This window comes from Streptomyces sp. NPDC020965 (assembly GCF_044333555.1).
Taxonomy (GTDB): domain Bacteria; phylum Actinomycetota; class Actinomycetes; order Streptomycetales; family Streptomycetaceae; genus Streptomyces.
On record NZ_JBIRRE010000007.1, the window covers coordinates 230,687 to 288,357 of the forward strand.

The 57,671-nt window shown below is 72.0% G+C and carries 41 protein-coding genes and 3 pseudogenes (2 of these 44 running past the window's edge); 19 read left to right on the forward strand and 25 right to left on the reverse strand.

Annotated features, from left to right (window positions below):
- Positions 1-813 carry the 3' portion of an NAD(P)-dependent oxidoreductase gene (locus ACH4S7_RS22430; RefSeq protein ID WP_398523001.1) on the forward strand. 147 nt of this gene lie to the left of the window's left edge, so 813 of the gene's 960 nt are visible here — the last part of the coding sequence; the start codon falls outside the window, past its left edge; its stop codon occupies positions 811-813.
- A gap of 86 nt (positions 814-899) precedes the next feature.
- Entirely contained in the window at positions 900-1,634 is a 735-nt protein-coding gene (locus ACH4S7_RS22435) for an FAD-binding protein (RefSeq protein ID WP_398523002.1), read from the forward strand.
- A gap of 67 nt (positions 1,635-1,701) precedes the next feature.
- Here the strand turns inward: ACH4S7_RS22435 and ACH4S7_RS22440 are convergent, their stop codons facing one another.
- On the reverse strand, positions 1,702-2,331 hold the full coding sequence (locus ACH4S7_RS22440) for a TetR/AcrR family transcriptional regulator (RefSeq protein WP_398523003.1): 630 nt from the start codon (positions 2,329-2,331) through the stop codon (positions 1,702-1,704).
- Positions 2,332-2,688: 357 nt separating this feature from the next.
- Between ACH4S7_RS22440 and ACH4S7_RS22445 the strand changes: the two genes are divergently transcribed.
- Genes ACH4S7_RS22445 through ACH4S7_RS22460 form a run of 4 tightly spaced genes read left to right on the forward strand, consistent with a single transcriptional unit; the run spans position 2,689 to position 7,782 of the window.
- On the forward strand, positions 2,689-4,413 hold the full coding sequence (locus ACH4S7_RS22445; protein ID WP_398523004.1) for a dihydroxy-acid dehydratase: 1,725 nt from the start codon (positions 2,689-2,691) through the stop codon (positions 4,411-4,413).
- Positions 4,410-5,321, forward strand: a complete 912-nt coding sequence (locus ACH4S7_RS22450; RefSeq protein WP_398523005.1) for a fumarylacetoacetate hydrolase family protein — start codon at positions 4,410-4,412, stop codon at positions 5,319-5,321. Before ACH4S7_RS22445 ends, ACH4S7_RS22450 begins: the two co-directional genes overlap by 4 nt.
- Positions 5,318-6,931 (forward strand): FAD-dependent monooxygenase, encoded by a 1,614-nt coding sequence (locus ACH4S7_RS22455; protein WP_398523006.1) that lies wholly within the window; start codon positions 5,318-5,320, stop codon positions 6,929-6,931. The genes ACH4S7_RS22450 and ACH4S7_RS22455 overlap by 4 nt, the downstream gene beginning before the upstream one ends.
- Entirely contained in the window at positions 6,928-7,782 is an 855-nt protein-coding gene (locus tag ACH4S7_RS22460; protein WP_398523007.1) for a TIM barrel protein, read from the forward strand. Before ACH4S7_RS22455 ends, ACH4S7_RS22460 begins: the two co-directional genes overlap by 4 nt.
- Positions 7,783-7,893: 111 nt before the next feature.
- Here ACH4S7_RS22460 and ACH4S7_RS22465 read toward each other — a convergent pair whose 3' ends face one another.
- Positions 7,894-8,547 (reverse strand): isochorismatase family protein, encoded by a 654-nt coding sequence (locus ACH4S7_RS22465; RefSeq protein ID WP_398523008.1) that lies wholly within the window; start codon positions 8,545-8,547, stop codon positions 7,894-7,896.
- A 115-nt stretch (positions 8,548-8,662) separates the two neighbouring features.
- On the opposite strand from ACH4S7_RS22465, the gene ACH4S7_RS22470 reads away from it, so the two are divergent.
- From ACH4S7_RS22470 to ACH4S7_RS22500, 7 genes are all read left to right on the forward strand, one after another.
- Positions 8,663-9,019: a winged helix-turn-helix transcriptional regulator gene (locus ACH4S7_RS22470; protein WP_398523009.1), complete on the forward strand. Its 357-nt coding sequence runs from the start codon at positions 8,663-8,665 to the stop codon at positions 9,017-9,019.
- A 344-nt stretch (positions 9,020-9,363) separates the two neighbouring features.
- On the forward strand, positions 9,364-10,077 hold the full coding sequence (locus tag ACH4S7_RS22475) for an alpha/beta fold hydrolase (RefSeq protein ID WP_398523010.1): 714 nt from the start codon (positions 9,364-9,366) through the stop codon (positions 10,075-10,077).
- 73 nt (positions 10,078-10,150) lie between these two features.
- Complete coding sequence (locus ACH4S7_RS22480) at positions 10,151-11,848, forward strand: FAD-dependent monooxygenase (protein WP_398523011.1); 1,698 nt, start codon at positions 10,151-10,153, stop codon at positions 11,846-11,848.
- A 61-nt stretch (positions 11,849-11,909) separates the two neighbouring features.
- A complete protein-coding gene (locus tag ACH4S7_RS22485; RefSeq protein WP_398523012.1) occupies positions 11,910-13,457 on the forward strand; it encodes an FAD-dependent monooxygenase in 1,548 nt (515 codons plus the stop codon).
- A gap of 280 nt (positions 13,458-13,737) precedes the next feature.
- Positions 13,738-14,745 carry an SMP-30/gluconolactonase/LRE family protein gene (locus ACH4S7_RS22490; protein WP_398523013.1) on the forward strand — a complete coding sequence of 336 codons (1,008 nt, stop codon included), beginning with the start codon at positions 13,738-13,740 and terminating at the stop codon, positions 14,743-14,745.
- Positions 14,746-15,034: 289 nt separating this feature from the next.
- A complete protein-coding gene (locus ACH4S7_RS22495; RefSeq protein ID WP_398523014.1) occupies positions 15,035-16,321 on the forward strand; it encodes a cytochrome P450 in 1,287 nt (428 codons plus the stop codon).
- A gap of 25 nt (positions 16,322-16,346) precedes the next feature.
- A complete protein-coding gene (locus ACH4S7_RS22500) occupies positions 16,347-16,541 on the forward strand; it encodes a ferredoxin (RefSeq protein ID WP_398523015.1) in 195 nt (64 codons plus the stop codon).
- Between the two features lie 523 nt (positions 16,542-17,064).
- Here the strand turns inward: ACH4S7_RS22500 and ACH4S7_RS22505 are convergent.
- Positions 17,065-19,452 carry a penicillin acylase family protein gene (locus ACH4S7_RS22505; RefSeq protein ID WP_398523016.1) on the reverse strand — a complete coding sequence of 796 codons (2,388 nt, stop codon included), beginning with the start codon at positions 19,450-19,452 and terminating at the stop codon, positions 17,065-17,067.
- Positions 19,453-19,554: 102 nt separating this feature from the next.
- Positions 19,555-19,638 (reverse strand): annotated as a pseudogene (locus tag ACH4S7_RS22510) (DUF1360 domain-containing protein); the annotation flags it as partial.
- A gap of 369 nt (positions 19,639-20,007) precedes the next feature.
- On the opposite strand from ACH4S7_RS22510, the gene ACH4S7_RS22515 reads away from it, so the two are divergent.
- Entirely contained in the window at positions 20,008-20,616 is a 609-nt protein-coding gene (locus tag ACH4S7_RS22515; RefSeq protein WP_398523017.1) for a LuxR C-terminal-related transcriptional regulator, read from the forward strand.
- 58 nt (positions 20,617-20,674) lie between these two features.
- Here the strand turns inward: ACH4S7_RS22515 and ACH4S7_RS22520 are convergent, their stop codons facing one another.
- The 7 genes and pseudogenes from ACH4S7_RS22520 to ACH4S7_RS22550 all read right to left on the reverse strand — a co-directional run.
- Positions 20,675-22,621: an ATP-binding cassette domain-containing protein gene (locus ACH4S7_RS22520; protein WP_398523018.1), complete on the reverse strand. Its 1,947-nt coding sequence runs from the start codon at positions 22,619-22,621 to the stop codon at positions 20,675-20,677.
- A complete protein-coding gene (locus ACH4S7_RS22525; RefSeq protein WP_398523019.1) occupies positions 22,618-24,414 on the reverse strand; it encodes an ABC transporter ATP-binding protein in 1,797 nt (598 codons plus the stop codon). The genes ACH4S7_RS22520 and ACH4S7_RS22525 overlap by 4 nt, the downstream gene beginning before the upstream one ends.
- A gap of 137 nt (positions 24,415-24,551) precedes the next feature.
- The gene (locus ACH4S7_RS22530; protein ID WP_398523020.1) at positions 24,552-24,683 is read right to left on the reverse strand and encodes a SapB/AmfS family lanthipeptide; all 132 of its coding nucleotides are present in this window, start codon (positions 24,681-24,683) and stop codon (positions 24,552-24,554) included.
- 30 nt (positions 24,684-24,713) lie between these two features.
- Positions 24,714-27,485, reverse strand: coding sequence for a class III lanthionine synthetase LanKC (gene lanKC, locus ACH4S7_RS22535; protein WP_398523021.1), 2,772 nt, complete (start codon positions 27,483-27,485; stop codon positions 24,714-24,716).
- A 364-nt stretch (positions 27,486-27,849) separates the two neighbouring features.
- The gene (locus ACH4S7_RS22540; protein WP_398523022.1) at positions 27,850-29,328 is read right to left on the reverse strand and encodes an MFS transporter; all 1,479 of its coding nucleotides are present in this window, start codon (positions 29,326-29,328) and stop codon (positions 27,850-27,852) included.
- 498 nt (positions 29,329-29,826) lie between these two features.
- The gene (locus ACH4S7_RS22545; protein WP_398523184.1) at positions 29,827-30,225 is read right to left on the reverse strand and encodes a RidA family protein; all 399 of its coding nucleotides are present in this window, start codon (positions 30,223-30,225) and stop codon (positions 29,827-29,829) included.
- A 393-nt stretch (positions 30,226-30,618) separates the two neighbouring features.
- Positions 30,619-31,725 (reverse strand): annotated as a pseudogene (locus ACH4S7_RS22550) (acyl-CoA dehydrogenase family protein); the annotation flags it as partial.
- 242 nt (positions 31,726-31,967) lie between these two features.
- On the opposite strand from ACH4S7_RS22550, the gene ACH4S7_RS22555 reads away from it, so the two are divergent.
- Both ACH4S7_RS22555 and ACH4S7_RS22560 read left to right on the forward strand, forming a co-directional pair.
- A complete protein-coding gene (locus ACH4S7_RS22555; protein ID WP_398523023.1) occupies positions 31,968-33,629 on the forward strand; it encodes an AMP-binding protein in 1,662 nt (553 codons plus the stop codon).
- A 4-nt stretch (positions 33,630-33,633) separates the two neighbouring features.
- The gene (locus tag ACH4S7_RS22560; protein WP_398523024.1) at positions 33,634-34,452 is read left to right on the forward strand and encodes a PaaX family transcriptional regulator C-terminal domain-containing protein; all 819 of its coding nucleotides are present in this window, start codon (positions 33,634-33,636) and stop codon (positions 34,450-34,452) included.
- 101 nt (positions 34,453-34,553) lie between these two features.
- Here the strand turns inward: ACH4S7_RS22560 and ACH4S7_RS22565 are convergent, their stop codons facing one another.
- The 3 genes from ACH4S7_RS22565 to ACH4S7_RS22575 form a co-directional block, all read right to left on the reverse strand.
- On the reverse strand, positions 34,554-35,228 hold the full coding sequence (locus ACH4S7_RS22565) for a class I SAM-dependent methyltransferase (protein WP_398523025.1): 675 nt from the start codon (positions 35,226-35,228) through the stop codon (positions 34,554-34,556).
- A gap of 213 nt (positions 35,229-35,441) precedes the next feature.
- Positions 35,442-37,952: a bifunctional salicylyl-CoA 5-hydroxylase/oxidoreductase gene (locus ACH4S7_RS22570; protein ID WP_398523026.1), complete on the reverse strand. Its 2,511-nt coding sequence runs from the start codon at positions 37,950-37,952 to the stop codon at positions 35,442-35,444.
- Entirely contained in the window at positions 37,949-38,776 is an 828-nt protein-coding gene (locus tag ACH4S7_RS22575) for an enoyl-CoA hydratase family protein (RefSeq protein WP_398523027.1), read from the reverse strand. Before ACH4S7_RS22575 ends, ACH4S7_RS22570 begins: the two co-directional genes overlap by 4 nt.
- A gap of 283 nt (positions 38,777-39,059) precedes the next feature.
- Between ACH4S7_RS22575 and ACH4S7_RS22580 the strand changes: the two genes are divergently transcribed.
- Complete coding sequence (locus ACH4S7_RS22580) at positions 39,060-39,491, forward strand: ATP-binding protein (RefSeq protein WP_398523028.1); 432 nt, start codon at positions 39,060-39,062, stop codon at positions 39,489-39,491.
- A gap of 100 nt (positions 39,492-39,591) precedes the next feature.
- Here ACH4S7_RS22580 and argF read toward each other — a convergent pair whose 3' ends face one another.
- The 11 genes and pseudogenes from argF to ACH4S7_RS22635 form a co-directional block, all read right to left on the reverse strand.
- Positions 39,592-40,602, reverse strand: a complete 1,011-nt coding sequence (gene argF, locus ACH4S7_RS22585) for an ornithine carbamoyltransferase (protein WP_398523029.1) — start codon at positions 40,600-40,602, stop codon at positions 39,592-39,594.
- A 192-nt stretch (positions 40,603-40,794) separates the two neighbouring features.
- Positions 40,795-42,027, reverse strand: a complete 1,233-nt coding sequence (locus ACH4S7_RS22590) for an arginine deiminase (RefSeq protein WP_398523030.1) — start codon at positions 42,025-42,027, stop codon at positions 40,795-40,797.
- Between the two features lie 160 nt (positions 42,028-42,187).
- A complete protein-coding gene (locus ACH4S7_RS22595) occupies positions 42,188-44,749 on the reverse strand; it encodes a polynucleotide kinase-phosphatase (RefSeq protein ID WP_398523031.1) in 2,562 nt (853 codons plus the stop codon).
- Positions 44,746-46,614 carry a 3' terminal RNA ribose 2'-O-methyltransferase Hen1 gene (locus tag ACH4S7_RS22600; RefSeq protein ID WP_398523032.1) on the reverse strand — a complete coding sequence of 623 codons (1,869 nt, stop codon included), beginning with the start codon at positions 46,612-46,614 and terminating at the stop codon, positions 44,746-44,748. Before ACH4S7_RS22600 ends, ACH4S7_RS22595 begins: the two co-directional genes overlap by 4 nt.
- 98 nt (positions 46,615-46,712) lie before the next feature.
- On the reverse strand, positions 46,713-47,681 hold the full coding sequence (mmuM, locus tag ACH4S7_RS22605) for a homocysteine S-methyltransferase (RefSeq protein WP_398523033.1): 969 nt from the start codon (positions 47,679-47,681) through the stop codon (positions 46,713-46,715).
- Between the two features lie 3 nt (positions 47,682-47,684).
- Complete coding sequence (locus tag ACH4S7_RS22610; protein ID WP_398523034.1) at positions 47,685-48,608, reverse strand: LLM class F420-dependent oxidoreductase; 924 nt, start codon at positions 48,606-48,608, stop codon at positions 47,685-47,687.
- Positions 48,609-48,921: 313 nt separating this feature from the next.
- Positions 48,922-49,398 (reverse strand): annotated as a pseudogene (locus tag ACH4S7_RS22615) (DUF6099 family protein); the annotation flags it as partial.
- 553 nt (positions 49,399-49,951) lie between these two features.
- Complete coding sequence (locus ACH4S7_RS22620; protein ID WP_398523185.1) at positions 49,952-50,284, reverse strand: nucleotide pyrophosphohydrolase; 333 nt, start codon at positions 50,282-50,284, stop codon at positions 49,952-49,954.
- 146 nt (positions 50,285-50,430) lie between these two features.
- Complete coding sequence (locus ACH4S7_RS22625) at positions 50,431-51,579, reverse strand: AAA family ATPase (RefSeq protein ID WP_398523035.1); 1,149 nt, start codon at positions 51,577-51,579, stop codon at positions 50,431-50,433.
- Between the two features lie 95 nt (positions 51,580-51,674).
- Positions 51,675-52,088: a cell division protein SepF gene (locus ACH4S7_RS22630; protein WP_398523036.1), complete on the reverse strand. Its 414-nt coding sequence runs from the start codon at positions 52,086-52,088 to the stop codon at positions 51,675-51,677.
- 70 nt (positions 52,089-52,158) lie between these two features.
- Positions 52,159-55,506, reverse strand: coding sequence for an AfsR/SARP family transcriptional regulator (locus ACH4S7_RS22635; RefSeq protein ID WP_398523037.1), 3,348 nt, complete (start codon positions 55,504-55,506; stop codon positions 52,159-52,161).
- A 150-nt stretch (positions 55,507-55,656) separates the two neighbouring features.
- On the opposite strand from ACH4S7_RS22635, the gene ACH4S7_RS22640 reads away from it, so the two are divergent.
- On the forward strand, positions 55,657-56,556 hold the full coding sequence (locus ACH4S7_RS22640) for a ParB/RepB/Spo0J family partition protein (protein WP_398523038.1): 900 nt from the start codon (positions 55,657-55,659) through the stop codon (positions 56,554-56,556).
- 522 nt (positions 56,557-57,078) lie between these two features.
- Positions 57,079-57,671, forward strand: partial view of a MarR family winged helix-turn-helix transcriptional regulator gene (locus ACH4S7_RS22645; protein WP_398523039.1) — the 5' portion only. 4 nt of this gene lie beyond the right edge of the window; the window shows 593 of its 597 coding nt (coding positions 1-593); its start codon is at positions 57,079-57,081; its stop codon lies beyond the right edge, outside the window.

Consider the following 57,671-nt stretch of genomic DNA (forward strand, 5'->3'; position numbering starts at 1 on the left):
CTCGCCGGGACCCCGGCGCAGCTCGCCGAGACCAGTGAGCTGATCGTCGGCTGCCTGCTGGACGAGGAAGCCGTGGAGGCCGTGTACCACGGCGCCCACGGTTTGTTCTCCGGAGTCCGCGGAGGGCATCTGCTCGTCGAGCACGGGACGCTCGCCCCGCGTGTTGTACGGGCGCTGGCAGCCCGGGCGGGTGGGCTGGGTGCCGGGTTCCTCGATGTTCCCGTGACCGGTGGGCCGCAGCGCGCCCGCGAGGGCAGGCTGACCGGTATGGCGGGCGGACGGGCGGAACACCTGGATGCTGTCCGCCCGCTGCTGGGCACCTATTGCTCGGAGCTGGTGCACGTCGGGCCTTTGGGCGCCGGAGCGCAGGTCAAGATGGTCAACCAGCTTCTGGTCAGCGTCCATGTGGCGGCGGCTGCCGAGGCGGCGGCCCTGCTCGGCCGGCTGGGTCTGGACGCGGCGCGGGCGAAGACCGTGCTGATGTCCGGCTGGGCGGCCGGCTCGATGCTGGACTACTGCCTGCCGGCCGCGCTCACTTCTTCCACGGCCCCTTCCGGGGCGACGATCGGCGGTCTGCTCCCCGTGCAGGAGCGGGTCGCCGAGGTACTCGCGGAAGTCGGCCTGGACGCACCCGTCTTCGGTGCGGCCCGCCAGGTGTTCGCAGCACTGGCGGCCTCCGGCGGATCCGCTCTCGACCTCTCCCAGCTCGCCAGGGTCCACGACGGGGGCAGCCCGGTCACCGGGCCGGGCAGGCACCGGGTGCCGGGCTCCGGCGTCCCGTCACCGCTGCCCGCACCGGCCGTCACCCGCTGACACCGGGCAGGGGGCCGGCTCCCTGCCTCGCCCCCGGTGCGCAGTCAGTCCACTCCAGCCGCACAGCCATTTGAGGGAGGCATCCCGTGTACACACACGAGAGACCGACGGCCGACGGCCGGTTACCTCTGCCCGAAGCACTGCGGCCCGTCACCGTGCGGCCCGGGGGCGACGGCTTCGCGCTCCTGCGCCATACCTACCTGTGGCAAGGCTCCCCCGCCGCCGTGGTGCGGGTGCGCGGCGCCGAGGACATCGCCGCGGCCGTCGCCCACGCCCGCAGGCTGTCCCTGCCGCTGGCCGTGCGCGGCGGCGGGCATGGGGTGAGCGGGCGCTCCACCAACGACGGCGGCCTCGTCGTGGATCTGGGCCGGCTGAACCGTGTCGCGGTGCTGGACGCCGCCATGCGGAGGGTCAGGGTCGAGTCCGGTGCGCGGTGGCCGCGGGGGTCGGCGGGGCCATCACCGCCGGGCACATGGTCCTGGCGCAGCTGCGGTCCGCCGGCGGTGCGGTCAACGACGCACCGCCGTCCGCCACGGCCTATGCCCACCGCCACCAGAACTTCGCGCTCATGGCCGCGACCGTGCCCCTCTCTGGAACGGGAGTTCGCCGGCCACTGGTCACACATACGGCCCCATGTGAACGGCATCTACGCGGCGTTCGAGTCGGGCAGGGGCGAGGAGCTGGTCCGGGAGGCGTTCCCGGAGCCCACCCTGGGCCGGCTGCGGAAGGCGAAAGGACGGTACGACCCTGATGAGGTCTTCAACCGGAATTTCCCGATCCCGGCCGCCCGGCCCGTCGGCGACCGCCGGTCCCCCGGCTGACGGGCGTATCGCCGCCCCGGCCACGGGGAGGGTGCGGCCGGCGGGCGCCGGTTCCCGCCGGGTGCGGTCACGAGGCGCCGGTGACGTTGGCCATCACCTCGTGGAGCTGCTGCGGGGTCAGCGGGGCGGTGGGCAGCGGGTGGGCGGCCTCGCCGCGCAGGCCGTCGAGAAGGAAGGCGATGCCGCGGCGCCAGGCGTCGGGGGCGGTGTCCTTGGCGGCCCGGGCGATCAGGGCGTTGGTGGCGAAGACGAACACCATGTCCCCGCCGGTGAAGTCCGGGCGCAGGCTTCCGGCCCGCTGGGCGCGCTCGATGATCCGCACACTGTCCGTGCGGGCTCTCTCGCACACGGCCATCAGCCGCTCGGCGTCCGGGTAGCGCCCGGTGACGACGTCACTCGTCGCCGGGTCGCTGACCTGGAGTTCGCAGATCCTCTCGATGTAGTACGCGAACCCCTCCCAGGCGTCCTCCCGGGCCAGGGCCTCTCGGGCCACTCCTTCCAGCCGCTCGGCCGCGAGGTCGGCGACGACATCGTCCATCAGCGCCTCACGGGTGCCGAAGAGGTTGTACAAGGTGCCGTGGCTTACCCCGGCCCGCCGGGCGATCTCCTTCAAGGGCGCCTGGAGACCGCGTTCCTGGAAGAGCTCGGCAGCCGCTCTCCGCAGCTTCTCCGCGTTGCGTTGCGCGTCGGCCCGCATCCGGTGTTCCTCCTGGTCATGTGGTCGGCGTTCATGGTTGCACGTACCCCGTAACACATATCTTGACCCTAGGGTCAAGATATGTGTTACGGTCGGACGGCAAGTCGACCCCTATGTCAAGATAACTCGCGGCAGAGGTGACGTCCCAGTGTCGAAAGCGATCGCCGTCCGTGTCGCCGGTCCCGATCCCTTCCCGGCCCGCCGCGCCGGGCGCGCGGGCTTCCGGGTCACCCTGGTGGCACACGGCAAGGAGCGGCTGGATGCCCCCACCGGACAGCTCGCCGTGGGGGGGCATCGAGGCCGCCTTCCCGGCCGGCCGGCAGACGAGACCGACCCGCAGAGCGGAAACGTGAGCCCATGTCCCAGATCGGCACCCGGACGCGGAACGGGGACGCTTTCCACTCCCCCGACCGCGATGGATTTCTGCACCGCGCCTTCCTGCGCGGCAGCGGCCGGAGCGAGCAGTCCGTGCGCGCACGGCCCGTCATCGGCATCGCCAACTCCTGGAGCGAGCTCAACCCGTGCAACGCCGGGCTCAGGCAGCTCGCGGAGGCGGTCAAGCTCGGGATCACCCGGGCCGGGGGCCTGGCCCTGGAGTTCCCAACCATCTCCCTGGCCGAGCCGTTCGTCCGGCCCACGACGCTCTATCTGCGCAATCTGATGGCCATGGACGTCGAGGAGATGATCACGGCCTCGCCCCTCGACGGGGTGGTGCTGCTCGGCGGCTGCGACAAGACGGTCCCGGCCCAGCTGATGGGCGCGGCCAGCGCCGGCAGGCCGGCGATTGCCCTGGCGGCCGGACCGCGCGCCACCGGACGCCGGAACGGCGAGCCGCAGACCATCGACGACCTGTGGCCGCTCGCGGATCAGCGCCGCAAAGGAGAGATCGACGACGAGCAGTGGGCACGCCTGGAGGGGTGTCTCGTCCCGGGCGTCGGGACATGCAATGTGCTCGGTACGGCGGTCACCATGGCGCTGCTCGCCGAGACCCTCGGCATGGCCCTTCCGGGTACCAGCCTGCTGCCCGCGACCGGTGCCGCACGGGCCGCCGCCGCGGAGTCCACGGGCCGGCAGGCGGTCGAACTGGCCCGCTCCGGGCACACCCCGGACCGGTTCATCACCCTTGAGGCCCTGGAGAACGCCTTCCGTGTGCTGTGCGCGGTCGGCGGATCCACCAATGCCGTAATCCACCTGGAGGCCATCGCCGGACGGCTCGGTCACCGGCTCGGCCTCGACGCCATGACGGAGTGGAGCCGGACCACACCGGTCCTCGCCGATGTACGCCCCTCAGGACCCCATCTGCTGGAGGACCTCCAGGACGCCGGAGGGTTGCCCGCCGTACTGGACCGGCTCGGCCACCTGGTGCACACCGGCGCCCTAGCCGGGACCGGTGAGCCCTGGTCCGCGGTGCTGGAGCGGAACCGGGAGCAGGGCGGCCGTACGGAGAGTCCAGCCCTTCGGCCGGTCTCGGATCCCGTGTTCGCGTCCGGTGCGCTGGCTCTGCTGCGGGGCACGCTGGCGCCGGACGGGGCCGTGTTCAAGCGGTCCGGCGCCGAGCCGGGCCTGTGGCGGCACCGCGGCCGGGCGGTCGTCTTCGACGGGCCGGCCGATCTGCACGCGCGTATCGACGACCCGGACCTCGACGTCGACGCGGATTCGGTGCTGGTGCTGCGCGGGGCCGGACCGGTCGGCGGTCCCGGAATGCCCGAGGTCGGCCAGCTCCCCATTCCCCGGAAGCTGCTGGACCAGGGCGTCACCGACATGGTGCGGATCTCCGACGCGCGGATGAGCGGCACCGCCACCGGAGCCGTCGTTCTGCACATCGCCCCCGAGTCCGCCGTCGGCGGCCCGCTGGGCCTGGTGGCCGACGGCGACATCATCGCGCTCGACGCCATCACCGGACAGCTCGACCTGGAGGTCGACCCGGCGGAACTGGCCCGGCGCACCCCTGCCGCCGCACCCGCCGCTCCCGAGCGCGGCTACGCGGCCCTCTATCACCGGCACATCACCCAGGGCCCCGAGGGCTGCGACTTCGACTTCCTCGTCGCCGCGCGGTCCGCATGCGAAGGAGAGCAGTCATGAAGATCGTCAGCTTCGGACCCGCGGGCGCCGAGCAGCCCGGAGTCCTGCTGGAGGGCGAGCGGCAGATCGCCCCGCTGATCCCGCTGCTGGAGCGGCACGGCCTGCCGGGACTGGACACCAACGCCTTTCTCGGGCTGCTCCCGCAACTCCAGTCGATCATCGAGGCCGCGCTCAAGGAGCCCGGCGAGGTGATCGAGGTCGGGGCCACCCGGCTCGGCTCGCCCGTACCCCGCCCCGAGAAGATCATCGTCGCGGGCGGCAACTACCAGTCCCACGTGGACGAGGCGAGCGGGCAGAAGAACGCGCCGTCACCCACCGAACCGCTGCTGATCTTCAAACCGTCCAACACCGTGATCGGCCCGCACGACGCCCTGGTGCGCCCGGCCCACAGCGAACAGCTCGACTACGAGACCGAGATCGCCGTCGTCATCGGCCGCGGCGGGCACCGCATCGCCCCCGAGGACGCCTACGACCATGTGGCCGGATACATGATCGGCAACGACGTCACGGCACGCGACCTGGCGTTCAAGGACATGGCGCTGAACCCGATGTACTCGCAGATCACTCGCGCCAAGGGCATCCCGGCGGGGGCCCCGTTCGGGCCGTGGCTGGCGACCAGGGACGAGATCGCGGACCCGCACCGGCTGCGGCTGCGCTGCTGGGTCAACGGCGAGCTGCGCCAGGATGGCTGGAGCAACGAGATGATCATCGACATCCCGCACCTGATCGCGGACTTCAGCACGGTGCTGCGCCTGTCCCCCGGGGACATCATCTACACCGGCACCACCACGGGCTGCGGCGCCTTCCAGAACCCGCCGAAGTTCCTGTTCGGCGGTGATGTCGTTCGGATGGAGATCACCGGGCTCGGCGTCATGGAGACGCCCGTCGCGGACGAGGTGGCGCGGTGACGCACACACCCCTCCTGGTGATCGGCGGCGGGCCGGTCGGACTCAGTGCCGCCCTGCTGGCCGACCGGTACGGCATTCCCTGCGTACTGGTGGAACGGTTCGAGAGCCCGCTGCGGCATCCGAAGGCCCGCGGGGTGCGTACGCGGGCGATGGAGCTGTTCCATCTGTGGGGTCTGGAGCCGGAGATCCGCTCCGCGGCCCCGGAGGACCCGCGGTTCGGCTTCGTCTACTGCGAGTCGCTCACCGGCCGCGAGTACGGCCGCACAGCCGCCGGTTCCGCCGATCCGACGCAGAGCCCGACCGGAGACTGCCGTATCCCGCAGGACGACCTGGAGCGGATCCTGCGCCGCGAGGTGGCCGGCAGCCCCGGCGTCGACACCAGGTTCGGGCTCGCGTTCGAGGAACTGGAGCAGGACGGTGACCGGGTGCGCGTCGCCCTGTCCGACGCCCGTACCGGCGAGCGCGAGATCCTGACGGCGGAGTACGTACTCGCGGCCGACGGTGCCGCGAGCACGGTCCGCACAGCCCTGGGCATCGAGCAGGACGGCGAGGTCATCGGCTTCTGGCAGAGCGTCTACTGGCACGGTGCCCTCGGCGACATCATCAAGGGCCGTACGGCCATCCAGTACCTGACGGCCGATCCGGCCGGCGGGTTCGTCACCGTCGCCCCGGTCGACGGGCAGGGCCGCTGGATGACGTTCCGGCTGCGCGGGCGCGACCGGTCCCGCCCCGGCCCGCTGACCGACGAGGAGGCACACGGCCTGATCCGCACGGCGGTCGGCGAGGACGTGCCCGCCGAGATCATCAGCACGGCCACCTACGAGGTCGCGGCGAAGGTGGCACGGACATATCGCGAGGGGCGGGTCTTCCTCGCCGGAGACGCGGCGCACACCTTCCCGCCGACCGGCGGCTTCGGACTGAACACCGGCGTGCAGGACGTCCACAACCTGCTGTGGAAGCTGGCGTTGGTGCACCGGGGCGCCGCCGGGGACGCCCTGCTGGACACCTACGACAGCGAACGCCGGCCGATAGCGGAGTCCAACGCCCGCTGGAGTACGGAAAACGCGGCCCGGTTCGACGCCGTCTGGGAACGGCTGTCCTCCGGCGCACCGGCCACTGACAGCATCGCCCGGCAGAAGGCACATGTCCTCGCAGTCCAGCGCGACCTGGGCTTCCGCTACACCTCGGACAGCACCGTTGCCGACGAGCCCGTGGACGCGGGCGCCGAAGAGCCGGATCTGACCGCCCGGGTGGGGCGGCGGGCCCCGCATCTGTGGGCCGGCACCGGGGAGCGGAAGACATCAGCGCTCACACTGTTCGACGGACAGGTCACGCTGCTGCACGGCACCGACGGCCAGATGTGGGCGGACGCCGCACGGCACGCGGCCGAGCAGTTCGCACTGCCCGTCGAGATCCGTCGCGCCCCCGGCCCCGATTTCGACGTCGACGCCGCCGATTTCGACCGGCTCTACCGGCTCGGCACGGACGCCGCCCTGCTGATCCGCCCGGACGGCCATGTGGCCTGGCGCAGCGGTAGTGGTGACTCCGAGCGCGCCGAGGCCGCGGTGACCGGGGCACTCGGCAGGCTGCTCCGCACGGGGGCCGTGTGACGGCTGGAACAGCGTCCCGGGGCAGGTACGCGCTGAACCTGTCGCTGTGTCTCTCCGGGCTGCCCGCCGTCGACGCCATAGGATTCGCCGCCCGCGCCGGATTCGACCAGGTCGAACTGTGGTGGCCCTTCACCGACGCCCGGCCGGTCGACGCCCAGATAGCCGGGCTCCGGGCCGCCCTGCTGGCCAACGACAGCCGGCTGGTCTGTCTGAACATCGACGCGGGCGACACCAAGGCGGGAGAGCGAGGACTGCTCAGCGCCCCCGGGCAAGTGGACCGCTGCCGGGCGAGCGTCATGACGGCCGCCCGAACCGCCGAGGCGACCGGTTGCCGGCTACTCAACCTTCCCTACGGCAACCGGCTTCCCGGACACACACCCGGGCAACAGCACCGTACGGCCCGCGAGAACCTGCTCTTCGCCGCCGCCGAGGCCCGTCGCGCGGGCGCCTCGATCCTGATCGAACCGCTCAACACCGCCGACAACCCGCGCTGCCTGCTCACCGACCTGGCCCAGGCCGCGGAGCTGGTCGCGGATCTGCGGCACGCCGGAGCCGACAACGCCGGCATCCTGCTCGATATCTACCACCTGGCCCGCGGCCACCAGGACGTCGAGGCGGCCATCGTCCGCCACGCGCCCGACACCCTGCACGTCCAGTTCGCCGATCTCCCCGACCGCCGTTCCCCCGGCACCGGAGAGCTGGACTTCACCGCCGTCCACCGGACACTGGCCCGTACCGGCTACCGCGGCCTGGTGGGACTGGAATTCATCGGGGACCGGGACCCGTACAAGGCCGTGGCCCTGGCCCTGGACTTCGTGCGGCGCCACCCGGTACCACCGTCCACCGAATAGCCCCCGCCCAAGACCGCCGGTCCGACTGCCGCGACAAGGGGTGGGCCCCACCGGAGTGTCCATAGGGCCCACCCCTTGTCCGGCGTCCGGTGACCGCCGTGCGCCGCCCACTCAGGAGCCGGTGACCGCGGCCTCCTGCTTCAGTACCTGCTCGCGCGTGGCGGCGTACAGGTCAACGGCCTTGCTCATCGCCGGAACGTGCTCGCGCATGATCTGCTGGTAGAGCGGGGCCGTGGGGGCACGGTGGTCGGCCTGGAACTCACCGGCCACGGAGTACCAGGTGACCGGGACCGCGCCGGCCTGCACCAGCCGCTGGATGGAGTTCTGGTGGGTCTCGACCGTCAGGCTCGCGCTCGCGTCGACGACGACATGTGCCTCGTAGCCCGCGCGCAGTGCCCCGAGCACCGTCTGGAGCACACAGCCCTCGGTGGAGACACCACCGATGACCAGCTTGCGCCGTCCGGTCCTGCGCACGGCCTCGGCGAACGCCTCGTCACGGAAGCAGTCGAAGAAGCCCGGGCGCTCGATCACCGGCTCGTCGCCGATGACATCGAGCAGCTGCGGATAGAGCGGGCCGGAGGGCTTGGAGGGCAGGCCGTTGGTCACGACCAGCCCGCTCTGGAAGAGCTTGGCGGTCTTCGCCAGCCCTACCACGTTGTTGAGGTGCTCGGCCAGGTCGTGCGAGCGCAGCAGGTTCGCGAAACCGACCGCGTAGTCGACCAGGATGATCGTGGTGTTCTGCGGGGTGAGCGGCTCGGGTGCCATGACATGACCTTTCGGCGGACGGGGCTGTGCCCCGTCGACGACATCGACTACGGCCATCATAGTTACTATGTAATTCATAGCAACCCGTCAATCGGCCAGAAGCTACGATGGCCGCATGCGCAAAGCCGAGGAGCAGGCCGGGCCGACCGGACACGGCGAATCGTGCTCCGACTTCCACGCGGCCATCGAGCTGATCGGCCGACGCTGGAACGGGGTGATCCTCCAGCGCCTCTTCGACGGGCCGCACCGCTTCGGCGAACTGCGCGACCGGATCCCGCGCATCACCGACGCCATGCTCTCCCAGCGCCTCAAGGAGTTCGAGGCGGCCGGGATCGTTGAACGCATCGTGACCGTCGGACGCCCGGTGGAGATCCGCTACCAGCTCACCGACATCGGAACGCGCCTCGCCCCCGTCTTCGACGCGGTCGAGTCCTGGGGTGCGGCCTGGTCCGCCGGCCGGCCCGCGAACTGACCCGGAAGTCCGGCGACACCCGGCAGTCACCCCCCGAACGGGCCACCCGTCAGGCCGCGTTCTCGGCTCCGACCCGATTGATATCTTTTCCATAGCTCGCTATGGTTCTCATAGTTTCAGTGGTGGAGACACCGTTGCGACCGCACTGCCACCGCGCCTGAGCGACTGCGCGCAGAACCGCCCGATCGAGAGGGTGGAGCCGCAGCCCGCGCCCGCGCGGCGCAACTCACCTCGGCACCGGCAGGTGCCCATCCCGTGCGGCGGAAGCGCCAGGCCCAGTACTCGCCGCACACGCGTTCCCACGCCCGGGCCGGTTCTCGCGATCATTCCAAGGAGCCAGAGTCATGACTGCCGCCAACTCCTCCCCTTCTCCCTCCGACCGCCCTGTCGTACTGATCCACGGTTTCGGATCGAGTACGGAGGCGCTCTGGCGCAAGGCCGGGTGGATCGATGCCTTCGAGGCCGCCGGCCGCATGGTGATCGGTGTGGACCTGCCCGGCCACGGCACCGAGAAGAACAACGTCGAGCGCGATCCGGCCGATGTCCTGCTCGCACTGGCCGCCGAGCACGGCCCGATCGACGCCGTCGGATTCTCCGCCGGATCCTGGGCGGTGCTGACGGCCGCCGGCGAGCAGCCGGAGCTGTTCCACCGCATCGCCGTACTGGGCGCCGCGGACGTGGTCCTCACCCAGTCCCTGCACACCCGGGAGATGCAGGCCCCCATGATCGCGGCGATTCTGACGGCCGAGGCGCCCAAGGACAATCCCATGGCGTCCGTCATTCTCGGGCTGATCGCCGAGGCCGGGAACGACCCCGAGGCGGTGGCGGGTTACCTCAGGACCGACAAGCGCTTCTGCACACGCGAGTCCCTGGCCGCCATCACCTCCCCCACGCTCGTTGTCGAGGGCGTCGACGACATGGCAGGTTCCTCGGCCCTGGTGTCGCAGGCGATCCCCAACGGAGAACTGCTGTCCATCCCGGGCGCGGGCCACTTCGACATCCCTGCCCGCGAGCAGACCCGGGCCGCGGTGACGGCGTTCCTCAACCAGGGTGGCTGACCAGCGGAGTTCGCTCTGCTCACAGTTTCTGTTTCTCGCACTGCTTCCGACGTCGCGATGAGGTGCCACGGATATGAGTGACGAACCCGAAGTTCTGATCATCGGGGCGGGGCCTGTCGGCCTGAGCGGCGCCCTCGCTCTCGGCCGTGCCGGGATCAGGGTGCTCGTTCTGGAACGCCGGGATCAGTTCTCCCGCTATCCGAAAGCGAACGGTGTTCACGCCCGGACCATGGAACTCTTCCGGCAGTGGGGAGTGTCCCAGCCGATCTGGGAGCTGACGGCGGGCATGCCGTCGGGTGTCACTATCGCCTGGCGGACCCGGCTCAACGGATTCGAGTTCGGCTCGCTGTCCGTGGAGGAGTCGGCGGAGGAACTGCGGGGACTCGCGGAACACTCTCCCGAGCGGTTGTCGACCGCGGGTCAGCACATGTTCGAGCCGCTGCTGGCGACGGCCGCCGGCGAACTCGGCAATGTCACCGTCCGCCTCGGTTCAGAGGTGGTGGGTCTCGACATCGGCGAGGAGTCGGTGACCGCCCACTACACCGGCGCCGACGGCGAGAAGCGCTCCGTCACCGCGCAGTACGTCATCGGCGCCGACGGCATCCGCAGCATTGTCCGCCGTACCCTCGCCATCGGTGAACACGGACAGGAATCCCTCGGCACCGCCGTCAACGTCCAGTTCAGCGCCGACCTCGACCGCTACCTCGGCGACCGCGTCATCCCCGTGGTCTGGATCGCCAACAAAGACACCCAGGGCGCCTTCATCCGCGACAGTCCCACCCGCTGGCGCTACAACTTCGACATCCCACCCGGCGCCGACCCCGCCACCGCGACCCCCGAGCGCTGCGAACACGAAGTCCGTCAGGCCATCGGCGACAACATCCCGTTCCGGATCCACTACACCTGGACCTGGACACACGACCTGGCCGTCGCGGACACCTGGCGCTCAGGCCGGGCCTTCCTCGCCGGCGACTCCTGCCACCACTTCCCGCCCCACGGCGGATTCGGCCTCAACAGCGGCGTGCAGGACATCCACAACCTCGCCTGGAAACTCCTCGCACGCCTCCGGTGGAACGCGGGTGACAAGCTGCTCGACACCTACGAGACCGAACGCCTGCCCGTCGCCGAATCCAACGGCGAGTTGTGCATGAACAACACCCGCGCGATGGAGAAGACCGGCTTCCTCACCCAGGACAAGGCATTCCTCGCCGCCATCGAGGCAGACACCGAAGAGGGCACCCGGGTAAGGGAGTCCATCGCCGAGGGTGTCGTCGCCCAGCAGGACGTGCTCTCCAATCATGGCCGCCAGTTCGGCTTCCAGTACGACAGCGGCGCGGTGATCCCGGACGGCACCCCGATCGTCGAATCCGGCATCGCCGAGTACGTGCCCACCGCCCGCCCGGGTGCCCGGGCGCCGCATGCCTGGGTGTTCTCGCAGGGCAGCAGGATCTCCACGATCGACCTCCACGACGGCGGCTTCGTACTGCTCACCGGCCCGGACAACAGTGCGGCGTGGGCGACCGCCGCCACGCGGATTCAGCAGGAACGGGGAATCCCGCTCAAGAGCGTTGCCCTGGGGCGTGATCTGACCCCGGGGGACGAGACCGTCTCCGATCTCCTCGGCCGCTACGGGCTGGAGCCCACGGGCGCGCTGCTGATCCGGCCGGACGGTTTCGTCGGCCACCGCTCGGCCACCGCCCCGGAACGCGGGGAACACGGGGTGCTGCTGAACGCGCTCACCACAATCCTCGACCTCGGCGACCCGGCGTAGCGCACGGACCGCCGCGCCAGTCCGCCCCAAGTCCTGCGACCCGAGAAAGGACGAACCGGCCATGGGCACATCCGTCACGGATGTCCTGATCGTGGGTGCCGGGCCCACGGGACTCACCCTCGCCTGCGACCTGGCCCGGCGCGGTGTCGGCTGTCGGCTGGTGGAGCGAGGTGAGGGCGGGTTCCCAGGGTCCCGCGGCGCCGGCATCCAGCCGCGCAGCCGTGAGGTCTTCGAGGATCTCGGCATCCTGGACGCCGTCCACGAGGACGGCAGCACCTTCCCGACGATGATGCGCTGGGACGGCCCGGTCATGCTGGGCACCACCGAGGTCGTCCAGCGCAACCCGCCGACGCCCGACCGCCCCTACGGCGAGATCTGGATGCTCCCGCAATGGCGCACCGTCGACATCCTCCGGACCCGATTCAAGGAACTGGGCGGACATGTCGAGCACAGCAGGGAACTGACCCATTCAGCTCAGAATCCGGACCACGTCATCGCGCGCGTCCTACGGGCAGACGGTACGGATGAGGAGATCCGCGCCGCCTATCTGGTCGCCGCCGACGGAGGCCGCTCGACCGTACGGGAGTCCCTCGGCCTCCCCTTCGAGCGGACCGACCTCGCCGCCCCGCCCATGCTCATCGGCGATGCGGTGATCGACGGACTCGACCCCGGCTACTGGCACATCTGGCCGACGGCCCCCGGCGGGATGGTGACGCTCATCCCGGTCAGGGGCTCCGGCGCCTTCGCCATGGTGGTGCAGTACACCCGCCCCGGGGAGGAGCCCGACGCAGCCCGTGACGGCTCGACCGAAGCGCTGCAACAGCTGCTGCGGGGCCGTACGGGATGCGACATCACGGTTCGCGAGATCCTCTTCATCTCCACCCTGCGCACCCGGACCGCCGTGGCCGGCCGCTTCCGGACGGGCCGGGTCTTCCTCGCCGGCGACGCCGCGCACATCCACCCGCCCACCGGCGGGCAGGGCCTGAACACCGGCGTCCAGGACGCCTACAACCTCGGCTGGAAACTGGAAGAGGTACTGCACCGCAACGCCCCGCCGCAACTCCTCGACACCTACCACGCCGAACGGCAGCAGGTCGCCGCCGACCTGCTGCGGCGCTCCAGCGGCATTCTGAGCCGGGACCAGGAGGACTCCCGCACCGGCTGGACCCGCCGTGGCGACGACACCCTGCAACTCGACCTGACCTACCGGGGCGGCCCGCTCGCCATCGACCGCCGCCCCACTCCCGCCGACAACGCACTCCAGGCGGGCGACCGCGCACCCGACGCCCCCTGCACGGATGCCTCCGGCGCACCCGTACGCCTCTTCGACATCTTCCGGGGCCCCCACTTCACCCTCCTCGCCTTCGGCGACACACCCACCCCGCGCCTCACCGGCAGACAGGTCCGCACCCACCGCATCCACATCTCCCACACAGGCCCCAGCACCCTGCGCGACACGGACAGCCACGCCCGGACCGCATACGCCGACACGGGACTCTTCCTCATCCGGCCCGACGGCTACATCGCCCTCGCCACCCACGACCCGAACGACGTCACCGCCTACCTCTCCTGGCAGCACCTCACCGCCTCGGCCGCTGCCGACCACTGACACAAGGTGCGTCGCCAGTGCCTCCGACGCGCCAGCTCCCCCGCCGGAGTGAAGCGGGCGGGACACCATTCCCGGTCAAGTGCCCTGCCGTGATGAGCGCGGCTGTGACGCAACCGGGTTCCGGACTGCGACGCACGCTCCGCCCGCCCAGCACGCCGAGCGAGGCACACCCACTACCGCTCGCACCGTGTGCCCCCCGGTCGAGCCGGGACTGTTGATCAGCGCCGATGCGCCACCGGTCGATTCCGTCTGCCCTCGCCCCGTTATGAAAGGACTGCACATGCCCGCTTCGTCGCAGCACCTGCCGGACCGCTCTCTCTCCCGGCGCACACTGCTGGGGGCCTCCGCCGCGCTCGGCGCAGGGCTCGCACTTCCCCTCGCCGGCACCAGTCAGGCGGCCGGTGGCCGCACCTGGCCCACATCCCTCGCTCTGCCGAAGGGGTTCCGTCCGGAGGGGATCACCATCGGTCCACGGCCGTACGCGTACACCGGATCGCTGGCGAACGGCGATGTCCACCGTGTGTCACTGGCCTCCGGAACGGGCACGATCGTGAGCCGTGGACTGGGTGCGGGTCATCCGGCGGTGGGTCTCACCATCGACACGTACGACCGCCGCCTGTTCATCAGCGGCGGACCCAGCGGTGAACTGCGGGTCGTCGATCTGCGGAGCGGGGAGATCGAGCGCGTCCACCGGGTCGGCGGGGAGGGCGCGTTCGTCAACGACGTGGTCCTCATGTCCGACTCCGCCTGGTTCAGCGACTCGCTCAAACCGCAGCTCTACCGCCTTGCCCTCGGCCGCGACGGCACGCCCGGCGAGGTCAGCACCATCCCGCTGACCGGCGACTGGGTCAACGGGCCCTCCGTGATCGACCTCGGCATCATCGCCAACGGCATCGCCCGCACCCCGGACGGCACCGGTCTGCTGCTGATCAACCTCTCCGTCAAGGGCGGCGGGCTGATGCGGATCGATCCCCGTACCGGAGTGGCCCGCCGGGGAGACCTGGGGGTGGCGACCCCCCTCGCGGACGGGCTGCTGGTCATCGGTCGCACCCTGTACTGCGTGCTGCCCCACAAGAACGCGGTCGACGTCTTCCGGCTGGATTCCTCCGGCCTCCGGGCCCGCCATGTCACCCGGATCACCGACCCCCGTTTCCAGATGCCGCCGACCATCGCGCCCTGGGGCGACCGGCTCTATCTACCCAATGGCCGTTTCGATGTACCACCAACTCCGGACACCGAATACAACATGGTGGCCATTCCCCGACCCAGGCTCGGATCAGGGTCCTAGACAAAGCCCGTACGGCCGGACGCACTCTCCCAAAAAACCGGCTGATACGAACACAACAACCGCGCGAATTCAGTGGATTCACACGCATACCGCAGCGTGCACACCTTCACGCGCTCACACATCACTGCATCTGACCTGCAGATATCCCATCACAGTCGAGCGCGCAACGGGAATATTTCGCAGCGTCTGAGATATTCCCAGCAGAATCCCGGACAGGACAGACGGACTGAACATATTGATGACCGATGGAAAAGATGCCCCCTTTACAGGGACGATGAAAGGTCACATCATGACGGCCTTCTCCGCACCAACCACCGAAACCCCGGCGACCGAACTCCCCGAATATCCCATGCCCCGGGCCGCCGGCTGCCCCTTTGACCCGCCGCCCGCACTGCAGAAATTACAGGACCGCACCCGGATCGCCCGGGTCCGCATCTGGAACGGCGACACACCCTGGCTGATCACCCGGTACGAGGATCAGCGGACCCTGCTCGCCGACCCCCGTATCAGCTCGGACACGACCAAGCCCGGATTCCCTTATGAGTCCCCTGGTGTCGCACAGACCACGGTGCAGCCAGCGCCGGACGGGCTCCCCGGCACCGGGGAGCCCGGGGTCGAACCGGTCGCGTTCCTCGGTATGGACGACCCGGAGCACAGCCGGCAGCGCAGAATGGTGACCACCGCCTTCACCGTCAGGCGTACGAAGGCGATGCGGCCGGGAGTGCAGCAGATCGTCGACGACCTGATCGACGCTCTGCTCGACGGCCCCAACCCCGCCGACCTGGTCGAGACCTTCGCGCTCCCGGTCCCTTCCCTGGTGATCTGCAACCTGCTCGGCGTGCCGTACGAGGACCGTGACTTCTTCCAGGCACGCAGCGACCTGCTGCCCCGCCGCTCCACGACCGCGGAGCAGGCGGCGCAGGCCATGGCAGAGCTGAGCGAGTACCTCGGCCACCTGATCGAACAGAAGCGCACCGACCCTGCGGACGACGTGCTCTCCACCCTCGCCCAACAGATCACCGAAGGCGGGCTGACCCGGCGCCAGGCCGCGCACATGGCCGTGATGCTGCTCTTCGGCGGACACGAGACCACCGCGAACATGATCTCGCTCGGCGCCCTGGCACTGTTCCAGCACCCCGACCAGCTCGCGCGGGTGCGGGACAACAGCGACAACCCGCAGCTGATCGCCTCGGCGGTCGAGGAACTGCTGCGCTACTTGAGCATCCCGCAGTTGGGACGGCGGCGGGTGGCGCTGGCGGACATCGAGATCGGTGGCGTGACGATCAGGGCCGGGGAGAGCGTCATCATCGCCCACGACGTCGGCAACCGAGACCCTTCCGTCTTCGACGACCCCGACCGCCTCGACATCGAGCGCGACGCCCGTCGGCAGATCGCCTTCGGCTTCGGCGTCCACCAGTGCCTCGGCCAGCCGCTCGCCCGGCTCGAACTGGAGGTCGTCTTTGGCACCTTGTACCGCCGTATCCCCACCTTGCGGCTCGCCGCCCCGGTGGACCAGCTCTCCTTCAAGAACGACGGGATTGCGTACGGCATGCACGAACTGCCCGTCACCTGGTGAAACAGAGCCGAGGCTGGAGGACCCCATGAAGGTGACCATCGAACCCGGCAAATGCGTATCGGCCGGACTGTGCGTCCAGACAGCACCGGATGTCTTCGACCAGAGAGAGGACGACGGCGTGGTCATCCTGCTCACCGAACACCCTCCGGGCGATCTCAGCACAGACATCAAGGACGCCGTCCTGCTCTGCCCGGCCGGAGCCATCCAACTGGATACCTAGCCGAATCGGTCACCGTCTCTACCCGCACCCCACGGGGAGCTGACAGAGACCCCGGCATCCGCCAAGTACGACGGCCAGCAGTCCGGCAAAGCCACACCGCGGCCACTCCGCCCCTGTCTTCGACGAAAGCGGGCCGGCCGGAAGGAGACTCCTACCGTCATAGTCGATCAGCCCGCCTCACCTCCGGAAGTCAGCGCCAGCCGCCATGCGGAAGCTGATCCTTGCCCCGCTCACGCTGACCGCTGACCGAGCGCCTGCGGGCAGTGGGAGTTCTCTGGGACTTTTCTGGGACTTCCGGCTGCATCAACAGGCACGACCGTGAAACAGCCGAAAGGTCATTTGCGCAGGTCAGCAGCCCGGCCCCAACAAGCGCCGCAGTTCACGGGGCCGCCTGGTCTCTTCCGCGACATCTGAATCCTCCGCGGCATCCGAGGGCATCCGGAGAAGCAGAGGCACACCCATAAGGTCGTACGGCACCCCCGCCCCGGGGGTGCCGTACGACCGTGGCCGTGCGGGCGTCAGGTCAGCGTCGTTCGCGGACCTTCAGTACCTTCAGCGCCGGGGACGCGGTGATCTCCTTCTCGCAGAAGCGGGGCGTCACCCACTTCTCCTTCGAGAACAGCCGGGTCTGGTCGGCGGCGTGCGGGGAGCCCGGGTCGGAGGACTGGCCGTAGGTCAGCAGGGTCCGGGCCACCGGGCAGCCGGTGGAGTTCCAGCTCACCGCCTGGATGTAGCTGGAGCCGTGGTAGGTCTCCGGGTACGCGCCCAGGCCGGCGTCCCAATCGGACTCCATCATGTTCCAGATCCCGAGGGCGTCCGGACCACCGGACACCGGGATGCGGGAGCCCCCGCGCTCGACGTAGTGGTGCCTGCCCCAGGCGGCGTCCGGGGCGGTGCCCGTCTTCCGTAGCTCCTGGACCGTGTCGGCGAGCGCCCGCGCCACCCGGGGGTCGGCCGTGTTGAAGGTGTGCGGAGTGCGCACCGGGTCGGCGGCGGAGAACGGGACCTTCCAGAGGTCGCGCTCCGGCACGGTGTCGACGAGCCGGCTCCAGAAGCGTTCGAAGAGCAGCGCGCCCCGGCTGGCCGTGTCGACCGTCCGGTCCCAGCGCCGGAGCACGGGGCAGGCGGCGGAGACGTCGACCGTCGTGCCGTCCGTGGCCACGGCGCGTCCCCCGGGCAGTGCGGCGCAGGCCCGCGCCGCGTCGGCCGCGGCGAGGTCACCGGCCGGGACCCGGTTGGCGAACTGGAGCCGCTGTGCGTCCTCGACCTTGAGTCCGCCGCGCCGGGCCATCGCCGACAGGTCCTCGGCGCCGCCTCGGGTCCGCAGCGAACGGGCGGTGTCGATATCGCCGAAGACCCGCTCGTAGCCGGTCAGCGGCCGGTCCGGATGGGCCAGCCAGGGGCTGTCGTTGGAATTGGTCGCGTACGGGGCGTTCCGCAGCGTCGGCATCTTCTTCGGGCCGAAGATCCCCGGCTGGAAGGCGTCCGGGTCCTTGCCGAGGCCGCATTCGGCGCGGGAGGCGTCGAGCACCGCCAGTCCGGACCTCGGATAGAGCACCCGGCCCAGATCGGTGGAGCAGCGCTGGGCCAGACCGTTGGTGATCCGGGGCAGGACCTGCGACTGGGTGTAGAGGCTGCCGCCCCGGGAGTCGGCCGCGATCGTGTTCAGCCAGGGCAGACCCTGCGTGCGGGCCAGACCCTCCCGTACCCCGGCGACATCGCGGGCCTTGCCGAACGCCAGCGCGGTGTCCCAGATCCGGAGGTGGAAGGCGTTGGGGTCGCCCAGTGCGTACGCGTGCGCGGTGGTCCAGGGCAGTTGGAGGCCGCCCATGGCGGTGACGACCGGACCGTACGGGGTCCACCACTGGTCGCGGGTGACGGGGGCGCCGCCCTTGACCTCGACCGTGACGGTCCGCTTGGTCATCCGCCGTCGCTCGCCGTCCACCAGGTAGACCGTCGGGTCGGTCGGGTCGAGGGTGAGGCGGCGCAGCGCGACGGTCACACCGGTGGAGACGGTGTGGCTCCAGGCGACGCGGGAGTTGTAGCCGATGTTGATGGCCGGGGAGGCGAGCAGGGCGGCCCCCGCCACATTCAGCTCGCCCGGGATGGTCTGCTGGGACTGCCAGAAGCGGCGGGCGCCCTGCCAGGGGTAGTGCGGGTTGCCGAGGAGGAGTCCCCGGCCGTTGGCGGTGGTGGAGCCGTTGAAGGCCACCGCGTTCGAACCCATCTTCTTGACCCGGTCGAAGAGGGATTCGGCGGCGCGGGCGGCGGCGGCCGGTGGCTGCGCCGGGCGGGCGGCCGTGGACGTGGAGCGGGCCGGAGTCGGGGGCGCCGCGTCGATGACGCCGTCGGTGGCCTGCCCCGTGCCACCGGTGACGGTGAGCGAATGCCCCACGGTGGCGAGGTCGTTGACCGTGATGGGGCGCACCCATGCCTTGCCCCGGCAGGCCGGGTCCTTGATCTTGTTCTGGGCGAGCCAGGCGTTGTAACCGGCGACCCAGCCGTGCAGCATCGCCTTCGCGTCCTTGCCGGGGCCGACCGGGTACGGGGCGGCGAGCAGCTTCCTGGCCGTCCCGGCGTCCCGGACGCCGCGGAAGTAGAGGTCGCTGGAGAGGTTGTTCCGCGCCGATGAGAGGTCCTCGTCGCTCGGTCCGTCGGGGCCGAACCACCGTGAGCGTTCCGCGCGTACGGTCACGAATCCATTGGCGAGTATGCAGACCTGGTCGGCTGCCTGCGCCCAACCGGAGCCGAATCCCAGATTCGGGTAATTGTCCGCGGTGATATGCGGAATCCCGTACTCGGTGTAGCGAATGGTCGCGGAGTGGCCACCGGCTTTCAGCTCACCGCCGCGCTCACCTGTGCTCTTGTCCGCCGCAATGGCGGTGGGCTGTACGGCCACCACGGCGGACACCAGGGCGACCGCGGCGATGGAGAGTCGTCGAATCCTGCTTCGACCGGGCGGTCTCCCGCCGACGGGAACAGAAGTCTTCCGGACGAACAAAGGGGCTCCCAACTATAGCGGTGGGAAAGATATTTGCGCGCACCACTCACCGTGGCACGAATGACAATCCACCAGCTCACCAATTGTTTTGTCAAGTAATGAACCCGGCGCCCGGAACCTGCGTCCTCACCGTGGACCTCCATGATCCCGAACTCGGCTCCGAGGGGCGCCAATCGGCCGGTGCGACGGCGCCTCCGCGCCCCATGGAGAGCGCCCGGACGACGAGAACGCGCCAAAGAGGCGCCGGGACGGCCTCTCTCCGGGAAGTGGGGGCAGGCGGCGGACATCAGGGGGCGCACGTCCATTTTCGTTGTGCTCCCTCACGCCCCCCCTCGCGTCCACCTGTCGGGGGAATGAGGCAAATCGTCAGTGGCGCAGCGCACGTCTGTGGTGAAACTGGGTGGAACAGGCGCACAGAAGGTACGCAACGTACACATCTCTTAAGAGAGAACTGAGGAGCAGTCCATGACGACGGTTCTGTTGGTGCACGCGGTGTCTCTGTGGCGTGCCTCTTTGGCCTGCCTACTCAGTACGGATCAAGAACTTCATGTGCGGACCACCGATAAGGGCGGGGTGCGTGCCGCCATGGAGGAATATGCCTCGGACATTCTTGTCACCGACCTCGATTGTCCTGATTCCGTGGAAGTGCTCTCGTTGATGGAGTCCCTGCGGCGGCCCGCCACCGGAACCGGGACCGCCCTGGTGGTCCTCGCCCGCGGGGACCGCGCGGGCGATCTGCGGAGAGCGTCAGATGCCGGGGCCAGGGGGTACATAGACAAGTTCGGCCCGGTGGACAATCTCCGCGAAGTCGTACGTAAGGTCGCGGCCGGTGGCCGTCATATCGACGAGTCGCTGGCCTTCGGTCTGTTGCAGGCCACGGAGGTGCCACTCTCACCACGGGAGTTACGCGTGCTGGCGATGGCGGCGGAGGGCGAGTCGGTCTCCTCGATCGCGGGGGCGCTCCATCTGGCCAGCGGTACGGTGCGCAACTACCTGGCGGCGGCGATACGGAAGACGGGCGCCAGGAACCGGCTCGACGCCATCCGGCTCTCGCGGGAGTTCGGCTGGCTGTAGTGCTGTAGTGCGGCAGTGGGGCGCGGGGTGTACGGACACCGCCCGTCAGCCGTGGGGATCAGCCGTGGGGATCGGCCGTGGGGATCGGCCGCGACGGGCTCGGGCTCGGGCTCGGCGGGAGCGTCGGGGGCACGGCGGTGTCGCGAGGGGCTGGGGTGCCGGGGGCTCTGGGGGTGCGGGAAGGGGCTGGGGTCTCGGGGGTCCAGAGGCCGGTCAGATCGCGGTAGAGCGCGGACCCGGCCAGGAGTTCGGCCGGGGTCCCGCACACCGTCGTGGTGCCGTCCATCACCAGGACCCGCCGTGCGCGCGCCGCCGACGTCAGCCGGTGTGCGATGACCACCAGTGCCCCCGCGCGATCCGCGAGCGCCGACTCGGCCCGCGCTTCGGCCGCCGGGTCCAGCTCGCTGGTCGCCTCGTCCAGGACGAGGAGCGGTGCGGTGGTGAGACAGGCCCGCCCCAGGGCGACGAGTTGCCGCTCGCCCTGGGAGAGCCGGAGCGGATCGAACGGCGCGTCGAGCCCGCCGAGCCGGTCGACCAGGGGACCCAGACCGATCGCCTCCACTGCGGCGGCGATCTCCGGGTCACGGGCGTCGGGCCGCAGATAGCGCAGATTGTCGCGGAGCGTCCCGCTGAACACATAGGCCCGCTGGGGCAGGAGGGTGCGTACGGCGGTGGGTTCCAGCTCCCCGGCCGGCCGCCCCAGCCAGCGCACCTCGCCCCCGGTGGGGGGCACCACCCCGGCGAGCACGGCGGCCAGCGTGGACTTCCCGCTGCCGCTGGGGCCGACGACCGCCACATGGTCGCCGGGGCGCAGGGTGAGATCCAGCCGGTCCAGCACCGGCCGGGCGGACGGCCCGTACGCGAAGCTGACCGATCGCAGCTCGGCCGTCACCGGCGCCGGTGGCAGGGGCCGTCCGTGCGCGGGGTGCGCCTCGGGCGGCAGTGGCAGCGACACGGGCCGGGTGAACCGGTCGAGCACCACGACCAGCCGCCCCCCGGCCTGGCCGATGACGCTCAGGAATGCGTGCACGGCCGGGGCCAGGAACTGCGTCAGATAGGTGAAGGCGCCCAGCAGCGCGCCGGTGGTGAGCCCGTTCCGCATCAGCCAGTCCGCGCTGAACAGCAGCAGGAGCGGTGGCAGTCCGCCGCAAACGGCGAGCGCGAGGACGCGCGCGGCGGCCCAGCGGGCCAGCGAGCGGGCGGCGGCAGCCTGGTCCCCGGCGATCTTGTGGCCCTGTTCGACGGTGCGTTCCGCGGCGCCAGCCGCCGCGATGTCCCGCAGCGCGGACGCGGTCTGCCCGGCGTGGGCGGCGAACGCCTCGTCGGCGTCGAGATAGGCGCGCTGTCTGGCGGCCATCGGGATCAGCGTGGCGAGGAAGAGCCCCAGCCCGAGCAGGAGTGGCGGCAGTACGACCAGGAGCAGCAGGGGCGAGAGGGCCGCCATCCCGGCGACGGCTCCCGCCGAGGTGAACACGAACGCGCGCAGCGACATGACGAGTCCGCCCCACCCGTCGCGGGCGATCTCGCTCTGATGGGTGACCTGGGAGACCGAGCGGGTGGTGGCGGGCGTCGGGCCGGTCATCGCGCCGTCCATGGCCCGTGCCACCGCACGCCGTACCAGTCCGTCGCGCAGCGGCTCCACCAGATCGGCAAGTCCGCCGAAGACGCCCCGGGTGGCGAGGACGGCGGGGAGGGTGGCGACGGCGGCGACCCCCAGCCAGATCAGTCCGACGGTGGGCTCGGAGTCGAGGAACCCTGCGTCGAGCGAGCGGGCGACCGCGTAACCGCTGAGGAAGGTCTGGCCGAACTCCAGCAGGGACCAGCCGGTCATCCGGCGGATGACCCGGGTGCGGGCGCGCAGGAACGGCCGGGCCTCCCGTCCGACGCGGCGCAGTGCGCCGGTCTCGGTGTGGTCCACCGCGGCCGGATCACCTTGCCGGGCCGGTGGTGCGACGGCGGCCGGGGAGTGTCGGGGCGGGGCGTCGACCGCCGGATCGGGGGTCATCGGGCCCCCGGCCCCGACGCCGGCGATGAGGAGGGGGAAGGACAAGGGGATGCGGGCGGTACGGGGGCGGTGGCCGGGGTGGCGGCCGGGTCGAAGACCGCGCGGTACGCCGGCTCCGCCCAGAGGTCAGCGTGCCGGCCGACCGCCCGGACCGCGCCGTCCTCCAGCCACACCACGTGATCGGCGTCGGCCGCCGACGAGACGCGGTGGGCGACCACGATCCGGGTGCGGCTACCGGCCCGTCGGGCCAGGGCGCGCTGGACCTGGCGTTCGGTGACCGTGTCCAGACTGGAGGTGGCGTCGTCCAGGATGAGCACCCGGCCGGTGTGGGCGAACGCCCGGGCCAGCCCGAGCCGCTGGCACTCGCCGCCCGAGAGCGGGGCCAGCTCCAGCGGGGTGCGGTACCCCTGCGGCAGCAGCCCGATGAACCCGTCGGCCGACGCCGCGCGCGCCGCCGACCGCACCTCTTCGGACGACGGCAGGGTCGCGCCGAAGGCGATGGTGTCCTCGACCGTCCCCCCGAGCAGTGCCGGCCGGGCGAAGGCGTAGCCGACCTCGTCCCGGAGCCGGATCGGATCGACACCGTCCAGGGGTACGCCGTCGAGCGTGACGGTTCCCGCGTCGGGGTCGGTGAGCCGGCCCGCCACGGCCGCCAGCAGGGACTTCCCCGCACCCGACCGTCCGACGACGGCCATCGATGTGCCGCCGGGGACGGTGAGGCTGACCTCGCGCAGCAGCCGTTCCCCGTCCCGTACGACCTCCACGTCGCGGAGTTCCACCGTGCCCGGGCCGTCGGGCGGCAGCGTGAGGGAGCGGTGCGGCATGGCGGCGGGCGCCAGCAGCGGGTCGAGTCGGCGGGCGGCGGCCCGGCCGCGGGAGATCGCGCTCAGCGCTCCGGTGAGGGCGCCGAGTCCGACGGCGAGGACGGCGTAGCGGGAGACGGCGAGCAGTTCGCCCACGCTGATCGCGCCGGCCGCGAGCCGTACGCCCCCCACCGCCAGTACCAGGAAGGTCAGCAGGGGGAGCAGGACGGCGCTGCCGCCGACCGCCCGGCCGTGGACCTGCCAGGTGCGCCGGCCGTGGACGGCGAGCGCGGTGAGCGGTTCGAGGACGCGGGCGCGCTCCCGGGTGGCCGTGTGGGCGGCCCGTACGGTCGCGGCGCCGTCCAGCGTCTCGGTGAGCCGGGTGGCCACCAGGGCCTGTTCCCGCTGGTAGTCCGCGGCGGCGGCGGCCGTGCCGCGGACGAGCGCGGTCAGGAGGACGAGGAAGGCGGGGGTGCCCACGAGCAGCGCGACGGCGGTCCAGGCGTCGATGAGCAGGAGTCCGACGAATCCGCCGATGGGCAGGAGGACGGTGGCGCACGCGGTGGCGGCCGTGACGGGGACGGCGGCGGCCTCGGCGGCGTTGGCGGTGAGTCGGGTGGTGAGGTCGCCCGTGGCGACGGCGGTGCCGTGGCGCGGATCGGCCCGGACCACCCGGTCGAGGACGGTGGTGCGCAGCCGGGCGGTGACGGACGCGGTGGTGACCCCGCCGACGACGGCGACGGCCGCGTCCAGCAGGACTTCGGTGGCGGTCAGCGCGGCGCAGAGCAACAGCCCCCGCCAGGGCACCCGGCCCTCGGTGATGAGCTCGTCGATGGTGAGCCCGAGCGCGACGGGGAGGGCGAGCGCGGCCAGCGCGGCGCCCGCGGAACAGAGCAGTACGACGGCGAGTGACCCCCGACCGGCACCCAGGGTCCACCCGGAGGACGTCGTGGACGGCGGGGAGGGCTCCGCGGGCCGACTACGCGTCACGCTGGGTTTTCCTTCCGTCGTCCGGCCGGGGGCACCGGCCTCATGGGCCGGTCCCGGACCCTGAGGTCCGGGACCAGTCCGCACACCGAGGGGCGGCGGGGAGTGTGTCACTCACCGGTCGGTCCCTCGGTGTTGTGTCACGGAGTACAGATCAGCAGGCTGACCTGGCTGTAGCCGCAGAGGATGACGCTGACCTGACTGCCCGTGGCAGTCTCGCCGAAAGCTTCCTCTTCGGGGGTCTCAAGGGCCTGGAGGTCGAGAAGAGCCATGATGTATTCCTTCCTTGGGGACGGAACTGCCTAGTGGTGCGCGGCCCCTGGCTGGGGCCGGTCTGTGGGCCGCTGACGCGGCGAGAGGAACGGCAGGGACGCCTCAGTGGCGTCGAACGCGCTGCCGAGGGCGAGCAGACATCCGGCGGTGCCGGTGGCGAGATCCATGGACCTGCGCATCATCTGCTCTCCGGGCCAGGCCAGTCCGCCGTCGTACGGGAGGGCGAGCAGGCCGAGGAGGTCGGTGTGCCGGCGGATGGCGTGCCATCGCTCGGCGGGGTCTCCCAGCGGGGTGCGGGCCAGGTGGAGCGTGAGTCCGGCCACCCCCCGGAAGAGTCCGGGCTGGACGTAGAAGGCGGAGCGGAAGCCGATCGCCATCGCCTGTCGCGCGCGCTCGAACTCGTCGTCGTGGCGCTGTGCCAGGTATTCGTCGATGACCATCGCCAGTCCGGCGCTGCCCCCACCGAGGTACGGCAGGCTCCGCTTGCCGTCGCGGACGAAGAGGGCGTCCTCGGCGCCGGTCGTACAGCGGGCGAGGTCACGGCGGAGTGCGGCGGCGGCCAGATCGAGGAGTGCCGGGTCGCCGGTGGCCGTGTACCGCCGTACGAAGAGGAGGGCGAGGCCCGTGGCGCCGCGCAGCAGTCCGGTGCGGGGCGACGGGGCGTCGTTGACCAGGGAGCGGGCCGCCAGGGTGGTGCAGCGGTCGGCGGCCTCGGTGAGCGCGGTGGCCTCGGCGCCGGTGGCGGTACGGGCCAGATCGTGCAGGGCGAGGGCGATTCCGGCGTGCCCGCCGTGCAGGTCGGGGGTGAGCCCGTCGAGGGGCTGCTGCACGATCACCTGGGCGACCTCGGCGGCCTGCGCGGGGTGGCCGATGTGCCGCAGGGTCCAGGCGATGCCGGCGAGGCCGTCGTAGAAGCCGAGTGCGGTGCCGGGGGCGGGCTTCTTGGCCCGGGCGAGCAGCCATTCGACGGCCGGGGGGCAGGCGGGCGCACCGGTCTCGTGCAGGGCGTAGAGGACTCCGGCCGTGCCGTAGCCGAAGGACTGGCCTCCGGCCGGGGAGGCGAACTGGGCGATATCGCCCGGGAAACAGCGGTCCTCGCGGTCGGGGGTGCAGGAGGCGAGGATGGCGCGGGCCATGGAGTCCCGACTGAGCGGCCACTCCCCCGGCTCGGGGATCCCGGTCGTGACCGGTTCCGGCACGGATGGCGGCCGGGTGTCGGGGGTGAAGGCGACGGAGGTGCCGAAGGCGGCGGCGGGGGCCGGTGCGCCGGGGGACGGTATGGCGGGGGCCGGTATGGCGGGGGCCGGTATGGCGGGGGCCGGTATGGCGGGGGCCGGTGCGCCGGGGGTCCGGGGGGCGGCTTCCGGCTGCGCCGCGTTCCGGAGGATCTCCGTCACGGCGGGGCGGAGTTCGTCCTCCGTCACCGGGAAGTTGCGGGTGATGTCCCGGGCCAGCCGGACCACCTTGTCCCGGTCGACCGCGAGGAGCATGGTCAGCGGGAGCAGCAGCGCCAGCCGCAGACAGGCGAGCGCATAGTGGTCGATATCGAGACCGCGCCGGTCGGGCGGGGCGACGAAGGAGGGGTTGGCGACGATCTGGCGGGCGTTGTCCGCCACCGGGGAGGCGGCCTCGAAGTCCAGGAGGACGACCCGGGACTGGTCGTCGGAGACCATCACATTGCCCATGTGCAGATCGCTGATGACCACCCCGCGTCCGTGCACCGCGAGCACGGCGGACTCGACCTTCGCGTACATCGTCCGGGCCCACTCGGCGTGTTCGGCGAGCTGCTCGGCGGTCGGTGCCGAGGTGACCAGCGGGAATCGCCGGGCGAATGCGGTGTTGAGCGTGGTTCCCGGAATGTACTCCAGCGCCAGGAATCGGTGCTCGCCGATGTCGAAGGTGTCCCGCACACGGGGTACGCAGTCGAGTCCGGAGAGCTGCTCCAGCGCGGTCCGCTCGCGTTCCAGCCGGGCGACGGCGTCGGCGCCGTCGGCGGCCAGACCGGCGTACGGCCGGGCCTCCTTGAGCACCACCGTCTCCCCGTCACGGGTGTCGCGGGCCTTGTAGACACCGCCGCCGTTGGAGAAGTGCAGGGCGCCCTGGACCTCGTACGGCATGTCTCCCATGCCGACGGCCGCGCGGGCCTCCAGATACGGGCGGAGGAAGGCGGGCGGGTCGACCCACGGCGGGATGCTGAGCGAGGGGCCGCGCGGATCGGGTACCAGCGTGCCATCGGGGTCCGCGATGGCGGGCACCAACTGGCCGCCGGGGCTGAGGCAGAACCGCTGGGCGAAGGCCCCGTACCGGACGTGCACCGGCCCGTCGCCGCAGCGCAGATCACTGAGGATGTACGGTCCGTGCTCCCCGTCGAGCAGCTCGATCAGTTCCGTGGTGACCTCGGGGAACTGTTCGTCGGAATGCGGGTACACGGTGATGAACTTGCCGCTGCCGGCCCGGTCCGCGTACTTGGCGTTGCGCAGGTGCAACTGGGTGGGGCCGGGGATGAACTTCAGGGGCAGCCGGCGCGACAGACAGTGGTCGACCACCCGGCGCAGGACGGACTCCGCGTTGTCGAGGCCGGCGGAGATATGGATCTTCCAGCCCTGGGCCGGCAACCGCAGTCCGCCCGGGGTGAAGGAGAGCCAGTCGGCACGCCGTGAACTCTCCCAGCCTTCGGGAGCGCCGAGTCGGGCCGGCTCATAGAGCGCCTCCGCCACCGCGGCGGTCGCGCCGACGGCTCGATGCGGGGTGTCGTAGAAGTCTCGGTCCGCTTGGCAGTACGCGGCGTACTCAGGGTTCACCCGCACTCCTTCGCTGGGACGTTCGGTTGCGGCGAGTCCGAACGTTCCACATCGCCAAGGGGCGGGACAGTCGTTGTTGTCACCACTCGTGCGTGTGGGCCGGTGTGCTAATCGCATGGATGACGCATGGGGCCGTACCGCACTCCACCGTGCGGGAATCACGCACGGCGGCCGTTCTGCCAGGCCGGGGGCGGGGCGGCGCGGGACAGCCCTTGACGATTGTTCAGCCGGATCACGGTGACCGGGGTGGCGCGGGGCTCGTGGCACCCCGGAAGACTCGGTGCGGGGGCTTCCGGTTGCGCGTGTACGGCACACCGTCCATCGGAGGTTTCGATCGGAGGTTCACCCGGTGTCGATCGGAGGTTCACCCGGGCGTCGACCCGCCGCCCTGGAGCCGTTCCAGATCGCCGGGCCGGACCTGGATCACCCGCAGCGCGATCAGCGCCGCCACCGCCGTGAAGATCGCCGCCATCACGAACGCCGCCGAGATCCCCGAGGCGAGCACCTGTTCGCTCCAGGGCGGCGGGAGTTCCCCGGTCCGCTGGAAGACCAGCCGCTGCGCGGGCGTCGCCGTCGACAGGAACTCCGGAACCAGCGACTCGGCCTTGTGCCGGCCCGCCGTACCGAAGACCGTGACCAGGATGGAGAGTCCGAGCGAACCGCCCACCTGCTGCATCGCGTTGAGCAGCCCGGACGCCGCGCCCGAATCCTCCCGCCGGACCCCGGAGAGCGCCATCAGCGTCAGGGAGACGAACTGCATACCCATGCCCAGACTGAAGACCAGCATCGGCCCCAGGATGCTGCCGAGGTACGTCGAGTGGATATCGGTCAGCGTCAGCCAGGCGAGACCGGCCGCCGCCAGCAGCGCGCCGGTCACCATGAACGGCTTCGGCCCGTATCTCGGCAGGAGTTGCGAGGTCACCCCGGCGCCCACCGCGATCACCGCGCTCACCGGCAGAAAGGCGAGACCGGCCTGGAGCGGGCTGAAGCCGAGGACGTCCTGGACGAAGAGGGTGAGGAAGAAGAACATGCCGAAGATCGCGGCGGCGAGGCACAGCATGATCCCGTACGTCCCCGCACGGTTACGGTCGGCGAACATCCGCAGCGGTGTGATGGGCTGTCGGGAGCGCCGCTCGACCTGGACGAAGGTGAGCAGCAGCACCACGGCGACGGCGAACGAGCCGAGCGTGAGGGGATCGCGCCAGCCCTCCTGGGCGGCGCGGATGAATCCGTAGACCAGGGCGACCATGCCGAGGGTCGAGGTCAGCGCGCCCGCGATGTCGAAGTGTCCGGGGTGGCGTTCGGACTCCGCGATCCAGCGCGGGGCGGCCAGCAGGATCAGCACGGCGATCGGCACATTGACGAAGAACACCCAGCGCCAGTCGAGCCACTCCACCAGGATGCCGCCGGCGAGGAGTCCGATCGCGCCACCACCGGCGGAGACGGCGGCGAAGACGCCGAACGCCCGGTTGCGCGCCGGGCCCTCGGCGAAGGTGGTGGTGATCAGCGCGAGCGCGGTCGGGGAGGCGATGGCGCCGCCGACGCCCTGGAGGGCACGGGCGGCGAGGAGTTCACCGGAACTCTGCGAGAGACCGCCGAGCAGGGACGCCACGGCGAAGAGCGCGACACCGGTCATGAACACCTTGCGGCGGCCCAGGATGTCGCCGATGCGGCCGCCGAGCAGCAGCAGTCCGCCGAAGGTCAGGGTGTAGGCGTTGACGACCCACGACAGGCTGGTGGTGGAGAAGTCCAGGGCGGTCTGGATGTGCGGGAGCGCGATGTTCACGATGGTGACGTCGAGGACGACCATCAGCTGACAGGACGCGATGACGAAGAGCGCCATGCGGTGTCCCCCGACGCCGCCCGTCGCTGGGGTGGTGGCCAGGGTGGTATCGCTTACTGGTCGCGGGGTCGTCATGGCGGTTCGTGCCCTCGGGGGAGGGCGTGCTCCGGTGGACGGCGATGTCCACCTCCTCGACCGTAAACCCGGCCGGAGCGGCCCACCACTCGACCACCCGGCCACCACGCCGCGCGACCCCACGGACCCGCCCCCCTGTCGCACCGGCCGACCCGCCACCGCACCGGCCGGCCGGTGCGGCCACGCGACCGGTCCGCGCCCCGACCGCTCGGGACCCGGCCCGGCACCCTCGTCGGCCTTCCGCTCGACGCTCCGGACCCGGACCGGCGCCCCTGGTCGGCCTTCCGCTCGACCGCACCGGCCGGCCACCGTGCCGGACCCGGCCCGCCACCACCCCGGGCCCGCCACCGCACCGTCCTGCCGCTCGACCGCACCGACCCCGCCACCCGACCGCAGCAGTCCGCCACCGGGAGCGGCGGTCGTTCACGGCAGGACGGCCGTGCCGTCCAACTCCACCAGTGCCTGCTCGTCCCAGAGCCGTACGGCGCCGATGACCGCCATCGCCGGGTAGTCGCGGCCCGCGAGTCGGCGCCAGATCCGGCCGAGTTCGGGCGCGTGGGCGCGGTAGTCGGCGACATCGGTTGCGTACACGGTGATCCGCGCGAGGTCCTGCGGGGCACCGCCCGCCGCCGCGAGGGCGGTGAGGAGGTTCGCGAGCGCCGTCTCGAACTGCTCGGGAAGGGTGTCGCCCACGATCCGGCCACGCATGTCGAGCGCGGTCTGCCCGGCGAGGAAGACCAGCCGGGAGCCGGTGGCCGTGACGGCGTGCGAGAAGCCGGAGGGGGGCGCGAGTTCGGCGGGGTTGTGCCGTTCCAGGCTCATACGGGGCGCTCCTGTGGCTCGTCGGTGTCCCGGCTGCTCCAACTCTGTCGCGTGTGGCGGGCCGCCATCAGCCCGCGCCGGTCGTGTCGCGTCCACCACGCCCCCGTCCGTAGGTCCCGACCCTGTCGTGTCGGCGGGGCCACCCCCCGTACACACCACTCCCGACGCCCCCACCACACCGCCGCCCGCACGCACGACTCCCGCCGTATCCCCCACTCCCCCCACCCCGCCGTCCGTATGCGCCACCGCCACCGCCCGCGCCCCCGCTGCCTGCACACCGCGGTCCGTACGCACCGCAGCCGGCCCGTCCACCGCGTCGCCATCCGTACCCACCGCTCCGGCGCCGCCCACCGCAGCCGGCCCGTCCACCACGCCGTCACCGTCCGTGCGCCGTGCGTACAACTCCGCCGCGATGATGGAGCGCTGCACCTCCGTGGCGCCCTCGTAGATCCGCGGGGCGCGCACCTCCCGGTAGAGGTGCTCCAGGAGGTGGCCACGGCGCAGCGCCCGCGCGCCGTGCAGTTGGACGGCCGCGTCGACCACGTACTGCGCGGTCTCGGTCGCGAAGAGTTTCGCCATCGCCGACCGCTGGCGCACATCGGCCGCGCCGGCGTCATAGGCCGCCGCCGCCCCGTACACCAGCAGCCCGGCCGCCTCCGTCCTGGTGGCCATCTCCGCGACCTGGTGGGCGACGGACTGGAGGTCCTTGAGCGGCCCCCCGAAGGCCGTGCGGTGGGCGGTGTGCTCCAGGGTGGCGTCCAGGGCGGCCCGCGCCATGCCGACGGCGAACGCGCCGACGCTGGGTCGGAAGAGGTTCAGGGTCTCCATGGCCACCCGGAAGCCCCGGTCCGGCTCGCCGATGACATCGTCCGCCGTGACGGGTGTGCCGTCGAAGGCGAGCGCGCCGATGGGGTGCGGGGAGAGCATCTCCACGGCGGTCCCGGTCAGTCCGGGGCGGTCGGCCGGGACGAGGAAGGCCGTCACCCCGCGTGCGCCCGCCCCCTCGGTCGTGCGCGCGAAGACCGTGTAGAAGTCGGCCTCCGGAGCGTTGGAGATCCAGCACTTCGCGCCGCTCAGCCGCCAACCGGCGCCGTCCGGGACGGCCTTGAGCGCGAGGGCCGCCGCGTCGGAACCGGCATCCGGCTCGCTCAGCGCGAAGGCGGCGACGGCGCGGCCCGCGATCACCTCGGGGAGCCAGCGGTCCCGTTGGGCGGGGGTGCCCGAGCGGGCGACGGGGCAGGTCCCGAGCCCTTGCAGGGCGAGCGCGGTCTCCGCCTCCGAACACCCCCTGGCGAGGGATTCGCGTAGCAGGCACAGCTCCAGGGCACCGGCGTCGAAGAGTGTCCTCAGCAGCCCCAGTTCGCCGAGCGCGGCGACCAGGGGGCGGTTGACCCTGCCCGGTTCGCCCGCCGCCGCGAGGGGGGCCAGGGCGTCAGTGGCGAGGGTACGGAGCCGCGCACACCGTGCGATCTGTGCTGGATCGAGCGAGAATACGGGCATTCGTGCCCCCACTTCTCTGAGGTCTCGACTGATCTCGGCTTATCTCGGCTTATCTCGACTGTCACGTCCATCCCACCACCCGGCCGCCGCTCCACCCCCTTCACCACGCGCGGCACGACGCCCGCCACCGTGTGCGGATCCGCCCCACGGCACCTGCCCGACGGCGTTTATCGCGAACCGTTGACTGTCGTCACGATATCGATACGCTCCATCCACGACCCCACCACCAGAAGGGGCGCACCATGGAGCTGACACCCTCGGCCCATCTCGACACCTTCGCGCGCGACCACCTCCCGCCCGCCGACCAGTGGCCGGAGCTGCTGCTCACCGGCCCCGCCTGCCCCCGCTACCCCCGGCTGGTCAACTGCGGTGCCGAACTCCTGGACCGTACGATCGAACGCTTCGGCGCCGACCGGCCCGTCTTCCGCACCGGGAGCGGCGAGGTCTGGACCTACGGCGAACTGCGCGACCGGGTCGACCGGATCGCCCACACCCTCACCTCCCGGCTCGGGGTCGTCCCCGGCCACCGGGTGCTGCTGCGCGGCCCCACCACCCCCTGGCTGGCCGCCTGCTGGCTCGCGGTGCTGAAGGCGGGCGCGGTCGCCGTCACCGTGCTCGCCCAGCAGCGGGCCGGGGAGCTGGCCACGATGTGCGAGATCGCCGCCGTCCGGCACGCCCTCTGCGACAGCCGTTCCCTCGGCGAGCTGGTCGCGGCCCGGGCGCCGGGGCTGCGGATCGTCCCGTACGGGGGTGACACGCCCGGCGATCTGCTGCGGCTGGCGGCGGACGGGCCCCCGCGGCCGTATCCGGCGGTGGCGACGGCGGCGGACGATGTCGCGCTGATCGCCTTCACCTCCGGCACCACCGGCCGTCCCAAGGGCTGTCTGCACTTCCACCGGGACGTACTGGCCGTCGCGGACACCTTCTCCGCGCGGATACTGCGGCCGGAACCGGACGACGTCTTCGCGGGCACTCCACCGCTCGGCTTCACCTTCGGGCTCGGCGGGCTGGTCGTCTTCCCGATGCGGGCGGGCGCGTCGGCGCTGCTGCTCGAACAGGCCGCGCCCGCCCGGCTGCTGGCCGCCGTCGCGGAGCACCGGGTGACGGTCCTGTTCACCGCGCCGACCGCGTACCGCGTGATGCTCGGGGAGCTCGACGGGCGGGACGGCTCCGGGGACCACGACACCACCTCTCTGCGGCGCTGTGTGTCCGCCGGGGAGAACCTGCCCGCCACCACCTGGCGGGAGTGGCGGGACCGCACCGGGCTGCGGATCATCAACGGCATCGGCGCGACCGAACTGCTGCACATCTTCATCTCGGCGGCCGACGACGCGATCCGGCCGGGCACCACCGGCGTCCCGGTGCCGGGCTGGCAGGCGCGGGTGGTCGACGGCCGGGGGGTGCCGGTCCCGGACGGGACGCCGGGACTGCTCGCCGTGCGCGGCCCGGTCGGCTGCCGCTACCTCGACGACCCACGGCAGCGGGAGTACGTGCGCGACGGCTGGAACCTCACCGGCGACACCTACGTCCGCGAGCCGGACGGCTACTTCCGCTACGTGGCGCGCGCCGACGACATGATCGTCTCGGCCGGCTACAACATCGCAGGACCGGAGGTGGAGGAGGCCCTGCTGCGCCATCCCGATGTGGTGGAGGCGGCGGTGGTCGGGCGCGCGGACGCGTTGCGGGGCCAGATCGCGGTCGCCTATGTGGTGCTCCGCGCCGGGACGCCGGCCGACGAGGCCACCCGGGACGCCCTGACCGCATCGGTGCTGGCGCGGCTCGCCCCGTACAAATGCCCCCGCGAGATCGTCTTCCTGGACGCCCTGCCCCGGACACCGACGGGGAAGCTCCAGCGCTTCCGGCTGCGAGCCCGGCGAGATCTCAAAAGGGAGGACCTAAAGTGATCGCGTGGCAGACCAGCACACCCCCCGCTCCCTGATCGTCACCCTCTACGGCGCATACGGACGCGACCGCCGAGGTGCCCTGCCGGTGGCCGAACTCATCCGGCTGCTGGCCGCCCTCGGGGTCGACGCGCCGTCCGTGCGCTCCTCGGTCTCCCGCCTCAAACGGCGCGGACTGCTGATCCCCGAGCGCACCCCGGACGGCTCGGCCGGTTACGCGCTCTCCCCCGATGCCCGCCAGCTCCTCGACGACGGCGACCGGCGCATCTACGACCGGGGGACGCCGATACTCGCCGACGGCTGGGCGCTGGCGGTGTTCTCGGTGCCGGAGACCGAGCGCGGCAAACGCCATCTGCTGCGCTCCCGGCTGGTCCGGCTCGGCTTCGGCTCGGCGGCGCCCGGGGTGTGGATCGCGCCGGCGCGGCTGTACGAGGAGACCCGGCACACCCTGCGCAGGCTCCAGCTCGACCCGTACGTCGAACTCTTCCGCGGTGAGCACCTGGGCTTCGCGGCGACGGCCGAGGCGGTGGCGTCCTGGTGGGACCTGGGGGCCGTCGCCAAACGGCACGAGGAGTTCCTGACGGCGCACGAGCCGGTGCTGCGGTCCTGGTCGGCCGGGCGGACGGCGTCGCCGGAGGACGCCTACCGGGACTATCTGCACGCACTCGACTTCTGGCGGCGGCTGCCGTACGAGGATCCGGGCCTCCCGCTGGAGCTGCTGCCGGAGGACTGGCCGGGCGGGCGGTCGGCGGAGGTCTTCGGGGAGCTGCACGCGCTGCTGCGGGACGCGGGGGCGGAGTTCGTCCGGGCGGGGGGTACGGGGTGAGACCCAGGGCCCGGGATCTCATCCCGCCCGCCGGTCAGCCGGTGCGGGTCAGCGCCCGGGATCTCACCCCGCGCGCCGATCAGCCGGTGCGGGTCAGTCGGTCAGCGGGTGCGGGTCAGTCGCCACACATGGTCCGCGCGGGTACCGGGCCTACCGTCGGGCGACGTCAGGGAGCGTTCCACGGTCTCCAGGGTCTCCACCCGCCAGGTGGACGGCAGGGCGAGCGCCGCCAGCACGCCCTGGAGCGTGGGGAAGACGGCGTCGAACGGGTGCTCGTGGGCCGCCATCCAGGTGGGCCATTCGGCGTGCATGACGATGAGGAGGGTGCCGCCCGGCGCAACCGCCTCGGCGGCCCGCTTGAGCACACCGTCCTGGTCCAGGGTGACGGGTGACTGTAGGAACTGGGCGCTGACCAGATCGAAGCTCCCCTCGGGGAAGGTCTTTCCCAGCTCGTGCCGCTCGAACGCCGTGGACTCGGCGAGACCGGCCTGCGCGGCATGGCCCGCCGCCCGCTCCAGCGCGGTGGCGGAGATGTCCACACCGGTCACCCGCCACCCGTGCGAGGCCAGCCAGAGGACGTCACCGCCCTCGCCACAGCCCAGGTCCAGGGCGCTGCCCGGCTCCAGTGCGCCGGCCTCCCGCACGAGCAGGGGGTTCGCGTTGCCGCTCCAGACGCGGTCGTCGGAACGGTAGCGCTCTTCCCAGAAGTCCGTCGGGTCACCGGGCTGGGGGGTCTGGGGCGTCTGTGGGGTCTGGGGCGTCTGGGGTGCGGGCATCGGGGCTCCTCCGGGACGACTGGGCAGTACGAACGGGCGGTGCGAACGGCTCCGGGGGCTTCGGCTCGGGCTGCCCCCGGCGCGGGTCCACCCTGGGGTTCAGGTTTGTCCGGTGGCCGGCAGAACGTCAAACATGGTTGCCGATTCGGCAACAAGCCCGCACCGGCCGGCGCCCGGGCTCCCCCGGCTGACGCAGTACGGGCGCGGGCGGACTCAGCCGGCCGCGCGCCCCGCCCCCGGGCCGCCCGGGACGCCCGCGCCACCAGCGCCCGTACGACCCACACGTACGCCACCAGCACCCGTACGGCCCGCACCCGCGCCACCCGCACCCGAACCGCCCGGGACGCCCGCGCCACTCGCACCCGAACCGCCCGGGACGCCCGCGCCACCCGTATCCGCGCGGCCCGTCGGAGGACGGCGGCTGCCCGCGCGGTACGGGAGTGGCCAGGGCGCGCCCGGCCCGGCGTACCCCTGCTCGGCCGCCGCGTGCAGGGTCCAGTGCGGGTCGTACAGATGGGGCCGCGCCAGCGCGCACAGATCCGCGCGGCCCGCGAGCAGGGTCGAGTTGACGTCGTCCCAGGAGGAGATCGCGCCGACCGCGATCACCGGAACACCGAGCGCGTTACGGATCCGATCGGCGTACGGGGTCTGGTAGGAGCGCCCGTACTCGGGCCGCTCGTCCGGTACGACCTGCCCGGTGGAGACGTCGATCGCATCGGCGCCGTGGGCGGTGAACGCGCGGGCGAACGCCACGGCGTCGTCCGCCGTCGTGCCACCCGGCGCCCAGTCCGTCGCCGAGATGCGGACGGTCATCGGCCGGTCGTCCGGCCAGATCCCGCGCACGGTGTCGAAGACTTCGAGGGGGAACCGGAGACGGTTGGCGAGGGAGCCGCCGTAGCCGTCCGTACGCCGGTTGGTGAGCGGCGAGAGGAAGCCGGAGAGCAGATAGCCGTGGGCGCAGTGGAGCTCCAGCAGATCGAATCCGCTGTCCCGGGCGCGCCGGGCGGCGGCGGCGAACTCGGCCCGGACCGCGGCCAGCCCGGCGGCGTCCAGCGCCTCCGGCAGCCGGCTGACCCCGACGCGGTACGGGAGCGGGGACGCGGCGACGAGCGGCCAGCCGCCACCGGGGAGCGGCTCGTCCATGCCCTCCCACATCAGCCGGGTGGCACCCTTGCGGCCGGAGTGCCCGAGCTGGACGCCGATGGCGGTCCCGGGTGACGCCGTGTGCGCGAAATCGGTGATCCGGCGCCAGGCCGCGGCCTGCTCGTCGGTGTACAGGCCGGCGCAGCCGGGGGTGATCCGGCCCGTCGCGCTCACACACACCATCTCGGTCATCACCAGGCCCGCCCCGCCGAGGGCCCGCGCGCCGAGGTGGACGAGGTGGAAATCGCCCGGCACCCCGTCCACGGCCGAGTACATGTCCATGGGTGAGACGACGATCCGGTTGCGGAGTTCGAGTCCGCGCAGCCGGAAGGGGGTGAACATCGGCGGCGTCCCCGGCGGACAGCCGAACTCGCGCTCCACGGCGTCCGTGAAACCGGCGTCGCGCAGCCGCAGGTTGTCATGGGTGACCCGGCGGCTGCGGGTGAGCAGATTGAAGGCGAACCGCCGGGGCGGTTGGTCGAGACAGCCCGCCAGCTCCTCGAACCAGCGCAGGCTGGCCGCCGCCGCGCGCTGCGTCGACTCGACGGCCGGCCGGCGCTCCGCCTCGTACGCGGCGAGTGCGTCCGCCACGGTGGGCCGCTCGTCGACGGCGGTGGCGAGCGCGAGGGCGTCCTCGACGGCGAGTTTGGTACCGGAGCCGATGGAGAAGTGGGCGGTGTGGGCGGCGTCGCCGATGAGCACCGTACGGCCGTGGGACCAGCGTTCATTGGTCACCGTACGGAAGGCGGACCAGGCGGATTCGGCGGCGCGTGGCGCCTCGCCGCGTGGGGCCTCGCGCCGTGGGGCCTCGCCGCCCGGAACCGGACCGCGCGTCTGACCGTGCAGGGTGTGGCCGCGGAGGGCGTCGGCGAAGATCCCGGCACAGCGGTCGGCGGACTGCCGCTCGGTCAGGGCGTCGAATCCGGCGGCGCGCCAGACCTCTTCCCGCATCTCCACGATGACGGTGCTCGCGCGCCGGGAGTAGGGGTAGCCGTGGAGCTGCATCACACCGTGCGGGGTCTCGGCGATCTCGAACCGGAAGGCGTCCAGGGCGATATCGGCGGCGAGCCAGAGGTAGCGGCAGCGGTGGGTGGTGACGTGGGGGCCGAAGACATCGGCGTGGGTGCGGCGGGTGAGGCTGTTGACGCCGTCCGCGGCGACGACGAGGTCATGGGCGCGGGCGAGTTCGGCGGCGGGCGGGGCGGGGGTGCGGAAGCGGAGCCGTACGCCGAGACCGGTGCAGCGGGTGTGCAGGATCTCCAGCAGCCGGTGGCGCCCGAGCGCGGCGAATCCGTGGCCGCCGGAGGTCAGGGTCCGGCCGCGGTGGACGATGTCGATATCGTCCCAGCGGACGAAGTCGTCCTGGAGCGCCCGGTGGACGGCGGGATCGGCGTCCTCGATGCCGCCGAGGGTCTCGTCGGAGAGGACGACGCCGAATCCGAAGGTGTCGTCGGGGGCGTTCCGCTCCCAGACGGTGATCTCGCGCCGGGGGTCGAGCCGTTTGAGCAGCAGGGCGGCGTAGAGCCCACCGGGGCCCCCGCCGATGACGGCGACCCGGAGCGGTGGCCCCGTACCCCTCACCGGCCCCGCCACCGCGGTGCTCGCTTCTCCGTGAACGCCGCGTGGAACTCCGCGTAGTCCTCGCCGTTCATCAGCAGTGCCTGGGTCGCCGCGTCCAGCTCCACCGCCGCCGCCAGCGGCATGTCCAGCTCCGCCGTGAGCAGCGCCTTGGTCCGCTCGTACGCCAGCGCCGGGCCGTCCGCGAGATGGCGGGCCAGCTCCGCCGCGCGGGCGTCCGCCGCACCCTCCTCGGTCATCTCGCTGAGCAGGCCGATGCGTTCGGCGTCCGGCGCGTGGATCGGTTCGCCGAGCATCAGCAGCCGGGTGGCGTGCCCGAGGCCGACCACCCTGGGCAGCAGGTACGCCGCGCCCATATCGCCGCCCGAGAGCCCGACCCGGGTGAAGAGGAAGGCGAACCGTGCCGTCGGGTCCGCGATCCGGAAGTCCGCGGCGAGCGCGAGCACCGCGCCCGCGCCCGCGGCGACCCCGTGGACCGCCGCGATCACCGGGAACGGGCACTCCCGGATCGCCCGTACGACCTGTCCGGTCATCCGGTTGAAGTCCAGCAGCCGGGCCGTGTCCATGGCGAGCGTCGCGCCGATGATGTCGTCCACGTCGCCGCCCGAGCAGAAGCCGCGCCCCTCGCCGCCGATGACCAGGGCGCGGACGGACCGCTCCCGCGCCAGCTCGGCGAGGAGGTCACGGAGATCGGCGTAGGCGCCGAAGGTGAGGGCGTTCAGCTTCTCGGGGCGGGCGAGGGTCACGGTGGCGACCCCGTCCCGGGTGGTGAGCCGCAGATGGCGCCATTCCTCGGTGTGCCGCGCTGAGCTGGGAAAGGGGCTCATGGGCCGGGGGCCTCCTTCGGCCGGGCGATGCGCTGCCTGCCGTGTCCGCCCTCCGAAGTTATCACCGATGTGTGACCGTCGTCACGACCACGCGATATCCCACCGCGCGATATCCCGGTCACGTGACACGGCAATGGTCCTGTCGCGGTTGTGACACAGGTCCTGACCAGTACGTCTGTGGCCCTAGGTGCGGCCCGGCAAGCTTCCTACCGTGGAGGGCGAGACATTGCCCCCGGATCCGGAACGGACCCCACCACCACGCACCACGCACACCACATCGCGAATGGACCCCGCCGTGTTCACACCCACCGGCGCCGCCTCGTGGCGCATCGCGCTGCCGCACTCGGCGGCGGCGGTGCCCCTGGCCCGCGCACTGATCCGTACAGCGCTGACACAGGTCGCTACGGCCACGGACATCGACACCGCCGAACTACTCACGGCCGAACTGGTCGCCAACGCCGTGAAGCACACTCCCCGCGCCTCCCCCATCCAACTGGTGGTGGAGCAGCGGGCGACCGGCTGTCAGGTGGAGGTCCACGACGGTGATCCGACACCGCCGGGGGGACTCTCCCCGGCCGCGCCGCCACCCGCCCCCGACCCCTGGCAGGAGAACGGTCGGGGGCTCCTGCTGATCCACGCCCTGAGCGCGGAGTGCGGGCACCGGATAACCGGGGGCGGGAAGGCGGTGTGGTTCAGACTCCCGGCGAGAACGTGACTCCGCGGCCGGTCGCCCACGGGCGATTGACCCGCGACCGGTCGCTCACGGGCGATTGACCCGCGGTCGGTCACCCACGGGCCGGCTCACCCGCGGTCGGTCATCCATGGGTCGGCGCGAGGGTCGCGACCAGCACCGCCTTGATCGTGTGCATCCGGTTCTCCGCCTCGTCGAAGACGACCGAGTGCTCCGATTCGAAGACCTCGTCGGTCACCTCCAGCTCGCTGAGCCCGTGCCGCTCGTGGATCTCCCGGGCGACACTGCTGCCGAGATCGTGGAAGGCGGGCAGGCAGTGCAGGAACCGCACCCCGGGGTTGCCGGTGGCGCGCAGGACGTCCATGGTCACCGCGTACGGGCCGAGGGCCGCGATCCGCTCCTCCCAGACCTCCTTGGGCTCCCCCATCGACACCCAGACGTCGGTGGCGACGAAGTCCGCACCGCGCACGCCCTCCGCGATCTCCTCGGTGAGGGTGATCCGCGCCCCGCTCGTCTCGGCGAGCGCGTGCGCCCGGGCCACGACCTGCTCGGCCGGCCAGTAGGCGCGGGGGGCCACGATCCGCACGTCCATCCCGAGCAGCGCACCGGTGACCAGGTAGGAGTTGCCCATGTTGAAGCGGGCGTCGCCGAGATAGGCGTACGAGATCTCGGCGAGCGGCTTCTCGCTGTGCTCGGTCATCGTGAGCACATCGGCGAGCATCTGGGTGGGGTGCCACAGCTCGGTGAGCCCGTTGTAGACGGGCACCCCGGCATATTCGGCCAGCTCCTCGACGGTCGACTGCGCATCACCGCGGAACTCGATCGCGTCGAACATCCGGCCGAGCACCCGGGCGGTGTCCTTGGCCGACTCCTTGCTGCCGATATGGGCGCCGGCGGGCTCGATGTAGGTGGTCGACGCCCCCTGATCGGCCGCCGCGACCTCGAAGGCGCAGCGGGTGCGCGTGGACGACTTCTCGAAGATCAGCGCGATGTTCTTCCCGCGCAGCAGCCGCACCTCGGCACCGGCGCGCTTGGCCGCCTTGAGCCGGGCGGCCAGCTCGACCAGACCGCGGAACTCGTCGGCGGAGAAATCCAGCTCTTTCAGGAAGTGGCGGCCTTCGAGATGTATCGCCATGATGGCTGCTCTTTCGTCGTCTTTCGTCACGAACGCGGTAACCATGGAAGTATATACGAGCCACTGCATCGCTATACGGGAATTCGCCGAGTAGACCGGAAACCGTAACCGACCGGCGCGGGCTCCCCGCCCCCGCACCGGGTCGCCCTCCCCGGGGTCGCCCTACCCGGGGTCGAGCTACCCGAGGTCGGGCTACACGGGGTCCCGCTCCACCGGACAGCTCATACAGCGCGGACCGCCCCTGCCCCGCCCCAGTTCGCTGCCGGGGATCTCGATCACCTCGATGCCCCGTTCACGCAGATGTGTGTTGGTGGTGACGTTCCGCTCGTACGCCACCACCACGCCCGGCTCCACCGCCAGCACGTTGCAGCCGTCGTCCCACTGCTCGCGCTCGGCCGAGTGCACGTCCTGGGTCGCGGTGAGCACCCGGATCTCCCGCATCCCCAGCGCGGCGGCGATGGCGCTGTGCATCCGCTCCGGCGGATGGTCGCTCACCCGGAGCCCCTGGCCGCCGTCGGCGGGCTCGATCGTGTACGAGCGGAGCATCCCGAGGCCGGCGTACTGGGTGAAGGTGTCCCCGTCGACCATGGTCATCACCGTGTCGAGATGCATGAAGGCCCGCCGCTTCGGCATGTCCAGCGCCACGATCGTGCGCGCCGAACCGGCCGCGAAGAGGCCCCGGGCCAGCATCTCCACCGCCTGCGGGGTGGTGCGCTCGCTCATCCCGATCAGCACCGCGCCGTTGCCGATGACCAGCACATCTCCCCCCTCGATGGTGGAGGGGTAGTCGTCCTGCCCCTCCGACCAGTGGTGGAACGCGCCCGCCTCCGGCCCCGTGAAGAGCGGATGGAATGTGTAGATCGCCTCGAAGTGCACGGTCTCCCGGCGCCGGGCGGGCCAGCGCATGGCGTTGATGGAGACCCCGTCATAGATCCAGGCCGAGGTGTCGCGGGTGAAGAGGTGGTTGGGCAGGGGGTCGAGGAGGAAGTCGTCGAGGTCCATCACATGGAACCGGACCGACGTGGGCTCGGGATGACCGGCGAGGAACTCCCGTTTGGTCATCCCGCCGACCAGCGCCTCGACCAGCTCGGCCGTCGGCAGTTCATCGAAGGCCGCCCGGAGGTGGTCGGTGGCGAGCGGCCCGTACTCCTTCTCGTCGAAGACCCGGTCCAGGACGAGCTTCCTGGCCTCCGGGACGTCGAGCGACTCCCGCAGTAGATCACCGAAGAGATGGACCTCCACCCCTCGCCCGCGCAGCACCTCCGCGAACCCGTCGTGCTCCTGCTGGGCGCGTCGCACCCAGAGCACGTCGTCGAAGAGCAGCGCGTCCTTGTTCCGCGGCGTGAGCCGCTTCAGCTCCAGATCGGGCCGGTGCAGTATGACCCGGCGCAGCCGCCCGGTCTCGGAGTCGACATGGAATCCCATGCCCCCATCCTCACCGCGCGACCCCCTCTTCACTCGGCGAACGCGCGACCAGGTCGGGTCCGGTGTCCCACGCGGGGGCGGCGGCGGCCGTACGGACCGGGAGCGCGTCCATGACCGGCGGCCGGGGCCGCCGGTCATCGAGCTGTCTCCCGGTCCGGGGTCAGAGCCGGGGGTCCACCGGTTCCGACTCCAGGGCCAGCACTGCGAAGACCGCCTCGTGCACCCGCCACAGGGGTTCGCCGTCGGCGAGGCGGTCCAGGGCCTCCAGGCCGAGGGCGTACTCCCGGAGCGCCAGGGACCGTTTGTGGTTCAGGAAGCGACCCCGGAGGCGTTCCAGGTTCTCCGGGCGGGTGTACTCGGGGCCGTAGATGATGCGCAGATACTCCCGGCCACGGACCTTGATACCGGGCTGGACGAGCCGGCCCTTGCCATCGCGGGCGAGGGCCTGGAGGGGTTTGACGACCATGCCCTCACCGCCGCGGCCGGTCATCTCCAGCCACCAGTCGACACCGGCGCGGACCGAATCGTCGTCGGCGGTGTCCACCAGGAGACGACGGGTGACCTGGAGGAGGCCGGTGGGGTCGTGTTCCACCAGCCGGTCCAGCCAGCCGAGCTGCTTGTCGTGCGGCACGGCGGCCAGGGAGCGGCTGCCGGCGGCGAGGATCTGGAACGGGGCGAGCCGCACCCCGTCGAGGCCCCGCGTGGGCCAGCAGTAACGCCGGTACGCCTCGGTGAACGCGACCGCGTCGACCGTGCGCTCCCGCTGGAGCGTCAGCAGGCCGCCGACGTCCACCCCGCGCGCGGCGGCGGCTTCGAGGGCCGCGACGGCGTCGGGGAGGACGGCGCCCGCCGCGGCGCCGACCGCCGCGTACTGGGAGCGCAGCAGCCCGGACGCCTTCAGCGACCAGGGCATCAGCTCGGCGTCGAGCAGCAGCCAGTTGGCGTCGAGCGCCTCCCAGAGTCCGGCCGCCGTCACCGCGGTGCGGAGCCGGTCGAGGATCTCCTCGGTCATCGCCGGGTCGGTGAAGAAGGGCCGGCCGGTACGGGTGTGGATCGCGCCGGTCGGTCCGTCCACGCCGAACCGCTCGCGCGCGGCCCCGGCGTCGCGGCAGACCAGCGCCACCGCCCGGGAGCCCATGTGCTTCTCCTCGCACACGACCGTGGCGACACCGTCCGCGCGGTACTGGGCGAACGCCTCGGCCGGGTGCTCCAGATAGCCGTCGGCCTTCGCGCTGGCGGTGGGCGCCATCGTCGGGGGCAGATAGGCGAGCAGCCGGGGGTCGACCGCGAACCGGCTCATGACCTCCAGGGCCGCCGCCGCGTTCTCCTCACGGACGCTGACGCGCGCCATGTGACGGGTCTCCACCACGCGCCGCCCGTGGACGTCGGAGAGGTCCAGCGGCCGGCCCTCGCGGCTGCCGGGGGCATCGGTCAGCAGGGGTCTGACCGGCTCGTACCAGACCTTCTCGGCCGGTACGTCGACGAGTTCGCGCTCCGGCCAGCGCAGCGCGGTCATCCGGCCGCCGAAGACGGCACCGGTGTCGAGGCAGATGGTGTTGTTGATCCAGGAGGTGTTCGGGACGGGGGTATGGCCGTAGACCACGGCCGCCCGGCCCCGGTAATCCTCGGCCCACGGGTACCGCACCGGGAGGCCGAACTCGTCGGTCTCGCCGGTGGTGTCCCCGTACAGCGCGTGCGAACGGACCCGGCCGGAGGTGCGCCCGTGGTACTTCTCGGGCAGTCCGGCGTGGCAGACGACGAGCTTGCCCCCGTCCAGCACGTAGTGACTGATGAGACCGTCGATGAACTCCCGTACCTCCTCGCGGAACTCGGGGGTCTCCCGGCCCAACTGCTCGATGGTCTCGGCCAGGCCGTGGGTGTGCTGGACGTTGCGGCCCTTGAGATAGCGGCCGAGCTTGTTCTCGTGGTTGCCGGGCACGCAGAGGGCGTTGCCGGAGGCGACCATGGACATGACGCGACGCAGTACGCCGGGGCTGTCCGGCCCCCGGTCGACGAGGTCGCCGACGAAGACGACCGTACGGCCCTGGGGGTGGGCGCCGTCCACGTATCCCAGCTCGGCGAGGAGCGTCTCCAGTTCGGAGGCGCAGCCGTGGATATCGCCGATGATGTCGAAGGGGCCGGTGAGGTGGGTGAGGTCGTTGTAGCGGCGTTCCCGGACGATCTCGGCGGCCTCGATCTCGGCGACACCGCGCAGGATGTGCACCTTGCGGAAGCCCTCGCGTTCGAGTCCGCGCAGGGAGCGGCGCAGCTCGCGGCGGTGGCGCTGGATGACCCGGACGGGCATCCCGGCCCGGTCGGGTCGTTCGGCGTTGCGCGCGGCGCAGACCTCCTCCGGCGGGTCCAGGACGATGGCGATCGGCAGGACGTCGTGGTCGCGGGCCAGCCGCACCAGCCGGCGGCGGCTCTCCTCCTGGACGTTCGTGGCGTCCACGACGGTCAGCCGGCCGGCGGCGAGCCGTTTGCCCGCGATGTAGTACAGGACGTCGAAGGCGTCACCGCTCGCGCTCTGGTCGTTCTCGTCGTCGGCGACGAGCCCCCGGCAGGCGTCGGACGAGAGGACCTCGGTGGGCCTGAAGTGCTTGCGGGCGAAGGTGGACTTGCCGGAGCCGGAGGCGCCGATGAGGACGACCAGCGACAGATCGGTGACCGGGAGCACGCGCTTCGCCGGTGTGGTGGTGCTGGTGTCGGGCGTGGTGGTCATGCGGCCTTCGCCTCCTTCTCGGTCGGGTCGGTGGTGTCCGTGGCGGACGTCGCGCCGCTCGCCGCGATCGGGGCGGTTGGGGCGGTTGGGGCGGTTGGATCGGGCGCCCGGTCCGTGGCGGTCGTGGCGCCGGTCGCCGCGCCACTCGGAGCGGCCGGGACGCTCGGGTCGGTCGGGGCGGTCGGGGCGGCTGCCCGGTCCGTGGCGGTCGTCGCGCCGGTCGCCGCGCCACTCGGGGCGGCCGGGACGCTCGGGTCGCTCGGGTCGGCTGCCCGGTCCGTGGCGGTCGCCGCGCCACTCGGGGCGGCCGGGTCGCTCGGGTCGCTCGGGGCGGCTGCCCGGTCCGTGGCGGTCTCGGTCTCGGTCTCGGCCGTCCGGTCCGCGGTCGCCGGGCGTTCCGCGGCCGGTGTCCTGGCGGTGGCGTCCGCGCGGGTGAACACGGCCATCTGGGTGGGCGGTCCGACCTCGGGGTCGTCCGGCCCCACGGGCAGGAACACGACGCCGTAGCCGTCCCGTTCGGCGACGCCCGCCGCCCAGGCCCGGAACTCCTCCCGGGTCCACTCGAAGCGGTGGTCACCGTGCCGGACATGACCGGCCGGCAGCGTCTCCCAGCGGACGTTGTACTCGACGTTCGGCGTGGTCACGATCACGGTCGCCGGGCGCGCTGAGCCGAACACCGCGTACTCCAGGGCGGGCAGTCGCGGCAGGTCGAGGTGTTCGATCACCTCGCTGAGCACGGCGGCGTCGTAACCGGTCAGCCGCTTGTCGGTGTAGGTGAGCGCGCCCTGGATCAACTGGACCCGGGCCGCCTGTCGCTCGCCCATCCGGTCCAGCTTCAGCCTGCGGGCGGCGACGCTCAGCGCCCGTACGGAGACATCGACGCCGACGATCTCCGTGAAGCGCGCGTCCTTGAGCAGCTCGCCGACCAATTGGCCCTGGCCGCAGCCCAGATCGAGCACCCGGGCCGCCCCGGCCGCACGGAGCGCCGCCAGGATCGCGGCGCGCCGCCGCGCCGCGAGCGGAACCGGCCGCTCCGCCGTGTCCGCGGTCTCGTCCACCGCGTTGTCGACGTCCTCGACCGGCAGATCGTCGGCCTCGGCGAGCCGCACCAGTTCGAGGCGCTCCAGCGCCTGCCGGGTCAGCGCCCCGCGACGGGCCAGATAGCGGCTGGTGATCAACTGCTGCTCGGGGTGCTCGGCCAGCCAGCCCTCACCCGCGCGCAGCAGCTTGTCGACCTCGTCGGGCGCCACCCAGTAGTGCTTGGCGTCGTCCAGTACCGGCAGCAGGACGTAGAGCTGCCGCAGCGCGTCGGCGAGCCGCACCTCCCCCTCCAGCACGAGCTGGACATAGCGGGATTCGCCCCACTCGGGGAACCGCTCGTCCAGCGCCACCGGCCGCGCCTCCACCGATGTCCAGCCCAGCGGCTCGAAAAGCCTCCGGACCAGCTCGACACCGCCACCGCGCGCGGGCAGCGCGGGCACCTCGATCCGCAGCGGCAACGGCGCCCCGACCCGCTCGGGCAGCGCGGGGCACACCCCGCGCAGGGCGCTCTTGAAGACGGTGCTCAACGCGACCGCGAGCAGCGAGGAGGCCGCGTACGGGCGGTCGTTCACATACTGGGCGAGCGCCGAGTCGGGGGCGCCGCCGCGCCCCTTGCCCTTGCCCCGCCGTACGAGCGCCACCGGGTCCACCTCCAGCAGCAGCGCGGCCGTGCACCGCTCGGGGGACGCCTCGGGGTAGAAGACGTGCGCCGTGCCGTGCGAGGTGGAGAACGTCTGCGCTTTCCCGGGATGCTTGTGCAGCAGAAAGCCGAGATCGGTGGCGGGACGCTCTGGGGAGCCGGTCGTACTGATTGTCAGGAACACCAACCCGATTATGGTGCTGTTCGCCCGTCCCGACCATGGATTTCCCGCGCGGGCGGCTCGGGGCCGGCGTGCCCCCCGGCCGGGCGCGCGCCACGGGCTCAGTGCGGCGGGCCCGTATCCATCTCCGTGGCTACGTCCGTATCGGTATCCGTATCCGTGGCTGTGGTTGCCGCCACGACGGCCGCGACCTCGGCGATCGTCGCGGGCCCCACTCGGCAGCAGCCGCCGACCAGCCGGGCGCCATCCATCACCCACTCCCGTACCCCGGCGGGATCGAAGGTGGCGCCGTCCCGCCAGGCCCGCACGCCGGTGTCCCACCGCTCCCCGCTGTTCGGATACACGACCACCGGCTTGCCCGTCACCTCCGCCGCCAGCCGCACGGCGGGCCCCGCGTCGTCCGGTGCGCAGCAGTTCACACCCACCGCGATCACCTGGTCGTGCCCCCGTACGAGACCGAAGGCCGCCGCCAGCTCCTGACCGGCGCGGGTGCGGTCGCCGGCGACGCTGTACGAGAGCCACACCGGGATCCCACAACCCTCGACGGCCCGCAGCAGCGCCTCCGCCTCGTCCGTGTCCGGCACCGTCTCCAGCGCGAGTACGTCGGGGGCCGCCGCCGCCAGCGCCTCCACCCGGGGCCGGTGGAAACGCTCCAGCTCGCGTACGGAGAGTCCGTACCGCCCCCGGTACTCGCTGCCGTCCGCGAGCATCGCCCCGTACGGACCGACCGAGGCCGCCACCCACGCCTCGGCGCCGGTGGCCACCGCCGCGGCGCGGGCCAGCTCGACGCTGCGGGCGAACAGTGCGGCGGCCTCGGCCCGCGCCACGCCCCGGCGCGCGAACCCCTCGAACGTCGCCTGATAGCTGGCGGTGATCAGCACCCGCGCGCCCGCGCGCGCGAAGGCGGTGTGGGCCGCCTCGATCCGCCGCGGGTCGTCGGCCAGCAGCCGCGCCGACCAGAGGTCGCCCGAGAGGTCACCGCCCTGGGTCGCCAACTGGTCGGCGAGCCCGCCGTCCAGGACGACGGGGCCATCGGCGAGGGCGGCGGCGAGCGGGCGGGCGAGGCGCACCGGTCAGCCCAACTGCGACTGGACCTCGGTGGAGAGCAGCTCCAGATGGTCCAGATCGTGCAGGTCCAGCATCTGGAGGTAGATCCTGGACGCGCCGACCGCCCCGTACCGGCCGATCTTGTCCACGACCTCGGCGGGCGAGCCGGCAAGGCCGTTCGCCTTCAGCTCGTCGACCTCCCGGCCGATGGCGGCGGCGCGGCGCGCCACCTCGGCGTCGTCCCTGCCGACACAGACCACCAGCGCGTTCGAGTACACCAGATCGTCGGCGGCGCGCCCGGCCTTCTCGGCGGCGGCGCGGACCCGGCCGAACTGCCGCTCGCTGTCCTCGATGGAGGCGAACGGCATGTTGAACTCGTCCGCGTACCGGGCGGCGATGGCAGGGGTACGGGTCGCGCCGTGCCCGCCGATCAGGATCGGCACCTTGCCGTTCGCGGGCTTGGGCAGCGCGGGCGAATCGGTGAGCTGGTAGTGCGTGCCGTCGTACGAGAAGGTCTCGCCGACCTCCGTGGCCCACAGGCCGGTGACGATCGCGAGCTGCTCCTCCAGGCGGCCGAACTTCGCCTTAGGGAACGGGATGCCGTACGCCTTGTGCTCCTCCTCGAACCAGCCGGCGCCCAGCCCCAGCTCGATCCGACCACCCGACATCTGGTCGACCTGGGCCACCTGGATGGCCAGCACGCCCGGCAGCCGGAAGGTGCCGGCGGTCATCAGGGTGCCGAGGCGAATCCGCTTGGTCTCCCTCGCCAGCCCGGCCAAGGTGATCCAGGCGTCGGTCGGGCCGGGCAGCCCGTCGGCCGATCCCATGGCCAGATAGTGGTCGGAGCGGAAGAAGGCGTCGAAGCCGAGGTCCTCGGTGGCCTTGGCGACGGTCAGCAGTGTGTCGTAGCTCGCACCCTGCTGGGGCTCGGTGAAGATTCGCAGATGCATGTGTCCATCCTGCACTGTCGAACGGCTCTCGTCCGCGCCGTCCCCGTCGTGCCGGACGGATTCCGAGTGCTCTCGGGAGTGGGTGATCTCACTGCCGCATCGAGGGCGCCACCGCCACCGAACCGACAGCCGCCCCCGCCGCCGTGTCCACCGGGGGCCCCGTCAGTCCTCGGGGGCCGGGGGGCTCCGATGACCCGCGGGCACCGCGCGAGCGGGCCGGCCTGGGCGAGTCGACCGACGACCGGGCGGAGCCCGGCGAGCGGGGGCGACTGTCGGTTCGGTGGGTGTCGCCCCCGTCCGGCGCGGCGGACTGGCCGGGCCGCCACCGGGCCGCTTCCGGGCGGCGGCCCGCCTCGCGCGCGGCGAGCCGACGCAACATGCCGCGCACCCGGTCGTTCGACTCGTCGGCCGCGTCTATCGCCTCGACACACTGCCAGTAGAGACCCTCCTCGTCGGTGGAGCACGCGACACCGACGAGAGCGATCCCCACATCGCCCAGTAACGCGCCCAACGCCAGCAACGTCTCGCGCGCGTCCATCACTTCCGAGAGCTGCGCCGCCCTGATCCCGGCGCGCACCCCGGGATGGTCCGGCGCCCCGATCCCGCGCGCGCCGGTCTCGCTGAGCCCTCGCGCCTCCTTCCTCAGCTCCAGCGGTCCATAGACCGCCAGCCGGCCGCCTATCGCCTGGGCGAGAGCCTGGGCCTGCCATGACTCCGCCACGATGTCCGGTACCGCTCGGCTTTGCGCCAAGGCATGCCGGCTCACTCCGATGAGCCGCTCCGCATCCATGTGCGCCGCCCCCGTTCCTAGGACTTGCTGCCCACTAGTCCATTACCCAGAGTGAGACCTGTTGAGCCAAAAAGCTAGGGGAAAACGGAAATCTGTGGACAGCAAGGCGACTTTTAACATCTTCATGACTCCATAGAGTGACCAATTCGTGATCGGCGAAGGGGCGGACCGCCTGATTCCACCGCGAACCCGACGCCTCATCGCCTCCCGAATTCACAACTCCCTTGATTCACAGCTCACTTGACTCGGGACCCGATGGCCCCAGAGCCCCCGGACGTCACAGTGTCACCCTCGCCGCGCCCTGACACCGCGGCTCCCCCGACGACACGACCGACCGGCATCGCGACTCCCGGTCGCAGCCGGCGACTCCCGCCCTCATGACGCGCTGGCCCCCTCGACAAGGGAACGCCGCGGCGCACCCGGGGACCTCGCTCCGGAGTGACCCGTCGGACGCCCGCCCCCCGATTCCCGCCCCCGGTACCACCCACGACGGCCCTCGTATCAGGGCTCCGCACGGGGCCCCCGGGCCGCCGGGGGAGGCACCGTCATGCCGTCACGGCGCGGGAAACCGGGTCTCATTCCTGTCGATCTTCTCGGAGAGCGCCGCCAGCGGGTCGATGTCGAGCACCTTGCAGAACTGCAACAGATACGCGAGGACATCGGCCACCTCGTCCCGTACCCGATGTGCCGTCTCCTCCGTGTCCATCACCCGGGCGGATTCCTCCGGTGTCAGCCACTGGAAGATCTCGACCAGTTCGGACGCCTCGACGCTGAGCGCCGCGGCCAGGTTCTTCGGTGTGTGGTACGGCTCCCAACCGCGCGCCGCCGCGAACGCGGTGAGCCTGCGCCGCAGCCCCGCCACATCCGGCCCGTCCGCGCCCGTCACAGCGACCCCCGCCACATCCGGCCCGTCCGCGCCCGCCGCATCCGGCTCGCCCACCCGACCCCGCGCCGGTCGCCCCGTCGCACCTCCGTCCGGAGCGCACTCGCCCGTCCGTCGCCCGTCGCCGTCCCGTCGCCCGCCATCGCTCTTCACGGCACTAGATCTACCACCGTCACCCCCGCCACCCCACGCGCGAACGACGCCTCCGAGACCGCCCCCACCAGCCGCACATGCCCCCGGGCCGCCATCTCCGCCCCCAGCGTCACCAGTTCGCGCGCCTGGCGCGCGTCCAGACACCGGTCGAACCCGTCCGCGAGCACCGTCAGTGACTGATACGCGGGCGGCACCTCCGCCGCCGGATCCATGGCGAGCACCCCCGGTCCGGTCAACAGCACCAGCGCGAGCGCCAGATACCGCAACTCGCCCTCACCGAGCCGCTCCACCGGAGTCGCCCCCCGCCCGTCGCCCCGGGCCAGCAGCGCCCGTACGGTCCCGTCGCCCAGTTCCTCGACGGCCAGTCCGGTGACCTCCCCCGCGCACCCCGTGCGCGCCGCCGCCGTCAGTCGCGCGTACCGCTTGGCGCACTGACCGCGCGTACGGTCGAGCACTTCGGCGAGGTTGTCACAGCCCCGCCGGAGCCGCGCGCCACCTGCCGTGACCGGCCGGCGCATCCCCTGCGGCTGGGGATCGCAGACGAAGACCGAACGCAGCGCCACCACCACCTGCTCGGCCGCCGCGAGCACCAGCAACTGTCCCCGGGTCTTCCCGGCCACCCGCAGCGGCAGCAGCGCCGTGCCGAGCCGGTCGTCCGGGAGGGGTCCACGGGTCACCGGGACCGCCCCCGCCGTGTGCCAGGCGGCCTGCACCGTACGGCGCCGGGGATCGCGCAGCGCCGTGGTCAGCAGGGTCCGCCCACCACCGGTCAGGCGTTCCCCGACGATGCGCAGTTCGGGCTCCGCCTGGATGGCGACATCGAGCCGTACCGGTCCGGCCGGACCGTCGACCGTACAGCCGATCCGGAACCCCCGACGCCCCTGCTCGTCGGCCCCGGCCCACTCCGGTACGCAGCCGGCCGGGTCGGGGAACGCATTCCCGAGCGCCTCCCCCGCGCCCAGCCGCGCCAGCGCCTCGTACGCCTGGAGGACGCTCGATTTACCGCTGCCGCTGACCCCCGCGAACAGGGTCAGCGGAGTGAGGGGGAAGACGGCGCCACGGTGGTTCCGGAAGGCGGAGAGCCGGAGCCCGGTGACGGTGGGCCGGGTGTCGTCGGCGCCGTTGAGCAGGGAGTTCGCGTCCATGGGCCGGACGGTACGCAGCGCCTGCCGCGCGGAACCGTTCCGCCGCCGGGGGCTTCCTACGAACGGGGGACGGGTTTCCCGGCCGGCGGCGGGGGCTACTGGCGGGGCATGGAGCGGGTGAAGGTGTCGGTGGCCTCCGCGATGCCCTCGACCTCGGTGCCCGCCGGAGCCAGCAGGAAGACGTTCCGGTCGACCCGGTGCATCTCACTGCCGAGCCCGAAGACGACACCGCTGCTGAAGTCCAGGATGCGCTTGGCGACATCGGTGTCCGCGCTGGTCAGGTCGAGCAGTACCGGAATCCGGTCGATGAGGTATTCGGCGACGTCGCGCGCGTCGGAGAAGATGCTCACCCGCAGCACGACCATCCGCCGCTGTTCCGCGCCCTCATCGCGCGGGACCGTGTGGTGATCGGCCCTGGAAGGCCATTCGTTCCGGCCACGCAACGGAACAACCTGGGCAAGGCCCTCCCACTGTTCGTCGGTGACGTCGTACCGCTCGTACCTACTCATACCTACATCCTCGCGCCCCTCACCCGTTCGGCCCAACATCGACACGGCCGAACTCCTGAGGGAAAGATCATTAACTTACGCAACTGCCGGCCGGCCGGGGGGCCTCCAGCGGCGCCTCGAAGGGCGAACTCGTCGGACGATACCCGGTGCCGGTGTAGATCGCCTCGGCCTGTCGGACCGCCCGCTCCGCCGCCGCCTCCTCCCCCCGGCCCGCCTGGGCCAGTGCGATGACCGTCTGTGCCTGTCCCTCCAACAGCCGTAGCTGGGACTCCTGGGCCAATTCCAGCGCGGCGCCCGCGTGACAGAGGGCCTCCAGCGGCCGGCCCGCGCGGGCCGCGCAGAGCCCGAGTCCGAGCAGTGCCACCGTACGCCCCTTCAGGAAGCCGATCTCCTCGGCGGTCCGGCGGGCGATCCGGTAATGCTCGTAGGCGCGTTCGTACTGACCGAGCCGGTAGCGGGCGCGGCCCATGGCGATCATCGCATCCAGCCTGGTGCGCGGCCGGCCCGACCGCCGGCTCAACCCGCAGGCGGCGAGCCCGAACCGCAGCGCCCCGGCGCCATCGCCGCTCTCGGCCGCGATCACCGCCAGCGCGCTGACGGCCTCGCACTCGCCCGACTGATTGCCGATGGCGCGGAAACCCTCCCGGGAGCCCAGGGCCAGCTCCCGGGCCTTCACAGGTTCACCGAGGTCGAGGGAGATCAGCGCCAGGGTGGCATTGATCCGCGCGATGCTGTCGGGCGCCGACAGCTTCCGGGAGAGGGCGAGGGCGCGGCGGCAGAGGCGTTCGGCCTCGCGGAGCCGTCCCATGCCATAGAGCACCTCGCCCAGGCCCTGGAGCGGCTGGTGCGGGGTGCGTCGCAGCCTGCGGTCGATGGTGACGGCCTGGTCGTAGAACCGGGCGGCCTGGCTGAGGAGTCCGAGGTCGGCGGAGACCCCGGCGAGGTTCGACAGGGCGACCGATTCACACTCGCCCCAGTCGGCGCTCCGGGCCAGCTCCATGGCCTGCTCGAAGTGGCCCCGGCTGAGCTCGGGGTCGCCGGTGGTGTAGGTGGCGAGCCCCAGGCTCTGGTGGGCCGCGGCCTGACCCCGCAGATCACCGGCGGCCCGCGCCGTCCGGAGGGCGACCGCGGCGACCGCGATCCAGGTCTCGGCGTCGCGGCGGAGCCAGAAGTATCCGCGCAGCAGATCGGCGAGTACCCAGACGGCCGAGCAGGGTTCGTCGGATCCCGCCTCGATCAGCGCGACCAGATCCTTGTGGACGGCGTCGAACCAGTCGGCCGCGCCCTGTGGGCCGTCGAACCTCTCGGCGCGCGCGACCTCCTCCAGAGGGTCGACCTCCAACCGCAGTATCTGCGGGTAGAGCGAGCGGGCAGCCGCATCGGCGGAGGCGGTGTACCAGCGCAGCAGCCCGCGCCGGGCCTCCCGGCGCGCGGACTCCGACTCCTCCGCTTCCACCAGGAGGCGGGCGTACCACAGGATCAGATCGTGCAGCCGCAGTCGGCCGCAGCCGTCGCGCTCCACCAGGTGTTCGGCGAAGAGACAGTCCAGCAGGGGGTGTGCGGAGGTGGGTGAGCGGCCCAGCAGCGCGGCGACCGCGGCCACCGTCGTCTTGGGTCCGGGTAGCAGTCCCAGCAGCCGGAAGGCGCGCCTGGTCTCGGAGTCGAGCCGGCGGTAGGACAGTTCGAAGGCACGGCGGACGGCCGATTCGGGGTCACCCGCGACGGCGAGGCTCTCCAGCGGGTTGCCCGTCCGCAGCGCCGTGACATGGTCGGTGATCCGCCAGTCGGGGTGGAGCGCGAGGTTCGCGGCGGCGATGCGGAGCGCCAGCGGTGACCTGCCGCAGAGGGCGACGAGGTCGGCCAGTGCCCCGGGTTCGGCGGCGGCGCGGACCGTCCCGACGACACTGCGGACGAGTTCCTCCGCGTCCCCGGAGGCCAGCGGGCGCAGCGGCAGCATGGAGGCGCCATGGCTGACGATCAGCGCACCGAGCCGGTTGCGGCTGGTGACCAGGGCGAGGCAGCCCACCTCGTACGGCAGCAGCTCGCGTACCTGGTCGGCGGATTCGGCGTTGTCGAGGACGATGAGCACCCGCCGGTCGGTCAGGGTGCGCTGGTACAGCTCCGCCATCCCGGGGGCGTCGTGCGGGATGTCCTGGTACGGGACGCCGAGTCCGCGCAGCAGCCCGGAGAGGGCCTCCCGGGGGCACATGGGGGTCCGGTCACTGTGACCGCGCAGGTCCAGGAAGAGCTGACCGTCGGGGAACGCGTCCCCCGCGCCGCGGCACCAGCGGAGGGCGAGCGCGGTCTTCCCGCTGCCCGCCGGGCCCACGACCATCACCACACCGGAGCCGCCGCTCGCGTCGTCGGCGAGGGAGTCAAGCTGCTCCAGCTCCTGCGCCCGGCCGATGAACGCGCCCGTCCTGGAGTGCCGCTGGACCGATTCGGCCTCGGGTCGCGCCATCGGGTCGGTCTCGGCCGGCCGCGGTCCCCTGGTGTCCTCGGTCGTACGGTCGTGGGGCGGGTGGTCATGGGTCGCGGGGGCCCGTTCCGGGACGGCGGTGACGTCGTCCGCCGCCCGGGCCGTGCCGGGGGTACGGGGGCCGGCAACCGCCGGCGGGTCGTCCCCGGGGCCGCGGACGACGGCGTCACCGAGGAGTTCCGGGTCGGCGCGCAGGATCATGCTCTGCACCCGGCTCAGATCGGCGCCCGGGTCGAGGCCGAGCTCCTCGGCGAGCCGGGAGCGGGTCTCGTTGTACACCTCCAGCGCCTCGCCGCGATGGTCCGCGCGGTACAGCGCGATCATCCGGAGCATGGCGAGCCGCTCGTGGTACGGATGTTCGGCGGTCGCACGGGCCAGTTCCTCCAGGACGACACCGCGCTGGCCGAGGGCGAGCCGGGCCTCGGCGCGCCGGGTGATCGCCGAGAGGTACAACTCGTCGAATCCGGTGCCGAGCCGGCGGACCAGCGCGTCCGACGCCGTGCCGGCGAGCACCGGGCCGGCCCACTGGGCGAGTGCGCCGTCGAGGAGGCGGAGCCGTTCCGCCGGGGTCCCGGCCCGCTCCGACTCCTGGAGCAGGAAGCGGAACCGGTGCAGGTCGACGGCGGCCGGATCGCCGTCGACCAGATAGCCGTCGCCGGCCCGGGCGAGGGTGAAACCGTGCCGTTCGGCCTCGGCCTGGAGGAAGCGGTTGCGGAGCCTGGAGACATGGACCTGGAGACTGCCGCGCGCGCTCGTCGGGGGCCGTCCCTCGTCCCAGAGCAGATCGATCAGACGGTTGGCCGGGACCACCCGCCCGATGTCGAGCAGCAGCAGACCGAGCAGCAGCCGCTCCCGGCGCCGCCCGATCCTCAGCGTCGCGTCGCCGGAGAGCCACTCCAGGCCCCCCAGGACGCGAAATCCCATTCCCCCATCGGTCATCCCTGCATCCTCCGCAATCGCCTGGCAAGTGGCAAGCGAATGGCAAGACCATGGCCAGGCCGTGGCCGGTGGCTCCTGACACCTTGCCAGGGTGTCCGGGCTTGAACGCGGGGGGTCCGGGCGGCAGGCAAGAGGAGGGGTTCCCACAGCATGACTTCCGAGACGTTCACCGAGATCCATCACGGACAGACCCGCCCCGACGCCGGTATCCGGTCGCTGCCGACGGAGTTGCCGCTGAGCTGGATCGGCCAGAACCCGGATAATCCGCGCGAGTCGCTGCGGGACCTGGAGCCGCTGACCGTCAGCATCAGGGAAATCGGCCTCGTCAACGCCATCACGGTCGCCTCGGTCGAGGCGTATGTGCGCGAACGGCCCCGTCGGGCCGACGAACTCGACCCACGCGCACGCTACATCGTCGTGGACGGCCACCGCCGGCTGGAAGCGGCGCGGCGGGCGGGGCTCGGCCGGGTCCGGGTCAGTGTCGACGACGCCCTGGTCTCCACGGACCGTTCGCTCCTCGAAGCCGCCTTCGTCGCCAATGTGCACCGCGACGACATGAACCCGCTCGAACAGGCGTACGCACTGAAGAAGCTGGTCGAGTTCTACGGTTCGCAGAACAAGGCGGCCAAGCGGCTCGGGATCGCGCAGTCCACGATCTCGTCCAAGCTCTCCGTCCTCGAACTCGGCCCGGAACTCCAGGCCGATCTCCTCGCCGGCCGGCGCAAGGTCGTCCATGTCCGCAATCTCGCCCGGCTCTCACCGCAGCAGCAGAAGCAGCGGGCCGACGCGCGGGCGGCGGCCACCGAGGCCAGGTCCGGCCGGCCCATGGAGCCCCGGCACCGGCCGGACGCGGGGGTTCCGCCACTGGCTGGGATCCCCCGGCAGCAGCGCGCGACCCTCACCATGCCGTGGGCGGACGGGCAGGCGTGCGCCGAGATCGCCATCGCGCGGATGCGGCCGGCCGAGCGGGCGCGGATGCTGCGCAGACTCTGGCAGGAGGCGGAGAAGGAGGCGCGCGCGGCCCGGCTCGTCGCTCCGCGGCGCGGCTGACCGGCAGGCCGGGTACGGGGGTCCCGGCGCTGTCGACGCAGCCACTGGGAGCGGGGGGTCCCGGCCTCCGTCGACCCGGCTACCGGCTACCGGGTACGGGGTGCGGGGTACGGGGGTCCCCGCCCCCGGCTACCGGCTACCGGCCCCCGGCTACGGGGTACGGGGGTCCCGGCCCCCGTCGACCCGGGTACGGGCCGGCGCATCGGCCGCGTCAACCGCACCCGGACACACCACCGTACGGCGCCGCACCCGCCCCCCGGGAGCGGCGCTGACCCGGCGACCGGCACCGCACGCGTGACCATCCAGGTGCGGGGGCCGTCCATCTGTGGCGCACCCGCGGCCGGATCGACCGCGGGTCGCCGGCCGCGGGCCGCTCACGCGCCAGTCAGGGGGCCGACCGCCGGGGGGATCCATGACCGGCGGTCGGCCTCGCCCCGCCAACCGCCCGCGCCTCGGCACGGGTCCAGATTCCGAGCCCGAGCGACTTCGTCCATGTCGACGGGTTCCGTCCGAGGAGAGTTCGTGGCTGGCCAGCGACCCATCGCCGAGACCGAGCGAATGATCCGCGCCAAACTGGGCAACACACCGATCCGGCGCGAGCAGATGGCCATGGTGGGCAGCATCCACCGCGCCGCCGCCGCGGTCCGCCAGCATGTCGAGAACTCCGTACTGCGCGGCTCCGATCTGACCTGGACCGGGTTCGTGGTGCTCTGGGTCGTCTGGATCCGGGGCGAGCGGGAGACCCGGCTCGTCGCCGAGGAGGCGGGCATCTCCAAGGGCACCCTGACGGGCGTCGCGCGCACCCTGGAGTCACGCGGCCTCGTCCGCCGCTTCGAGCACCCCTCCGACGGTCGGCGGGTACTGCTCTCGCTCACCCCCGAGGGCGAGCGGGTGATGGGGAGCCTGTTCCCCGAGTTCAACGCGGAGGAGGTCTTCGTCGCCGGGCAGTTGAGCGATGAGGAGTGCCGAGATACGGCGGACGCGCTGCGCCGGGTCGTGACACAGATCGAGACGCACGGCGAGGAGCGCCGGGCACGGTTGCTGGACGGCGCGGCCCCGGCACCGCGCCGCGGCGGCCGACGCCCCGCGGTTCCCCGCGCGGCGACCGATCGACC

Bases quoted from the DNA above. Each gene is read 5' to 3' on its own strand.
- ACH4S7_RS22440 (WP_398523003.1), bottom strand. From the start codon at position 2,331: ATGCGGGCCGACGCGCAACGCAACGCGGAGAAGCTGCGGAGAGCGGCT.
- ACH4S7_RS22445 (WP_398523004.1), top strand. From the start codon at position 2,689: ATGTCCCAGATCGGCACCCGGACGCGGAACGGGGACGCTTTCCACTCC.
- ACH4S7_RS22450 (WP_398523005.1), top strand. From the start codon at position 4,410: ATGAAGATCGTCAGCTTCGGACCCGCGGGCGCCGAGCAGCCCGGAGTC.
- ACH4S7_RS22465 (WP_398523008.1), bottom strand. From the start codon at position 8,547: ATGGCACCCGAGCCGCTCACCCCGCAGAACACCACGATCATCCTGGTC.
- ACH4S7_RS22470 (WP_398523009.1), top strand. From the start codon at position 8,663: ATGCGCAAAGCCGAGGAGCAGGCCGGGCCGACCGGACACGGCGAATCG.
- ACH4S7_RS22475 (WP_398523010.1), top strand. From the start codon at position 9,364: ATGACTGCCGCCAACTCCTCCCCTTCTCCCTCCGACCGCCCTGTCGTA.
- ACH4S7_RS22480 (WP_398523011.1), top strand. From the start codon at position 10,151: ATGAGTGACGAACCCGAAGTTCTGATCATCGGGGCGGGGCCTGTCGGC.
- ACH4S7_RS22485 (WP_398523012.1), top strand. From the start codon at position 11,910: ATGGGCACATCCGTCACGGATGTCCTGATCGTGGGTGCCGGGCCCACG.
- ACH4S7_RS22490 (WP_398523013.1), top strand. From the start codon at position 13,738: ATGCCCGCTTCGTCGCAGCACCTGCCGGACCGCTCTCTCTCCCGGCGC.
- ACH4S7_RS22495 (WP_398523014.1), top strand. From the start codon at position 15,035: ATGACGGCCTTCTCCGCACCAACCACCGAAACCCCGGCGACCGAACTC.
- ACH4S7_RS22500 (WP_398523015.1), top strand. From the start codon at position 16,347: ATGAAGGTGACCATCGAACCCGGCAAATGCGTATCGGCCGGACTGTGC.
- ACH4S7_RS22515 (WP_398523017.1), top strand. From the start codon at position 20,008: ATGACGACGGTTCTGTTGGTGCACGCGGTGTCTCTGTGGCGTGCCTCT.
- ACH4S7_RS22520 (WP_398523018.1), bottom strand. From the start codon at position 22,621: ATGACCCCCGATCCGGCGGTCGACGCCCCGCCCCGACACTCCCCGGCC.
- ACH4S7_RS22530 (WP_398523020.1), bottom strand. From the start codon at position 24,683: ATGGCTCTTCTCGACCTCCAGGCCCTTGAGACCCCCGAAGAGGAAGCT.
- ACH4S7_RS22540 (WP_398523022.1), bottom strand. From the start codon at position 29,328: ATGGCGCTCTTCGTCATCGCGTCCTGTCAGCTGATGGTCGTCCTCGAC.
- ACH4S7_RS22545 (WP_398523184.1), bottom strand. From the start codon at position 30,225: ATGAGCCTGGAACGGCACAACCCCGCCGAACTCGCGCCCCCCTCCGGC.
- ACH4S7_RS22555 (WP_398523023.1), top strand. From the start codon at position 31,968: ATGGAGCTGACACCCTCGGCCCATCTCGACACCTTCGCGCGCGACCAC.
- ACH4S7_RS22565 (WP_398523025.1), bottom strand. From the start codon at position 35,228: ATGCCCGCACCCCAGACGCCCCAGACCCCACAGACGCCCCAGACCCCC.
- ACH4S7_RS22575 (WP_398523027.1), bottom strand. From the start codon at position 38,776: ATGAGCCCCTTTCCCAGCTCAGCGCGGCACACCGAGGAATGGCGCCAT.
- ACH4S7_RS22580 (WP_398523028.1), top strand. From the start codon at position 39,060: ATGGACCCCGCCGTGTTCACACCCACCGGCGCCGCCTCGTGGCGCATC.
- argF (WP_398523029.1), bottom strand. From the start codon at position 40,602: ATGGCGATACATCTCGAAGGCCGCCACTTCCTGAAAGAGCTGGATTTC.
- ACH4S7_RS22590 (WP_398523030.1), bottom strand. From the start codon at position 42,027: ATGGGATTCCATGTCGACTCCGAGACCGGGCGGCTGCGCCGGGTCATA.
- ACH4S7_RS22595 (WP_398523031.1), bottom strand. From the start codon at position 44,749: ATGACCACCACGCCCGACACCAGCACCACCACACCGGCGAAGCGCGTG.
- ACH4S7_RS22610 (WP_398523034.1), bottom strand. From the start codon at position 48,608: ATGCATCTGCGAATCTTCACCGAGCCCCAGCAGGGTGCGAGCTACGAC.
- ACH4S7_RS22625 (WP_398523035.1), bottom strand. From the start codon at position 51,579: ATGGACGCGAACTCCCTGCTCAACGGCGCCGACGACACCCGGCCCACC.
- ACH4S7_RS22630 (WP_398523036.1), bottom strand. From the start codon at position 52,088: ATGAGTAGGTACGAGCGGTACGACGTCACCGACGAACAGTGGGAGGGC.
- ACH4S7_RS22635 (WP_398523037.1), bottom strand. From the start codon at position 55,506: ATGACCGATGGGGGAATGGGATTTCGCGTCCTGGGGGGCCTGGAGTGG.
- ACH4S7_RS22640 (WP_398523038.1), top strand. From the start codon at position 55,657: ATGACTTCCGAGACGTTCACCGAGATCCATCACGGACAGACCCGCCCC.